39 protein-coding genes, 2 rRNA genes and 2 pseudogenes (1 of these 43 running past the window's edge) are annotated in these 41,774 nt (G+C 62.5%); 18 read left to right on the plus strand and 25 right to left on the minus strand.

The window, feature by feature from the left end; genetic code table 11:
* The first annotated feature begins 14 nt into the window (after nt 1-14).
* The 3 genes from I6L48_RS03135 to I6L48_RS03145 all read left to right on the plus strand — a co-directional run bounded on the left by I6L48_RS03135 (nt 15) and on the right by I6L48_RS03145 (nt 3,528).
* The gene (locus I6L48_RS03135) at nt 15-1,532 is read left to right on the plus strand and encodes a YifB family Mg chelatase-like AAA ATPase (RefSeq protein WP_042016430.1); all 1,518 of its coding nucleotides are present in this window, start codon (nt 15-17) and stop codon (nt 1,530-1,532) included.
* A 132-nt stretch (nt 1,533-1,664) separates the two neighbouring features.
* Nucleotides 1,665-2,564 carry an acyltransferase gene (locus I6L48_RS03140; RefSeq protein ID WP_053287996.1) on the plus strand — a complete coding sequence of 300 codons (900 nt, stop codon included), beginning with the start codon at nt 1,665-1,667 and terminating at the stop codon, nt 2,562-2,564.
* A 7-nt stretch (nt 2,565-2,571) separates the two neighbouring features.
* Entirely contained in the window at nt 2,572-3,528 is a 957-nt protein-coding gene (locus I6L48_RS03145; RefSeq protein WP_053287995.1) for an acyltransferase, read from the plus strand.
* Here the strand turns inward: I6L48_RS03145 and I6L48_RS03150 are convergent.
* A complete protein-coding gene (locus I6L48_RS03150) occupies nt 3,474-3,959 on the minus strand; it encodes a DUF523 domain-containing protein (protein WP_029314879.1) in 486 nt (161 codons plus the stop codon). The genes I6L48_RS03145 and I6L48_RS03150 overlap by 55 nt on opposite strands.
* Nucleotides 3,960-4,035: 76 nt before the next feature.
* A complete protein-coding gene (locus I6L48_RS03155; protein ID WP_216987767.1) occupies nt 4,036-4,686 on the minus strand; it encodes a DNA mismatch repair protein MutT in 651 nt (216 codons plus the stop codon).
* 74 nt (nt 4,687-4,760) lie between these two features.
* Between I6L48_RS03155 and I6L48_RS03160 the strand changes: the two genes are divergently transcribed.
* On the plus strand, nt 4,761-5,396 hold the full coding sequence (locus tag I6L48_RS03160; protein ID WP_216987768.1) for a nicotinamidase: 636 nt from the start codon (nt 4,761-4,763) through the stop codon (nt 5,394-5,396).
* A 101-nt stretch (nt 5,397-5,497) separates the two neighbouring features.
* A complete protein-coding gene (pncB, locus tag I6L48_RS03165; protein ID WP_216987769.1) occupies nt 5,498-6,676 on the plus strand; it encodes a nicotinate phosphoribosyltransferase in 1,179 nt (392 codons plus the stop codon).
* Nucleotides 6,677-6,750: 74 nt separating this feature from the next.
* Here the strand turns inward: pncB and I6L48_RS03170 are convergent, their stop codons facing one another.
* From I6L48_RS03170 to rph, 9 genes are all read right to left on the minus strand, one after another.
* Nucleotides 6,751-7,359, minus strand: a complete 609-nt coding sequence (locus tag I6L48_RS03170) for a thiol:disulfide interchange protein DsbA/DsbL (protein WP_010676095.1) — start codon at nt 7,357-7,359, stop codon at nt 6,751-6,753.
* A 209-nt stretch (nt 7,360-7,568) separates the two neighbouring features.
* Nucleotides 7,569-8,558 carry a serine/threonine protein kinase gene (locus I6L48_RS03175; RefSeq protein WP_042016426.1) on the minus strand — a complete coding sequence of 330 codons (990 nt, stop codon included), beginning with the start codon at nt 8,556-8,558 and terminating at the stop codon, nt 7,569-7,571.
* 74 nt (nt 8,559-8,632) lie between these two features.
* Nucleotides 8,633-10,081: a cytochrome c oxidase accessory protein CcoG gene (gene ccoG, locus I6L48_RS03180; protein ID WP_010676097.1), complete on the minus strand. Its 1,449-nt coding sequence runs from the start codon at nt 10,079-10,081 to the stop codon at nt 8,633-8,635.
* Between the two features lie 197 nt (nt 10,082-10,278).
* Nucleotides 10,279-10,542, minus strand: coding sequence for a YihD family protein (locus I6L48_RS03185; protein WP_010676098.1), 264 nt, complete (start codon nt 10,540-10,542; stop codon nt 10,279-10,281).
* A gap of 30 nt (nt 10,543-10,572) precedes the next feature.
* The gene (locus I6L48_RS03190; RefSeq protein ID WP_039039690.1) at nt 10,573-11,727 is read right to left on the minus strand and encodes a diguanylate cyclase; all 1,155 of its coding nucleotides are present in this window, start codon (nt 11,725-11,727) and stop codon (nt 10,573-10,575) included.
* A 153-nt stretch (nt 11,728-11,880) separates the two neighbouring features.
* Entirely contained in the window at nt 11,881-12,270 is a 390-nt protein-coding gene (cueR, locus tag I6L48_RS03195; RefSeq protein ID WP_010676100.1) for a Cu(I)-responsive transcriptional regulator, read from the minus strand.
* On the minus strand, nt 12,267-14,696 hold the full coding sequence (locus tag I6L48_RS03200) for a heavy metal translocating P-type ATPase (protein WP_113069238.1): 2,430 nt from the start codon (nt 14,694-14,696) through the stop codon (nt 12,267-12,269). Before I6L48_RS03200 ends, cueR begins: the two co-directional genes overlap by 4 nt.
* 210 nt (nt 14,697-14,906) lie before the next feature.
* Complete coding sequence (gene pyrE / locus I6L48_RS03205) at nt 14,907-15,560, minus strand: orotate phosphoribosyltransferase (protein WP_010676102.1); 654 nt, start codon at nt 15,558-15,560, stop codon at nt 14,907-14,909.
* 75 nt (nt 15,561-15,635) lie between these two features.
* Nucleotides 15,636-16,352, minus strand: coding sequence for a ribonuclease PH (rph, locus tag I6L48_RS03210; protein WP_216987770.1), 717 nt, complete (start codon nt 16,350-16,352; stop codon nt 15,636-15,638).
* Nucleotides 16,353-16,498: 146 nt separating this feature from the next.
* Here rph and I6L48_RS03215 point away from each other — a divergent pair, with 146 nt between their 5' ends.
* A complete protein-coding gene (locus I6L48_RS03215; RefSeq protein WP_216987771.1) occupies nt 16,499-17,362 on the plus strand; it encodes a YicC/YloC family endoribonuclease in 864 nt (287 codons plus the stop codon).
* A 183-nt stretch (nt 17,363-17,545) separates the two neighbouring features.
* Here the strand turns inward: I6L48_RS03215 and I6L48_RS03220 are convergent, their stop codons facing one another.
* From I6L48_RS03220 to waaF, 3 genes are all read right to left on the minus strand, one after another.
* Entirely contained in the window at nt 17,546-18,424 is an 879-nt protein-coding gene (locus I6L48_RS03220) for a DMT family transporter (RefSeq protein ID WP_049636086.1), read from the minus strand.
* 111 nt (nt 18,425-18,535) lie between these two features.
* Nucleotides 18,536-19,804 (minus strand): lipid IV(A) 3-deoxy-D-manno-octulosonic acid transferase, encoded by a 1,269-nt coding sequence (gene waaA / locus I6L48_RS03225; RefSeq protein ID WP_216987772.1) that lies wholly within the window; start codon nt 19,802-19,804, stop codon nt 18,536-18,538.
* A gap of 1 nt (nt 19,805) precedes the next feature.
* The gene (gene waaF, locus I6L48_RS03230) at nt 19,806-20,903 is read right to left on the minus strand and encodes a lipopolysaccharide heptosyltransferase II (RefSeq protein ID WP_113069244.1); all 1,098 of its coding nucleotides are present in this window, start codon (nt 20,901-20,903) and stop codon (nt 19,806-19,808) included.
* Between the two features lie 339 nt (nt 20,904-21,242).
* Between waaF and I6L48_RS03235 the strand changes: the two genes are divergently transcribed.
* Nucleotides 21,243-22,019, plus strand: coding sequence for a glycosyltransferase family 2 protein (locus I6L48_RS03235; RefSeq protein ID WP_010676108.1), 777 nt, complete (start codon nt 21,243-21,245; stop codon nt 22,017-22,019).
* 341 nt (nt 22,020-22,360) lie between these two features.
* Here the strand turns inward: I6L48_RS03235 and I6L48_RS03240 are convergent, their stop codons facing one another.
* Nucleotides 22,361-23,404 (minus strand): glycosyltransferase family 9 protein, encoded by a 1,044-nt coding sequence (locus I6L48_RS03240; protein WP_104452097.1) that lies wholly within the window; start codon nt 23,402-23,404, stop codon nt 22,361-22,363.
* A gap of 221 nt (nt 23,405-23,625) precedes the next feature.
* On the opposite strand from I6L48_RS03240, the gene coaD reads away from it, so the two are divergent.
* Nucleotides 23,626-24,108, plus strand: a complete 483-nt coding sequence (gene coaD / locus I6L48_RS03245) for a pantetheine-phosphate adenylyltransferase (protein WP_043153322.1) — start codon at nt 23,626-23,628, stop codon at nt 24,106-24,108.
* A 74-nt stretch (nt 24,109-24,182) separates the two neighbouring features.
* On the opposite strand, the gene I6L48_RS03250 is transcribed toward coaD, so the two are convergent.
* The 6 genes from I6L48_RS03250 to radC form a co-directional block, all read right to left on the minus strand.
* Nucleotides 24,183-25,055, minus strand: coding sequence for a VirK/YbjX family protein (locus tag I6L48_RS03250; RefSeq protein WP_043153319.1), 873 nt, complete (start codon nt 25,053-25,055; stop codon nt 24,183-24,185).
* A 176-nt stretch (nt 25,056-25,231) separates the two neighbouring features.
* Nucleotides 25,232-26,044 (minus strand): bifunctional DNA-formamidopyrimidine glycosylase/DNA-(apurinic or apyrimidinic site) lyase, encoded by an 813-nt coding sequence (gene mutM / locus I6L48_RS03255; RefSeq protein WP_010676112.1) that lies wholly within the window; start codon nt 26,042-26,044, stop codon nt 25,232-25,234.
* Nucleotides 26,045-26,058: 14 nt separating this feature from the next.
* Complete coding sequence (locus tag I6L48_RS03260) at nt 26,059-26,514, minus strand: hypothetical protein (RefSeq protein WP_113069246.1); 456 nt, start codon at nt 26,512-26,514, stop codon at nt 26,059-26,061.
* A 90-nt stretch (nt 26,515-26,604) separates the two neighbouring features.
* Complete coding sequence (rpmG, locus tag I6L48_RS03265) at nt 26,605-26,772, minus strand: 50S ribosomal protein L33 (RefSeq protein WP_005323752.1); 168 nt, start codon at nt 26,770-26,772, stop codon at nt 26,605-26,607.
* 11 nt (nt 26,773-26,783) lie between these two features.
* Entirely contained in the window at nt 26,784-27,020 is a 237-nt protein-coding gene (rpmB, locus tag I6L48_RS03270; protein WP_005307492.1) for a 50S ribosomal protein L28, read from the minus strand.
* Nucleotides 27,021-27,156: 136 nt separating this feature from the next.
* Complete coding sequence (gene radC / locus I6L48_RS03275; RefSeq protein ID WP_039040991.1) at nt 27,157-27,831, minus strand: DNA repair protein RadC; 675 nt, start codon at nt 27,829-27,831, stop codon at nt 27,157-27,159.
* Between the two features lie 147 nt (nt 27,832-27,978).
* Between radC and coaBC the strand changes: the two genes are divergently transcribed.
* The 6 genes and pseudogenes from coaBC (at nt 27,979) to I6L48_RS03305 (ending at nt 31,948) form a co-directional block, all read left to right on the plus strand.
* Nucleotides 27,979-29,181 (plus strand): bifunctional phosphopantothenoylcysteine decarboxylase/phosphopantothenate--cysteine ligase CoaBC, encoded by a 1,203-nt coding sequence (gene coaBC, locus I6L48_RS03280; protein ID WP_216987773.1) that lies wholly within the window; start codon nt 27,979-27,981, stop codon nt 29,179-29,181.
* Between the two features lie 76 nt (nt 29,182-29,257).
* Nucleotides 29,258-29,716 carry a dUTP diphosphatase gene (dut, locus tag I6L48_RS03285; protein ID WP_010676116.1) on the plus strand — a complete coding sequence of 153 codons (459 nt, stop codon included), beginning with the start codon at nt 29,258-29,260 and terminating at the stop codon, nt 29,714-29,716.
* Between the two features lie 70 nt (nt 29,717-29,786).
* On the plus strand, nt 29,787-30,383 hold the full coding sequence (gene slmA / locus I6L48_RS03290; protein ID WP_010676117.1) for a nucleoid occlusion factor SlmA: 597 nt from the start codon (nt 29,787-29,789) through the stop codon (nt 30,381-30,383).
* A gap of 138 nt (nt 30,384-30,521) precedes the next feature.
* A pseudogene (locus I6L48_RS03295) lies at nt 30,522-30,605 on the plus strand (nucleoid occlusion factor SlmA); the annotation flags it as partial.
* 138 nt (nt 30,606-30,743) lie between these two features.
* Nucleotides 30,744-30,827, plus strand: a pseudogene (locus I6L48_RS03300) (nucleoid occlusion factor SlmA); the annotation flags it as partial.
* A 284-nt stretch (nt 30,828-31,111) separates the two neighbouring features.
* Nucleotides 31,112-31,948, plus strand: coding sequence for a mechanosensitive ion channel domain-containing protein (locus I6L48_RS03305; protein WP_042864726.1), 837 nt, complete (start codon nt 31,112-31,114; stop codon nt 31,946-31,948).
* A gap of 115 nt (nt 31,949-32,063) precedes the next feature.
* Here the strand turns inward: I6L48_RS03305 and I6L48_RS03310 are convergent, their stop codons facing one another.
* Nucleotides 32,064-32,252, minus strand: coding sequence for a hypothetical protein (locus tag I6L48_RS03310; RefSeq protein WP_029314882.1), 189 nt, complete (start codon nt 32,250-32,252; stop codon nt 32,064-32,066).
* Nucleotides 32,253-32,673: 421 nt separating this feature from the next.
* Here I6L48_RS03310 and pgi point away from each other — a divergent pair, with 421 nt between their 5' ends.
* Complete coding sequence (gene pgi, locus I6L48_RS03315; protein WP_103243929.1) at nt 32,674-34,323, plus strand: glucose-6-phosphate isomerase; 1,650 nt, start codon at nt 32,674-32,676, stop codon at nt 34,321-34,323.
* A 163-nt stretch (nt 34,324-34,486) separates the two neighbouring features.
* On the opposite strand, the gene ilvC is transcribed toward pgi, so the two are convergent.
* Nucleotides 34,487-35,968, minus strand: coding sequence for a ketol-acid reductoisomerase (ilvC, locus tag I6L48_RS03320; RefSeq protein WP_039041087.1), 1,482 nt, complete (start codon nt 35,966-35,968; stop codon nt 34,487-34,489).
* Nucleotides 35,969-36,161: 193 nt separating this feature from the next.
* On the opposite strand from ilvC, the gene ilvY reads away from it, so the two are divergent.
* The 3 genes from ilvY to I6L48_RS03335 all read left to right on the plus strand — a co-directional run bounded on the left by ilvY (nt 36,162) and on the right by I6L48_RS03335 (nt 40,018).
* Nucleotides 36,162-37,055, plus strand: a complete 894-nt coding sequence (gene ilvY, locus I6L48_RS03325) for an HTH-type transcriptional activator IlvY (RefSeq protein ID WP_048209637.1) — start codon at nt 36,162-36,164, stop codon at nt 37,053-37,055.
* Nucleotides 37,056-37,162: 107 nt separating this feature from the next.
* Nucleotides 37,163-37,354: a hypothetical protein gene (locus I6L48_RS03330; RefSeq protein WP_010676124.1), complete on the plus strand. Its 192-nt coding sequence runs from the start codon at nt 37,163-37,165 to the stop codon at nt 37,352-37,354.
* A gap of 90 nt (nt 37,355-37,444) precedes the next feature.
* Complete coding sequence (locus tag I6L48_RS03335; RefSeq protein ID WP_113069250.1) at nt 37,445-40,018, plus strand: bifunctional acetate--CoA ligase family protein/GNAT family N-acetyltransferase; 2,574 nt, start codon at nt 37,445-37,447, stop codon at nt 40,016-40,018.
* Nucleotides 40,019-40,119: 101 nt separating this feature from the next.
* Here the strand turns inward: I6L48_RS03335 and rrf are convergent.
* Together rrf and I6L48_RS03345 are read right to left on the minus strand one after the other, a co-directional pair.
* A 5S ribosomal RNA gene (gene rrf / locus I6L48_RS03340) occupies nt 40,120-40,234 on the minus strand.
* A gap of 83 nt (nt 40,235-40,317) precedes the next feature.
* Nucleotides 40,318-41,774: ribosomal RNA gene (locus I6L48_RS03345) — 23S ribosomal RNA — on the minus strand; it runs 1,432 nt beyond the window's last position.

Genomic DNA, 41,774 nt, shown 5'->3' on the forward strand with positions numbered 1-41,774 from the left:
CAAGGACGGTATTTATGTCATTAGCTGTTGTTTATAGCCGTGCCAGCCTGGGGATAGCGGCGCCGCAAGTCACGGTGGAGGTGCACCTCTCCAACGGCCTGCCCGCCTTCAACATGGTGGGGTTGCCGGAAACCTCGGTGAAAGAGTCGCGGGATCGGGTGCGCAGCGCCCTGCTCAACGGCAATTTCGAATTTCCGGCCAAGCACATCACGGTCAACCTGGCCCCTGCGGATCTGCCCAAAGAGGGGGGCCGCTTCGACCTGGCCATCGCTATCGGCATTCTCGCCGCATCCAAGCAGATACCCGCAAAATACCTGCTCGATCACGAATTTTTAGGGGAATTGGCCCTGACGGGCGAGATCCGCCCCGTACTTGGGGTGCTCCCCTCGGTGCTCGCCTGCCGCGACGCGGGGCGCACCCTGCTGGTCCCACGGGAGAACGGTCCGGAGGCTTCCCTCATACAGGATGCCGAGGTGCGCACCGCCCACCAGCTGCTGGCGGTCACCGCCTGGCTGGCGGGCCAGTACGAACTGCCGCTGCCGGAACCCCAGAGCGCGGAGATCCTGCCCGACGTGCCGGATCTGCAGGATGTGATCGGTCAGTCCCAGGCGAAGCGGGCGCTGGAGATCGCCGCAGCTGGCAGCCACAACCTGCTGTTCATCGGCCCCCCCGGCACCGGCAAGAGCATGCTGGCCAGCCGTCTGCCCGGCATTCTGCCACCGCTGAGCGAACAGGAGGCGCAGCAGACCGCCGCCATTCACTCCATCGGCGGCCTCACCCCCCGCGCCGGCCACTGGCACCACAGGCCGTATCGCACGCCCCATCACAGCGCCTCGGCGGTGGCGCTGGTGGGCGGGGGTACCCATCCCAGGCCTGGCGAAATTTCCCTCGCCCACAACGGGGTACTGTTTCTGGATGAACTGCCGGAGTTCGAGCGCAAGGTGCTCGACTCCCTGCGCGAGCCGCTGGAAACCGGGCACATCACCATCAGTCGTGCCGCCCGCCAGGTGGATTTTCCCGCCCGCTTCCAGCTGGTGGGTGCCATGAATCCCAGCCCCTGCGGCCATTATGGCGACGGCCAGACCCGCTCCAGCCCGGATCAGATCCTGCGCTATCTGGGCAAGCTCTCCGGCCCCTTTCTCGACCGGTTCGATCTGACGGTAGAGGTCCCGCTCTTGCCCAGGGGGAGCCTGACCGGCAAGGCGGAGCGGGGGGAATCGAGCCAGCAGATACGCGAACGGGTGCTGGGGGCGCGAGAGCGCATGCTGAGTCGCAGCGGAAAACTCAACAACCTGCTGGATAGTCGTGAAATCGAAGATGTTTGCAGATTATCGCCACAGGATGCCGAGTTTCTGGAAGGTGCCATCCAGAAGCTGGGGCTCAGCATCCGGGCCTGGCACCGCATCCTGCGGGTATCGCGCACCATCGCCGATCTGGCGGGACACGCCACCATCGAGAGAGCGCATCTGATCGAAGCCCTGGGCTATCGTGCCATGGACAGGCTGTTGTCACGGCTGCGCGGGGGCCAGTGAGCGGGGGAACGGCAGCAGCCACCTCCCGACCCGGAAAGGGCGCCACCATGGTCTAGTCGTGGGCCGGCTGATATTATGGCAACAGATCTGACCACTTGGTTGCCATCCACCGATACGAAGACGGATTTCACCATGCTCAACAAGCTGATAGAGCGACTGCGCGGCAGCCTCTCGACCCTGCTCTATTTCATCAACACCCTGTTCTGGTTTGTCCCCGTCCTGCTGCTTGGCCTCATCAAGCTGCTGCTGCCCTTCAAGGGGGCGCGACGTCTCTGCAACACCCTCCTGGACGGCTGCGCCACCCACTGGATAGGTTTTAACAATCTGATCCAGAAAACCATCATCAACACCCCTTTCGATGTGGTCGGAGTGGACAAAGGGCGCCGGAATGAGTGGTATATGGTGATTGCCAACCACCAATCCTGGGTCGACATACTGGTATTGCAGCGGATTTTTAATCAAAAAATCCCCTTCCTGAAGTTTTTCCTCAAGAAAGAACTGATTTGGGTACCTTTTCTCGGCCTGGCCTGGTGGGCGCTGGATTTCCCCTTCATGCGGCGATATTCGCGCAAGTTGCTGGAAAAGAAGCCGCATCTGAAGGGAAAAGACATAGAGACCACGCGCCAGGCGTGTGCCCGTTTCCGCCATATGCCGGTGAGTGTGATGAACTTCGTGGAAGGGACCCGCTTCACCATCGGCAAGCACGACAGGCAAGGGGCACCCTATCGTCATCTGCTGCACCCGAGAGCAGGGGGCATCGCCTTCACCCTGGCGGCCATGGGGGATCAACTGCACAAGCTGGTGGATGTGACCATCGCCTATCCCGGCGGCGTCCCCAGCTACTGGGACTTCATGTGCGGTCGGGTCAAGGAGATCAAGGTTCGGGTCCGCTTTCTGCCGATCGAATGCAATCTGGTGGGGGATTACTTCAATGACCCCGAGTTCCAACAAGAGTTTCAACAGTGGTTGAACGGGATCTGGCACGAGAAGGACCAGACCCTGGATAAGCTGCTGGCGGACAAGACGCAGTAAGACACTCATGCCAAACCTGCTCCCGGGCCCCCTGGTGCTGTTCATCAGCGCCGGCCTGACCATACTGTTTACCGCCCTGTGTGCCAGCCTGATCCTGCTGGTTTCTCTGGCCAAACTGCTGCTGCCCGTGCCGGCCTTTGGTCGCGCCTGCAGCCGGCTCAACAATCGCTTCATGGGCCTGTGGCTCGGTTGCAACGCCCTGGTGATCCGCCTCACTACCCGCATCGACTGGCAGATTGAGGACAATACCCGGCTGCGCAAGGATGGCTGGTATCTCATTATCAGCAACCACATGAGCTGGACCGATATCGTGGTGCTCGGCCACCTGTTTCGCAATCGTCTGCCGGTGCCCAAGTTCTTCATGAAGCACGAGCTCATTTACATCCCGCTGCTGGGGCTCGCGTGCTGGGGGCTGGACATGCCCTTTATGCGCCGCTATTCGAGAGAGTTTCTGTTAAGAAATCCGCATCTGCGGGGCAAGGATATCGAGACCACCCGCAACGCCTGCGAGAAGTTTCGCCACATTCCCACCACCGTCATCAACTTTGTGGAGGGGACCCGCTTCACCGATCAGAAGCGCGAGGCCGCCCGCTCCCGCTATCGCCATCTCATGCCCCCCAAGGCGGCAGGACTCGCCTTCACCCTGGCAGCCATGGGCGATCAGTTCGACAGCCTGATCAACGTCACCATCAGCTACCCGGACAACCCCGACACCCCCTTCAAGGATTTCCTGATGGGGAAGATGAAGCGCATCCGGGTGCGGATCGAGGAGCTGCCGGTGGACGAGCAACTGGTGGGGGATTACTTCAACGACAAGCAGTTCAAACGCGGTTTCCAGGAGTGGCTGAACGCACGCTGGAAGGAAAAAGACGACATGCTGGCGCAGTGGCAGGCGGCCGATGCGGCGGCTCAGACCGATCCGCAGGCAGCCAAGGCGAGCGCCGAGGCCAGCTCGGGCAGCTGATCCTCGCTGAACACCGCGATGCCATGGCGGCGCAGCAAAGCCGTGGTCTTGCCCTCTCCCGCCAGTGAAACCCCTTCGAAGCGGCCATTGTAGATGCGACCGCTGCCGCAGGAGGGGCTCCCCTCCTTCAGAAGGGCGAAGCGAATGTCCTGCTGCTGACAGAGGGCCAGCGCAAGGGCGGCGCCCCGATCGAACTCGGCCGTCACATCCAGCCCGCTTTCGGTAACCACCCGCTCCCCCTGGCGCTCGGCAGGGGGGCGTGGCGTCGGCAGGCCACCCGCCACCTCGGGGCAGAAGGCCAGTGCCCGCCCCTCGGCTCCCAGCGCCTGCAGCCAGTCGCTGACAATCCCCTTGCTCTGGCCGTCGTAACGCACTGGCTGCCCCAGCAGACAGGCGCTCACCAGCACCTTGTGCATTCCCGTCTCTCCCATGCTTTCACTTCCTGTGTGAGGTGCCAGTGCGCCAGACCCGCTATGGGGTGACAATCCGGCTTTCGCAGACATCGGCTTATGCTTCCGCACCGTGCATCACCTGATCGAACATGACGCAGCAGGGGGTCTCCAGCCGATAGAGGATGGCGGGACGTTGCTTGCCGGTGCGCTTGCGCCCTGTGTCCACCAGGATGTCGGCACGGTGGAGCCGCTTGCGAAATGCGGCCGTGTTCATGGGGGTCTGCAGGACGATCTCGAACGCCCGTTGCACCTCGGAGAGGGTGAATTCTGCCCCCAGCAGATGCAGCGGCAGGGTGCTGTAACGGCTCTTGATGCGCAGCCGCTCCAGCCCCATGGCGACCAGCTTGCCGTGATCGAAGGCGAGTTGCAGGCCGGGCAGATCGTCCAGAGGATGCCAGCCACCGCGCACCGCCCCCCCATCGGGATCCGCCAGACAGAGATAGACGAGGGTGGTGGACCAGCCGCGGGGATCCCGCTCCAGGTTGCCGAGGGTACAGACCTGCTCGCTGTAGCAGTGCTCCAGCCCCCACTCTGCCAGCAGGCGATGGCGAGCCGCGTCCAGATCCCGATCCCGGGTCTCGTCGATGCGCAGGGCCGGCAACTGCCAGCAGTGGGCAAAGGGGGGGCGATCCCGGGTCTCGAGAAGCAGCTCGAGCCGCTCCTCGCGCAACCGCAGCACCACCATATCCAGACTCATTCTCGGCATCCTGGTCGACCTGCTCGCCTTCTAATAATGTTTGGTAGATAATATCACAAGAATATTATGTGAAGGAGCCATCCATGGGAATCATCGCCAGCCTGGATATTGATGCGCAGAAGGGATTCACCCCCCTCTGCCCGAACGAGCTGCCCGTCGCTGGCGGGGATACCATAGTGGCGGCGCTCAATGCCCAGGCTGCCCTCGCCACCCTGCGAACCGGCAGCAAGGATGCCCACCCCGCGAACGCCCCCTGGGTGGTGACCGAACCCGGCGCCATGTTGCAACCCCTTGCTCTGGCGAATGCCGATCTCACCTGGCCGGCCCACTGCGTGCCCGGCACCCCTGGGTTCGAGCTGCTCGACGGCCTGCCCGCCCCCATCGACTACGACTTCTTCGTCTGGAAGGGGGTCGAGCCGGACCTGCATCCCTATGGCGTCTGCTATCACGACCTGGCGGAACTGCGCAGCACCGGGCTCATCGAGTTTCTGCACGCCCGCAGCGTCACTACCGTGCTGGTCGGCGGCCTCGCCACCGACTACTGCGTCAAAACCAGCGTGCTGCAACTGCGTCGCGCCGGTTTCCGGGTCATCGTCCACCTCGACGCCTGCCGCGGCATCGCCCCCGAGACAATCGACCAGGCCCGCACCCGGATGCTCGAGGCCGGCGCCGAGCTGGCCCAGACCCTGGCCGACATTCAACGCCTGCTGGATGCCTGATATGCCTTCCATTTTCCACTGCCCACCCGACACCGGCGCCCACCCGTCACAGATGCAGCCAGAGTGCGTTGCCCGCGCAGCACTCATCACAGGAGCCTGATATGCCTCCCATCCTCCACAGCCTGCTCGACACCGATGCCTACAAGCTGCACATGCAGCAGGCGGTGTTCCATCGCTATCCGGATGCCGACGTCGTCGCCGAGTTCCACAGCCGCAACGAAGAAGACCTGCTGCCCATGATGGGCCAGATCGAGGAACAACTGCGCCTCGCCGGCTCCCTGCGCCTGACCCGGTCCGAACTCGACTTTCTGGCCGAACGCCCCTTCTTCACGCCTGACTACCTGGACCACCTGCGCCGCAAGCCGCTGGACGCCTCCCTGCTCAAGGTGTTCGAGCAGGATGGCCGCATCAATGTGCGGGTCGAAGGCCCCTGGCAGGACGTGATCCTGTGGGAGATCCCGGTGCTCGCCATTATCAGCGAGATGCGTAACCGCTTCCGCTATCCCCAGTTCGGCGTCAGCCAGGCACTGGAGCGGCTCGATCAGAAGATCGACAAGCTGGAACGGGAGCTGAGCCGGGAGGAGATGAGCGAGTTCAACCTCATCGACTTCGGCACCCGTCGCCGCTTCTCCCTCGCGGTACAAGACGCCGTGGTGGGTCGCCTCAAGGAGCGGCTGCCGGCGTTTCGCGGCACCAGCAACTACCTGCTGGCCCAGAAGTACCAGTTGCCCGCGGTGGGCACCCAGGCCCACGAGTGGTTCCAGGCCCACCAGCAGCTCGGCTTCCCGCTGGAGCTCAGCCAGCGCGCCGCCCTCACCAGCTGGCTGGACGAATTCACCAACCACCTCGGTATCGCGCTCACCGACTGCATCACCATGGATGCCTTCCTGCGTGACTTCGGCTTCGAGCTGGCGAGCCGCTACCAGGGGCTGCGCCACGACTCCGGTGATCCCGTGGTGTGGGGCGAGAAGGCCATCAGCCACTATCAGCGGCTCGGCATCGATCCTGCCGAGAAGACGCTAGTCTTCTCCGACGGGCTCAACCTCGACAAGGCCGTCGAGCTGCTGCGCCACTTCCGCGGCCGCATCAACACCAGCTTCGGCATCGGCACCAAGCTCACCTGCGATCTGCCCGGCGTCAGCCCGATGAACATCGTGTTCAAGCTGATGGAGTGCAACGGCGGCCCGGTCGCCAAGATCTCCGACAGCCCGGGCAAGACCCTCTGCCGGGATGCGGACTTCATTCGCAACCTCAAGCAGGCCTTCCACGTCGGGGTCTGAGTCAGGCCCGCGAGATGCCAAACAAAAAGCCCGCCGGTTTGCACCGGCGGGCTTTTGTATCGACTCAGGAATGATCAGTCCTTCTTGGCCAGCAGGAATTTCACCAGCTGGTTGAACTGCTCCTGGGAAGTGATGGATTCAATCTTCACCATGTATTTGCCGTTGACCAGGAAGGCCGGCACACCGCGCACATTGTAGCTCTCGGTGTTGCGATCGAACTGGGAGACCATGCCGGAGACGGCGAAGCTGTCGACGGCACCGTCGAACTCCTCGGCCGGCACGCCATTGTCCACGAAAACCTGCTTCACGTCGGCGCGGCTCTGGGGGATCTGGCGCTGGGTGTGGATCTTGTCGAAGATGGCCGGGGTCAGCTTGCCTTCCACGTTCAGCAGATTGGCGACGGCGTAGGCACGCTGCATCTCGGGGCCCATTTCACGGCCCAGGAAGGCCACCGGGTTCTTCTTCATCGGCACGCCTTCCGGCAGGCTCTTCTTCAGATCCTCGGCAATCGGCTCGAACTTGGCGCAGTGCGGGCAGAAATAGGAGAAGAACTCCATCACTTCCGGCTGGGCGCTGCCGGTCTGGCTGACCACGTCATAGTTGACACCTTCCTTGAATTGCGGGGCGGCGTGAACCATGGGGATCATCAGCATGGCAGCGAGGAAAAATAGTACTTTTTTCATGACGTTTCCTGTTAAGGGATCACTGTGAGGCACGCCCGGCGAACCGAAGCAGTCCAAGCCTATTGCCTCCCCCTCGTGCCGTCAATGGCAAAGGCAGACAGGCGGGACCGCCATCCCGCCTCCCACGGGCACCTTGCCGCTGTGGCAATGGTGCGGGCGACACCACCAACGGACGCCCCGTGGCGTGGCGATCTGCCGGGTTCGCGCCCCTACCACTGCGGCATCAGGCTGAGCGGCGGGGCCTTCAATGCCTCGAGCTGATCATGCAGGGTCGCAATCTGCTGGCGCCAGTAGTGTTCGGTGTTGAACCAGGAGAAGTGGCGGGGGAAGGCGGGATCTTCCCAGCGTCTTGCCAGCCAGGCCATGTAGTGGACGATGCGCATGGCGCGCAGCGGCTCGATGAGCGCCAGCTCCCGCGGGTCGAACTCCATGAACTCCTCATACCCAGCCAGCAGGGTATCGAGCTGGATCTGCTGCTCATGACGCTCCCCGTTCAGCATCATCCAGAGATCCTGGATGGCAGGGCCGGTGCGGCAATCGTCGAGGTCGACAAACAGGGGGCCGTCACGCCACAGGATGTTGCCCGGGTGGCAGTCCCCATGCAGGGAGATGCGCGCCACATCCAGGGTCATGGCGTCGCATACGTGCCGGATCAGCTCGTCCAGCACCCCGAAGAAGGACTTGGCCAGCCCGCTCGGCAACCACTCGCCTGCCGCCAGCAACTGACGCGGCTCGTGCAGCATGCTCTCCACATCCAGCGGAACCCGGTGATGAAAGGCATGGCTGGCACCGACGCTGTGGATGCGACCGAGGTAACGCCCCACCCACTCCAGCTGGTCCAGGTTGTCCACCTCGAACTGACGCCCCCCGACGCTCTGCCAGATGGCAAACGGGTAGCCCTGATGCTCCAGCAGGGTCTCGCCGGCAAAGGCAATGGGAGCGGCGACCGGGATCTCAGTTTCACAGAGGCGAGCAGCAAACGCGTGCTCTTCCAGGATCTGGGCCCGGCTCCAGCGACCGGGGCGGTAGAACTTCACCACGTAGCGACGGCGATCCTCATCCTGGAACTGATAGACGCGGTTCTCGTAACTGTTGAGCTCGATAAGGCCGGAGTCGATGCGCAAGCCGCTGAGATCGATGGCATCCATGATGAGATCGGGATTGAGGTCGGAATAGTTGAAACGCATGTCATCCACCATAGAAAAGGGGCGCTGTTGCGCCCCATTCTATCACCACTGTCTGCCGTTTCCGTGCATGGCGGTGCGCCTTGCCGTCACAACCTGCTGATAAACTTGCTCGGTTGGCGCAAGGTCCCCTTGCTGTCGTCCGGCGCCGCGCCTTCCCGCTTGAGCACGAACTGGACGTCCAGAGTGGGGCGCTTCAGGTTGAAGGGATCCACCGCCAGACTCACCGGCAGGGTATAGATCTCGCCCGCCTTCAGGGTCACCTCGCGGGGTCCGAACCACTGGTACTCCGGCAGCCCTTCCACGTCCAGCCGGTAGGTCTGGGAGTTCAGGGTCTTGTTGAGGATCTTCAGGGTATAGGTGTTCTCGATGAGCCCTTCACTGTTTTCCCGGAACAGCTGGTTGCGATCCCGCAGGATGTCGAGCCCCATGGGCATGATGGACATGGCGTTATAGACGAAGACCCCCAGCATGACGACCATCACCAGGCCATAGCCAATCAGCTTGGGCCGCGCCACCTGGGTTTCACTGTGGGCCAGCTTGTGCTCGGTGGTGTAACTGATGAGCCCTTTCGGATACCCCATCCGCTCCATGGTCTGGTCGCAGGCGTCGACACAGGCGCCGCAGTTGATGCACTCGTACTGCAGACCGTCACGGATGTCGATACCGGTCGGGCAGACCTGCACGCAGAGGTCGCAGTCGATGCAGTCCCCCAGCCCCAGAGCCTTGGGATCGGCCTTGCGACCACGGGCGCCGCGGGTCTCGCCACGCTGGCTGTCATAGCCGACGATGTAGGTGTCCTTGTCGAACATGGCGGACTGGAAGCGGGCATAGGGGCACATGTGGATACACATGATGGCGCGCATCCAGCCGGCGTTGCCATAGGTGCAGGCGGCAAAGAACAGCACCCAGAAGATGACCCAGCCTCCCGCCTGCAGGGTGAAGAAATCGGGCACCAGGTGGAAGACATCCTGGAAGTAGGCGACGAAGGTCAGCCCCGTGCCCAGCGACAGCAGGATCCAGGCCAGGTGCTTGGCGCCCTTCCGGGCCAGCTTCTCGCCGCTCCAGGGCGCCGCATCCAGCTTGCGACGCTTGTTGGCGGCCCCTTCCAGCTTCTCCTCGAACCAGATGAACAGGAAGGTCCACACCGTCTGGGGACAGAGGTAGCCGCACCAGACCCGACCCAGGAAGGTGGTCACAAAGAAGAGGGCGAAGGCCGCGATCATGAAGACCCAGGCCAGCAGGGTGAGATCCTGCGGCCAGATGGTGGCACCGAAGATATGGAACTGCTGGTGCTCCAGATCGAACAGCACCGCCTGACGGCCGTCATAACGCAGCCAGGGCAGGAGGACAAAGAGCGCGACGAAGAACCAGCCCATGGCCTTGCGCACCCGCTGCCAGTAGCCGGTCTGGGAGCGGACATAGATGCGGTTGCCGGGGTTGAACCTGTCATCTCCCGCCTTGAAGGTGTTGGGATTGAAGGTCCCGGTGACGTCACCGGTCACATCCTTGATGTCGATCTTGTCCTTGTCGGCCATTGCAACACATCGCTCCACTCATATTGTTATGAAAGCGATTATATCTTAAACAACATGCTAATTGTGTGGGTTAAATGTATCTATAGTTCGAGTCCCGTCGCAATTTCAGGCAACAAAAAAGGCCCATAGCCAGTTGACTATGCGCCTTTTCACAGATTCTCTTGAAACCTTTCTCTGATGGCGATATGACGCCCGGATTACTTGATGCCGCGTGCCTTGAGCAGGGCTTCCTTGAAGTCGGGCACGTGATCCTTGGCCAGCCCCGGGATCATCGCCTGCTTGTCGGATTCCCGCATCTTGAGGTGGTAGATCAGCATGTCGTCGGTCAGTGCGGACAGCGGACCGTCAAATCCCGCCTCCTCGGCCAGTTTGGCAACAAACTGCACCAGGCTGAGATCCTGCTCCTTGATCCAGGCAGGCTGCAGCAGTTCCAGCAGCTCTTCGATACGATGACATTGCATAGACGACCTCTTTAATCTGTCTTGTGAAACTCAGGCAACCTTACCCATCAAGGCTACTTCGATACGATCCCGGCCATTATGCTTGGCCTGATAGAGCGCCGCATCCGCTTTCTGGATGAGCTCGGCAATGGAGTGATGCTGATCCGGCACCAGGGTCGCCACCCCGAAGCTGCAACTGACCCGCCCCGAGACCCGGGATTTGTGGTGGGGAATGCCGAGGGCTCGCAACGAGGTACGCACCTGCTCGGCGATCTGCATGGCCCCCTGCAAGGTGGTGCAGGGCAGCAGCAGGGCGAACTCCTCTCCGCCGTAACGGGCAGCGAGATCGTCTTCCCGCCGCAGCACTTCGGCCAGCAGGCTCGCCACCTGTTGCAGGCACTGGTCCCCCACCTGGTGACCATAGTGATCATTGAACTGCTTGAAGTAGTCCACATCCACCAGCACCAGAGAGAGAGGCGCCCTGGCACGGTGGCAGCGACGCCAGGCGCGCGCCAGGGAGTCGTCGAGATGGGCCCGGTTGGCGATGCCGGTCAGACCGTCGAGGCGGGACGTGAGCTTGAGGTGCTCGGAGACCGCCTTCAGCTCGGCCACCAGATCCGCATTGGAAAAACTGTGGTAGAGAGAGGCCACCTGATCCCGCCGCAGGCGCCGCAGCAGGGTCGGCAGAAAGACGAACAGATACCCCGCCAGCATGCAGGAGACGATACGCTCCTGGGTGTTGCCGCCACTGAGCTCGAACAACATGGCAAACCCGAGGGGCAGCACGGCCCCATAGAGGGTACGACGGCTGCCGAACAGCATGATGGCGCTGCCGGTCAGGATCAGGCTGGAGAGCATCATCATGGCGGCACGATAGGTGTCGGGCAGCTTGTCCATATAGAGCAGCACGCCCAGTGCCCAGACGATGGAGGTGATGGTCACCCCGACAAAGAGTTCGCGCTCGAGCACCGGCAGCGGAAGCTCCGCCAGCCTGGGCTGGCGCCAGCGCAAATGCCACCAGCGCCCCAGCAACAGCAACAGGACCAGACCGAGCCAGCCCAGCGACTCGCTGGCCGGCAGGTAATCGTGGAACAGCAGGCTCCAGCTGATCGCCAGCAGCCCCAGGCAAGGCAGGCTGAAGGAGGCGTGGGTATAGAGCTGGACCATGATGGCCCGCCGCACCTGATATTTCACACTCTGTGTCAACTGGGTACTCCCTGTACAAGAGCCGCACAGTTTAACACTCCCCTTTCCTGCTCAACAATCAATCGACCGCTATTAAGCTGCCACTCAGCGCGTCCCCTCCCGCACAGGCCCCGACAGACCCTTTTCTGCAGGGTCGAATGGCGCAACCCTCCCTCACCCTTTCTCCAGCTCGTCGAGGATGGGGCACTGGGGATTCGCATCTCCGTGACAGCAGCTCACCACCTCCTCGAGGGCGCTGAGCATGGCTTGCAAACCGGCGATGCGGGAGCGCAGATCGACGATTTTCTCCTGGGCCAGCTTCTTCACCTGGGCACTGGTTCTGTGCTCGTCCCGATAGAGCGCCAGCAGCTCCTGACACTCCTCCAGATTGAAGCCGGTCTCCCGCGCCCGCTTGACGAAGCGCAGCTCCCGCAGGGAGGCATCCGTATAACTGCGATACCCGTTGTCGCTGCGCACAGGCGACGAGATGAGGCCGATGCTCTCGTAGTAGCGGATGGTCTTGGCGGTCAGGCCGGTGGCCTTGGCGACCTTGCTGATGTTCATGAATGACTCCTTTGGGATTCAGATGCACGCAGGCTGCCCGCCCGGGGCTGCCAGCGCTTCAATAACAGGGAATTGCTCAAGACGGTGATGCTGCTCAGGGCCATGGCCGCCCCCGCCAGTTCCGGGCTGAGGTAACCCAGTGCCGCCAGCGGAATGCCGATGATGTTGAACACGAAGGCCCAGAACAGGTTCTGCTGGATGGTGCGCCAGGTGGCCGCCGAGATGTCGATGGCATCGGCCACCAGCCGCGGGTCAGATCGCATCAGGGTGATGGAGGCGGTCTCCATCGCCACGTCGGAGCCGGAGCCCATGGCGATACCGACATCCGCCGCCGCCAGCGCAGGAGCGTCGTTCACCCCGTCCCCCACCATGGCGACCAGCCCGCTGGTTTGCGCCCGCAGCGCCTCGACTTTTTCCACCTTGCCGGCTGGCAGCACGGAGTCAAAGGCCCCGTCCAGCCCCAGCTTGGCGGCGATATGGGCCACCGGCGCCGGCGCATCACCGCTCACCAGCCAGCTGGCGATGCCGCGCTGGCGCAGGGTGGCGATGGCATCCGGACTCTCCGGGCGCAGGGTATCGGCCAGCGCCGCAATGCCAGCCACCACGCCGTCGATGGCCACCCAGACCCGGGTCGCGCCGTCGGCAGGCTGTTTATCCTGCGCGGGCACCTCAATGCCGAGCTGGGCCAGCAAAGAGCCATTGCCGATGGCGACCGTATGACCGGCGACCTGACCGACAATACCGGCACCGACCCGCACCTCCACCGCCTCCGGCTGGGGCAGCGTAGTCTCCTTGTCGACCGCCTCGCGCATGGCCAGCGCCAGCGGGTGTTCGCTCGCCTGCTGCAAAGCGGCAGCGAGGCGCAACTGCTCGTCGTTGCCGCTCCAGCTCGCCAGCATGGGCCTGCCCTGAGTGAGCGTACCTGTCTTGTCGAAGATGAGCGCCTTGATGGCGTGGGCCTTCTGCAGGGTATCGACATCTTTGATCAGAATGCCGTGGCGCGCCGCCACCCCGGTACCGGTGACAATGGCCGCTGGTGTGGCCAGCCCCAACGAACAGGGACAGGCGATCACCAGCACGGCCACCGCCGCCAGCAGCGCCTGACCGAAGTCGTTGCTGATGGCGTACCACACCAGCAGGGTGAATAGGGCGATGGCCATCACCACCGGCACGAACACGGCGGAGACCTTGTCTACCAGCTGTTGCAGCGGCGCCTTGCCCATCTGGGCGTTCTCCACCAGTGCGATGATCTTGCTGAGGCTGGAGTCCTCCCCCACCGTAGTGGCTTCAATTTCCAGCACACCGGAGCGGTTGATGGCACCGCCCAGCACCTTGTCGCCCTCACCGCGCGGCACCGGCAGGCTCTCCCCGGTGAGGATCGACTCGTCCAGCTCGCTGGCGCCGCTCGCGATTCTGCCGTCCACCGGCACCCGCTCACCCACCAGCACCCGCAGCCGATCGCCGCGCAGCACCTCGTCGATGGCCACGCTCTGCCAGCTCTCGCCGCGCCAGACGGTGGCGGTTTCCGGCCGCAGCGCCATCAGTTCGCGAATGGCGGACTGGGTGCTGCGCCTGGCCCGTGCCTCCAGCAACTTGCCGAGGGAGATCAGGGTGATGATGATGGCGCTCGCCTCGAAATAGAGCTGGCCGCTGGCGGCCATCCCCAGGGTCAGCAGCAGATAGAGGCTGTAGAAGTAGGCCGCGCTGGTACCGGTCGCCACCAGCACATCCATGTTGGCGGAGCGGTTCTTGATGGCGAGCCAGGCACCGCGATAGAAGCGGGCCCCGATCCAGAACTGCACCGGGGTGGCGAGCACCAGCTCCAGCCAGGCAGGCAGATGCCAGGGCAGCAGACCGGCCATGGCCAGCATGCCCGCCAGCAGCGGCAGGGTCAGCAGCGCCGAGACGATGACCCGGGTTTGCGCCTGACGGGCAGTGGCGGCCTCCTGCGCTTCCCGCTCCAGCAACTGCTGGCGGCGGCCGCTGGCCGAGCCTTGTGCCAGCTGGGCGCCGAAGCCGAGGGCCTCGATCTGCTCGCGCAGGCCAGCGGGCGTCTGCATCCCGGGAACCAGCACGATACGAGCCTGCTCGATGGAGAAGTTGACGTCGGCGGAGATGACGCCGGGCAGCGCCGCCAGCATCTTGTTCAGGCGGGCCGAGCAACCGGCACAGGTCATACCGGTGATTTGAAACAGGATGGTCTCACTGCCGTAGTCATAACCCTGCGCCTGGATGCTCTCCAGTACCGCCGGCAGACGGTCGGGGCTGGTCAGCTCGATGGCCGCCTGCTCCAGCGCGAAGTTGACGGTGGCCGATACCCCGTCGAGCTTGTTGAGGGCGGTCGTGATGCGGCCGGCGCAGTTGGCGCAGCTCATGCCGCTGAGCGGCAACTGCAGATGAATGGGTGATTGAAGATGAGTGGTCATGTTGTTCCTCCCCGGAACCCGTCGGCCGAAACCCGCGCCGACGACCAAACCTTAACCTTTACTGCAAGGGCAAGCTCAAGTGAGCACACCGACTTTTTGTGAAAATAAAAACGGCGCCGTTGGGCGCCGTTGACGGGATCGGCTGCATGCCGATCTGCTCCCTTCTCCACTCGCGGGAGAAGGGCCGGGGATGAGGGGGAAACCGGGTCGTCAAATACCGTACTGGGCGCGATACGCCTTCATGGCGGCCAGTTGCGCGGCCAGCTCCGGCTGTTCGGCCTGCTTCTCTTCCAGATACTGGATCAAGTCGCTCATCTGGATGATGGCGATGATGTGGGCACCGTAGTCACGCTCCACTTCCTGAATGGCGGAGAGCTCGCCCTTGCCCTTCTCCTGACGGTCCAGCGCGATCAGCACGCCAGCCAGGGAGGCGCCGTTGGCCTGGATCAGATCCATGGATTCGCGGATGGCGGTGCCGGCAGTGATGACATCGTCCACCAGCATGATGCGCCCCTTGAGCGGGCTGCCCACCAGATTGCCACCCTCGCCGTGATCCTTGGCCTCCTTGCGGTTGAAGCACCAGGGCACGTCCACGTCGTGCTGCTCCACCAGCTGCACCGCGGTGGCTGAGGCGATGGGGATCCCCTTGTAGGCCGGGCCAAACAGCACGTCGAATTCGATGCCGGCATCCATCAGGGCGGCAGCATAGAAGCGGCCGAGACGGGCCAGATCGCGGCCGCTGTTGAACAGGCCGGCGTTGAAGAAGTAGGGGCTTTTACGACCGGATTTCAGGGTAAATTCACCGAATTTGAGGACCTGTTTCTCCAGGGCGAACTCGATAAATTGACGCTGGTAGGCTTTCATTCTGGCTCCTTGCTTGGCTTGTCGTTTACTTGTGTGGGGGTATAAAAAAACGCGGTCAATGCCGCGTTTTTAAAATCATGCAAGTGACTGCTTCTGCAGCGCAATGATGTCGGCAATACCGCCCTTGGCGAGGGCCAGCATGGCCAGCAGCTCCTCGTGGGTGAAGGGTTCGGCCTCCGCGGTGCCCTGCACCTCGATGATGCGACCATCTTCGGTCATCACCACGTTCATGTCAGTCTCGGCGGCGGAGTCTTCGATGTACTCCAGATCGCAGATGGCTTCCCCTTCATACATACCGACGGAGACGGCCGCGATCATCTGCTTGAACGGGCTCTGTTTGATCAGCCCCTTCTCCACCATCCAGTTCAGCGCATCCACCAGCGCCACACAGGCACCGGTGATGGCGGCGGTACGGGTACCTCCGTCGGCTTGCAACACGTCGCAGTCAACGGTAATGGTGTGCTCGCCCAGAGCGCTCAAGTCTACCGCCGCGCGCAGGGAGCGGGCGATCAGACGGGAGATCTCCAGGGTGCGGCCGCTCTGCTTGCCGGAGGCCGCTTCGCGGTTCATCCGGGAGTGGGTGGAGCGCGGCAGCATGCCGTACTCGGCAGTGACCCACCCCTGCCCCTTGCCTTTGAGGAAGCGCGGCACGCTGGTGTCGACGCTGGCGGTGCAGAGCACACGGGTGTGGCCGAATTCCACCAGCACGGACCCTTCAGCATGCTTGGTGAAGTGGCGGGTGATGGTTACCGGACGCACCTGGGCGGCGCTGCGATCGCTGGGACGGGACATGGGACTGACCTCTGGGCTGGCTGAATTGGCGCAGGAGTATAAGCGATCGCTACTCAAATATCAGCCGCTAAAACCACCTCGTCGGCTGACGGAGCAGGCCTGGCTGAGTATACTGGCCGCACACTTCATCAAGCCCGGAACAATCAATGATTCACAGCATGACCGCCTACGCCCGCAAGGAACTCAAGGGCGACTGGGGCACAGCCGTTTGGGAAATTCGTTCGGTCAACCAGCGCTATCTGGAGACCTACATTCGCCTGCCGGAACAACTGCGCAGCCTGGAGCCGGTTCTGCGTGAGCGCTTCCGGGCCAAGCTGCAGCGCGGCAAGGTGGAGTGCAACCTGCGCTTCGAGGCCGCCCAGGCCGCCGCCAGCCAGCTGCACATCAATGAAGAACTGGCCAAACTCATCATCGAGAGCGCCAACTGGGTGATGAAAGAGGCGGGCCAGGGTCAGCTCAATCCGGTGGACGTGCTGCGCTGGCCGGGGGTCATGGCTGCCGCCGAGCAGGACATGGACGTGGTCGCCACCGAGCTGCTGGGCGGGTTTGACCTGACCATGGAAGATTTCCTCGCTTCCCGTGCCAGCGAAGGGGCCAACCTCAAGGCCCTGATCGAGCAGCGTCTGGCCGGCATTCAGGTAGAAGTGAAGAAGGTGCGCGTGCACCTGCCGCAGATCATCGAGTGGCAGCGCCAGAAACTCACCGACCGGCTGGCCGAAGCCAAGGTGGAGCTGGATCCGGCCCGCATCGAGCAGGAGATCGTGCTGCTGGCCCAGAAGATCGACGTGGCCGAAGAGCTGGATCGTCTGGAGATGCACATCAGCGAGACCAACAAGATCATGAAGAAGGGTGGCGCCTGCGGCCGTCGCCTCGACTTCATGATGCAGGAGTTCAACCGCGAGTCGAACACGCTTGGCTCCAAGTCCATCAACGCCGAGGTGACCCAGTCCGCCGTCGAGCTGAAGGTCCTCATCGAGCAGATGCGCGAGCAGATCCAGAACATCGAGTGATCTCCCTCATCGATGCACCAGCCCCCGCCACCCGGGGGCTTTTTTATGCTCGTTTCCCGCAGCGCTCAGCCGCCTGACTGATGGCAGCCCCGAGCAAAGGGAGCCCGACATGTACCATCACGCAAAGAGGGTCTGCCATGCAGACCCTCTCCTTCTTTTCTATGCATCCCCCACCCGCGCAGGCTAGACCGGTGACTTCAGCCTTCGGCTGCGCAGCAGCAGGGGGAGCTGGTAGAGCACCAGAGCACCCAGCACCAGGCCGGCACCAGCCAGCTTGGCGGGGCCCAGGGGTTCGTCATAGAAGAGGGTGCTCAGGATAAGAGTCCAGACCGGTTCGAGCAGCATCAGCAGGGCGGCATGGGCCGTGGTCATCCGGCTCAGGGCGTGGGTGAGCAGCCAGTAACGCAGAGTGGTGGCGATCAGGACGCTGGCCGCAAACCAGCCCCAGATGCCAGTGCCGATGCTGGCGGGCCACTGCTCGGTCAGCAGGGAGAGCAGGGTGCCGAGCAGTCCGGTCACCGCCAACTGGATGCAGGTGAGCCAGGTAGGGGGAATGGACTGGGCGAAGTGGCGGTGCACCGCGAGCTGGACCCCCAGAGTGGCGGCCGCCGCCAGAAACCAGAACAGGGAGAGCGACACGCCCCAGTGGGTGCTGCTGGAGAGCAGCAGCAGACCCGCGACGGCCACGGGCAGAGTCAGCCAGTAGTGGCGCCCGGGTCTGGCCTTGAAGGCGGCCCAGGCGGCGAGCGGCGCCATCAGGGTGGCCACGCTCATGATGAAGGCGCCACTGCCGAGCGCATCGCTCTGGCTGATGGCGGTAACCCAGAACAGCAGGCTGGCCCCGAGCAAGGTGCCGCACCCGGCGGCACGCAGCAGTTGTGAGCCACTGGGGGGCGGCTCGCGCAACCAGGCGAGCGGCAACAGCAGCAGGGCGGCCAGCAGGAAGCGGCTGCCGATAAAGGCGGCGGTGGGCAGTTCGCGAATCGCCTCTTTCGAGAAGAGCCAGCCAGCGGCGGCCAGCAGGGTGACCAGTATCATCAACAGCAGGGGAGCGCGGTTCATCGGAGCATCACAGGGTCAGGGGCAAAGGGCAGAGCATAAAGGAAAGAGGCGCGGATTGTCTCCCGGGGTTTGGCAGACATGCTGGCGGGGCGGCCACCACGCCGCCCCGCCTCAGTCGTCACTTTCCAGGCTGGCGAGGCAATGGGAGAGGGTGCGCGCCAGCGCCCCCTGATTGCGCAGCACCACGGCGCGGGCCTGCTCCCCCATCTCGCGGCGGGCAGGGGCATCGCCGAGCAGGGTACTCACCCGGTGGCCGAGCGCCTCGGCGTCCGCCACCACGGCCGCGCCACCCTGGGCCACCAGCTGGCGGGTGATGTCGCTGAAGTTGAAATAGATGGGGCCGGTCAAGCAGGGTTTGCCCAGCGCCGCCGGTTCCAGCAGGTTGTGACCGCCCACGGGCACCAGGCTGCCACCGACAAAGGCGAGATCCGCCGCCGCCAGCATCAGCGGCAGCTCGCCCATGGTGTCACCCAGGTAGATCTTGTCGCTCTCGCCGACCGCACTGCCCGCCGTGCGCCGCACGCAACCGTAGGGGGCGCACAGCTCGGCCACCCGATCGAAACGCTCGGGATGGCGCGGCACCAGGATCAGCAGGGCGGAGGGATGGGCCTTGAGCACCCGATCGAAGGCGGCCAGCACCTGCTCGTCTTCCCCCTGGTGGGTACTGGCGGCGATCCAGACAGGTCGTGCCTCCCCCAGTTGCTGGCGCAGGGCACGGCCCCTGGCCTGCACCTCGTCGCCAAACTGGATGTCGAACTTGATGGAGCCGGTCACCGCCAGCCGGTTGCGCCCTATCCCCAGTCGATGGAAGCGATCCGCATCGTCCTGATGCTGGCACAGCAGGTGGGTCAGCGGGCGGCTCAGGGCATCGAAGGCACCCTGGAAGCGACCATAGCGCTGACAGGATCGCTCCGAGAGGCGGGCATTGAGGATGGTCACCGGCAGGTGGCGTGCCTCGCAGGCCGCCAGCCAGTTCGGCCACAGCTCGGTCTCCATCACCCAGAGGGCGCGGGGCTTGACGGTGCTCAGAAACGCCGAGACGGCCCAGGGGTAGTCGAGAGGCGCATAGCGATGCACCACGAGATCCCCGAGCTTGGCTGCCTGTTCGGCGCCGGTGCGGGTGGTGGTGGTGAGCAGGATGGGCAGCTCGGGGCGCTCGGCCTTGAGGGCGCGGATGAAGGGGGTGATGGCCAGGGTCTCCCCCACGCTCACCGCATGGATCCAGAGGGGAGCCTCCTGTCCGGTCGGCGGCAATCGTCCCAGATGCTCGGCCCAGCGCGCCCCGAAGCCGGGCTTGCCTTTTTTGGGCTTGTAGAGCGCCAGCAGCGCCAGGGGCAACCCCAGGTGGATCAGCAGGTTGTAGAGCAACCGGTAGATCATGCTAGCTATTACCTGGTTCAGCAGCAGAGGATTCCACCGGCTGCCGCACTATGGTCAGATCTGCCGTTTCACCACGCTCCAGCCGATTTCCCGCCTCGATGACCTGTTCCGGCATCAGCTCGATCAGGCACTTGAGGTGGCCGAACTTGCAGGTGCGCTTGAAGCAGGGGCGGCACTCGATGTCGGTGTGGACGATCTCGACCCTGTCCGCCAGCGGTGGGGTATAGAGGGGCGAGGTGGAGCCGTAGACGCCGATCAGCGGCCGGTTGAGGGCGGCCGCCACGTGCATCAGGCCCGAGTCGTTGGCGATGACCCGACCGGCCAGGGCCATCAGGTCGATCGCCTCGTGCAGGCTGGTCTTGCCCGCCAGCACGTGGCAGTTGGGGCGCGACAGGGGGTTGATCCGATCGCGGATGGTGTTGGCCACGTCCACGTCCTTGCCCGAACCGAAGATCCACACCTGCCACCCCTCGTCGAGGTGCTTTTGCGCCACCACGGCGTAGTGCCCTTCCGGCCAGCGTTTGGCCGGGCCGAACTCGGCCCCCGGACAGAGTACCAGCACGGGGCGGGCACGATTCAGGCCGAGCCGCTCCAGCGCCTTGCCCTGGTTGATGAGATCCACGTGCAGGGAGGGATGGGGAATAGCGGGAATGTCGTCCCGACTCTTCATCTGCCCCTTGGGATAGGCCAGAGCCACATAGCCTTCCACCATCAGCGGGAAGGCTTGCTTGTTGCTGCGCATGTCGTTGAGCAGGCCGAAGCGGTGCTCTCCCTTCCAGCCGGTGCGCACCGGGATCCTGGCAAACCAGGGGATGAGGGCCGACTTCATGGAGTTGGGCTGGATGATGGCCTGATCGTACTGCTCCGTGGCCAGCTGCTTGCCGAGGCGGCGGCGCGCCCCCAGCTTGAAGTCACCGTGGCCAAGCGGCATGGGGATGGCCTTGTCCACCTCGGGCATACGCTCCAGCAGCGCCACGCACCAGGCCGGCGCCATCACATGGAGCTCGCTGCCCGGGTGGTTGCTCTTGAGCGCCTTGTAGAGGCTCTGGGACATCACCATGTCGCCGACCCAGGAGGGGCCGATCACCAATATCTTCATCGCGCGTCTTCTCTCGGGACTGGCCCGGCTGTTGATCATTACTGGGCGAGATTATGCCCCAAGAAAGGCCGAAGAAATAACAGAAGATACCCGTCTGCTCCCGCAAAACGCCTCCCTGGCAGGATCTGCTCCCCCGCGCATCCCTCCTGAGGCCCTCTTCGACCCGGACACGGCGTGCCCTGGGCCACCGACTGCCGGGTAGCAGAGATCCTCCTTCCCCCGCATTCAAAAGCGGGCCCACCGGGCCCTCGGGTCATGCCCCGCGCGGGGTTTTAGGCTAGAATGGGCGCCAATCCGAGCATGACCCGCCCGCCGGGTGCCAACAAGAGTCCCTTGCCTGTGAAAAAACCGACCCTGGCGGCCGTCCTGATCGTCAAGAACGAAGCCGACAACCTGCGCGCCTGCCTCGCCTCCCTCGAAGGCCTGGCGGATGAAATCGTCATTCTCGACTCCGGCAGTCAGGATGACACCCCGGCCATCGCCGCCGAATTTGGCGCCCGCTTCTTCGTCAACACCACCTGGCCCGGTTTCGGCCGTCAGCGCCGCCTCGCCCAGTCCCATGTCCAGTCGGAATGGGTGCTGTGGCTGGACGCGGACGAGCGGCTCACCCCGGAACTCAGGGAAGCCATCCAGGGGGTCATGGCCAACCCGGCCAGCGACACCATCTACTCCATCCCGCGCCTCTCCTGGGTGTTCGGCCGCTTCATCCGCCACAGCGGCTGGTACCCGGATCGGGTGCTGCGCCTCTACCCCAAGGCGCTGACCGGCTACAACGAGGCGCTGGTACACGAGAAGGTGGAGGTGCGCGCCAACATGAAGATCGTCAACCTGCAGGGCGACCTCCTCCACTACACCTACCGGGATCTGGAACACTACCTGGTCAAATCCGCCGGCTATGCCCGCGCATGGGCCGATCAGCGCACCGCCCGCGGCAAGAAGGGATCCCTCGGCCAGGGGCTGGTCCACGCCGTCGGCTGCTTCCTCAAGATGTACCTGCTCAAGGCCGGTTTCCTCGACGGCAAGCAGGGCCTGCTGCTGGCCATCCTCTCCGCCCACTCCACCTTCGTCAAATACGCCGATCTCTGGGTTCGCCAGCAGCCCCAGCAGCCGAAATAGGGCATCGCGCCTCAAACATCGCATTAATCACTCACCCCTTGTTCCAGCGGGACAAGGGGCAAACCCTATTGCCATGGAGCGGGCGCAGCCCTCGCGGGGCCGCTCACGGCGCAAACCCGGGCGCCACGGACGAAAACTGGCCGCTATAAGCCAAATGCATGAATATTGGCAACATGACCCGACTCCGGCTTATACCGACAGGTTTCCCCTGCCCGGGGCCTGGGCAGGCCCGTCAAGGGGGCTGATGGGAGCCACGCCCGGTAGGCCGGTCTACCAGCAGGGCGCATCCCCATACAAGACAGGGCCCCGTGGGGCCCTGTCTGTATGTTCTGTGTGCGCTCTCAGCGCTCGGCGCGCCAGAAGGGCGGCGCCCAGCGGGCGATCTCTGCCGCCATGGCCTTGGGATCGAGCTGGCTCATGTCCTCCGGGTGGTCGCTGTCTTCCGGCGGGCTGAAGGGCAGATGGCGCCCCTCGCCGTTGAGCGGCCGCCAGCGCAGCGGCGTCGCCGAACGGTGTGCCGGGAAGAAACCGACGGTCGGCACGTCCATGGCCGCGGCGATGTGCAGGGGCCCAGTGCTGCCCGCCACGAACAGGGCGGCGTTGGCCATCACCTGGCAGAACTTCGGCAGCCCCTCGTCGGAGCGATAGATCCAGCCGTTGCCCCCATGGGCCAGCAGTTCCGCCGCCAACTGCTCCGCCTTCCCCTCCTCCCCCGGCCCTGCCGTCAACACGCACTGCAACTCGGGACAGGCCTGGTTGAGCTTGATGATGAGGCGCGAGTACTGCTCGATGGAGAGGTTGTTGGCCGAGCCGCCGCTGCCCGCATGCACCATCAGCCAGGGGCGGCTGGCGTCGAGCCTGAGACGGGCGGCAACCTGCTCGCGCACCTGCAGCAGGCTTTCGGGGTCGAAGCCGAGGTAGGGTCCTTGTGGCTCTACCACGGCCTGATGCTGATCGGCGAGGAAGCGGCGCACCAGATCCAGGTTGTATTCGTACTCCGGCTTCTGGGAGCGGGAGCGGCGCTGCACCAGGCGCTGGTTGTAGAGCACCTGGGCCAGCTTGGTGGCCGGGGCCAGCCGGTAGGGAATATGCGCCTTCCACACCAGCTTGGCATTGCGGGTGTTGGAGAAGAGGCAGATGGAGGCATCGAAGGCGGCCGCCTTGATGCGCGCCAGCAGGGCGCGTTGCTGCTCCTTGTCGGCCCGGGCACCCGGATCCAGGATGATCTCGTCGATCCAGGGGCAGAGGCGGGCCAAGGGCGCCGTGTAGGCGGGAACCAGGGCAGTCACATGACACTCCATGGAGCGCTTGAGCATGGCAAAGCTCGGCCACGCCAGCATGAAGTCACCAATCTTGTCATTGCGGACTACCAGAATACGTTTCATAAAAAATCCCTATGCTCCCTGTCACCAGCGAAGGAGGCTTGATGCGCGATGCGGGTATTCTTGCCTGATGCAGGGCGATTCTCAAGCGAAGACGCCACGGGGCTCCGATTTGTGCGACCCCGGCCGCCGATCAGCGCCAGAAATCCGCGCCATCCCGGTCGCGACAAACCGGCAACAGCCCCTATAATGCGACCAGTTTTCCGGTTTCAGGAATCAGCAGCATGACCAACAAGGTAATCTATCCCGGCACCTTCGATCCCATCACCAACGGCCATACCGATCTCATTGGCCGCGCCGCCAGACTGTTCGACGAGGTGGTGGTCGGGGTGGCCAACAGCCCGAGCAAACGGCCGCTGTTCGATCTCGAGGAGCGCGTTCAACTGGCCCGGCAGGTGACGGCTCACCTGCCCAACGTCAAAGTGGTGGGCTTCTCCGGTCTGCTGGTGGATTTTGCCAGGGAGCAGCAGGCCAACGTGCTGATCCGCGGCCTGCGCGCCGTCTCCGACTTCGAATACGAGTTCCAGCTCGCCAACATGAACCGTCGCCTGATGCCCACCCTGGAGAGCGTCTTCCTCACCCCGGCGGAGGAGAACTCCTTCATCTCCTCCACCCTGGTGAAGGAGGTGGCGCTGCACGGTGGCGACATCCACCAGTTCGTCGACCCCCTGGTGGCTCAGGCCATTGCCGCCAAGCAGCAGCGCTAATCCCCTCCCCTGATGGGCCGAAACGAACAAGGGCTACCCGCGGGTAGCCCTTGTTGCATCAACGCACTGCACGCCTAGCCGTGGGCAAACTGCTGGCGGATCGCCCGCTCCAGCCCGTCCAGCCACTCGTAGCGACGCCGGTACATGGCCCGCTTCTTGGCGGCCACCTCCTCCAGCGGCTTGCGCACCACGGGTTGCAGCCGCACGAAGTTGGCGTCCTGATCGAGGGCGCCAAACTCCTGCCACAGCTCGTCGTAGTCCGCCTGCAGGCAGGCTTTCTTCTTCTTGCTGTACCGTCTTGCCTGGAAGATGTGGGCCTTCATGCGCACCGCACAGACCCGGTGGGCCCCCATGGCCCCGGCCAGCGCCATCACCAGCATCACCACCAGCGACTTGGGTCTCAGACCCTGACCCGCCCGGGTCAATGCCCGCACCTGCTCCTGGGGCTGCTCGACACAGGGCTCTGGCCCCTGCACCGACCCGATCACCAGGGCCAGCTCCTGTTCGTTGCCCGCCAGGGAGAAGGCACAGCTGTAGAGTCGCTCCCCCCGCGCGTTGACGATGGAGAGCGCCAGCTCCGCCTCCCGGCGGAAGGTGCCGTCGTGACGCAGCACGATGCGCCAGCCGCCATCGGGATAATGGCCCAGCACTATCCCCTCCCCCAGATAGAGCGGGTCGATGAGCTCGGGGTACAGGCCCAGCAGCAGGCGGTAGTGATCCTCCACCATCTTGACCCGCTGGTTCACCGTCGAGCAGGCGAAGCGATAGGGGCGCATCGGCTTGTCGAGCAGCTCGGGGTGGCGGGCGGGAAGCGCCCGCAGGGGGGCGCTCTGGAACAGCTCGAACACCCGGTTCAACTGCGCACGGTAGAGCAGACTGCGCAGCAAAAACTTGCCGCGATTGAAGGTCTTGCGGGCGCTGTCTTCGGGATAGAGGAAGCGGGCCATATCGTGGGCACAATAGTGCCCCTGCCGGGATAAATGTTCCCAGTCTATTGATTTAGCTGTCATTTTATTACCTCGCAGCCTGAACTGGCGAGATAGTAGTCATGGGCTGACGCCGCTTCAACAGACTGGAAATACTCTCTTACAACTTGGCCGGTTCCGGCTCAAAAATCCCACTTTCAGCGTTGGCAGTGGGAGCAGAACACCGTGGTTCGCTGGCCCATCTTCACCTCGGTGAGCAGGGTGTGGCAGTGGAAACAGGGCTGGCCGCCACGGCCGTAAACCTGCAGCTGCTGGACGAAATAGCCCGGCTTGCCGTCGGCGCTGGTGAAATCCTTGAGGGTGGTGCCCCCCTGGCGAATGGCTTCGGCCAGCACCCGCTTGATCTCGCTCACCAGGGTGCCCAGCCGCTCGGCGCTGATGTTGCCCGCCGCCCGCCTGGGATGAATGCCGGCGGCATAGAGCGCCTCGTTGGCGTAGATGTTGCCCACCCCGACCACCACGTGGTTGTCCATCAGGAACTGCTTGATGGCGGTGCTGCGCCCCTTCGCCCGCTCCCGCAGGTAATCGGCATGGAAGGCATCGGTGAGGGGTTCCGGCCCCAGCTTGGCGAGCAGGGCATGGGCCTCGGCCGGTTCGCGGGTCCACAGCAGGGCGCCAAAACGGCGCGGATCGTTGAGCCGCAGCAGCTTGCCGTTGGCCAGCTCGATATCCACGTGATCGTGCTTCTCGGCCGGGGTGCCGATGTCCAGCACCCGCAGGCTGCCGGACATCCCGAGATGCAGGATGGCGGTGCCGAAGTCGGTCTCCAGCAACAGGTATTTGGCGCGGCGGCTGACGCGGTGGATGACGAGATCCACCAGCTCCTGGATCTCGCCGGGCACGGGCCAGCGCAGGCGGCCGTCCCGCACCACCACGCGGGTCACCTTGATGCCGGTAAGCCAGGGGGAGATGCCCTGGCGGCTGACTTCGACTTCCGGTAATTCAGGCATGGGCGATCTCTCGTTCAGGGAATGGGGCGCATCAGGTCACGGTATTGCGCCTGACTCAAGCTGAGCCAGGTCGAGGAGGGCAGCAGGGCGGCAAACTTGCCGTCGTCCTGATAGAGCCCGACTTCCACCGGATCGCTCTGTCCGGCGATCCAGATCTTGAGGGTCACCGGGGTGCCGCGCACGGGCTCGCCGGGGGGCAGCAGCCAGCCTTGCCACGCCTCGATGCGGGCCGCCAGCTGGGTGCTGCCAAGCCCCAGATCCGGCGCGCTGCGCCAGCCCTGGCCGATACGCTCTATCTGCCAGCTCGGCCCCTGCCAGGTCAGCACCACGGCACTCTCCGGCAACAGCGGACGCGCGCGTTTGGCACTGTTCTCCCGCTGGGCCTGCTCCAGTCGGTGCAACAGGGTAATGACGATCAACACGACCACGATGATCACGTTGTTCCAGCCTTTGCGGCTCAGTTTGAACATGGCTAGCCTCCCTTCGAATCGGCAGTGTACTGAATTCCAGCCATAAAAAAACCCGGCACGAGGCCGGGTTTTTGCAGCGAAACCAAGTAATTACTTGATTTTGCCTTCTTTGTAGATCACATGCTGACGAATCACGGGATCAAATTTCTTGATCTCCATTTTTTCGGGCATGGTGCGCTTGTTCTTGGTAGTGGTATAGAAGTGACCAGTACCGGCGCTGGAGTTCAGGCGAATCTTATCGCGAATACCTTTAGCCATGATCTAATTCCTTATACCTTAACGCCGCTGGCACGCAGTTCAGCCAGAACCACTTCAACGCCGCGCTTGTCGATGATACGCATGCCTTTTGCGGATACGCGCAGGCTCACGAAGCGTTTTTCACTCTCAACCCAGAAACGGTGAGTGTGCAGGTTCGGCAGGAAACGACGCTTGGTAGCGTTGTTAGCGTGCGAACGGTTGTTACCAACTGCCGGGCGCTTGCCGGTTACTTGGCATACTCTAGACATGTCAGTCTCTCCAAATCTTACTTCATTGCTCGAGCAAATATCTGCCCCGCTGGCCTTCGATTGCGGGGCAAACAGAAGGCGGCATTTTATACAGCATCCGTGATCAAAGATCAACTAATACAGTGCCAGAGCCCAGTCACAACCAACCACGCTCTGCGAAAGAAACCGTGATGCCATCACCGATCACCAGGTGATCAAGCACTCTGATATCGACCAGGGCCAGGGCGGCCAGGATCCGATCCGTGATCTGGCGGTCCGCCCGACTGGGCTCGGCCACGCCGGACGGGTGATTATGCGCCAGAATCACGGCGGCTGCATTATGTTTGAGCGCGATCTGCACGATTTCTCTGGGCCAGACGCTCGCCGAGTCGAGGGTACCGTAAAAAAGTTCGACAAACCGGATGACCCTGTGCTGGTTGTCGAGCAGCAGCAGGGCGAACACCTCCCGCCCCCGATCCCGCAACTGGGCTTGCAGAAAGTCCCGGGTAAGCCCGGGCGAGGTGAGCGCCTCTCCCCGTTGCAACTGTTCGGCCAGATGGCGCCGCCCCATCTCCAGCACCGCCTGCAACTGGGCATACTTGGCAGGTCCCAGCCCGTGAGCGCCACAAAAATCCTGCTGCTCGGCCCCCAGCAGTGCCCGCAGGGAACCAAACTGCTGTAACAACTGGCGGGAGAGATCCACCGCACTCAACCCGCTGACCCCGGTGCGCAGGAAGATGGCCAGCAGTTCGGCATCGGAGAGCGTCGCCGCCCCTCGGCGCAGCAGCTTTTCCCTCGGGCGCTCCTCTTCCGGCCACTCCTTGATGCTCATTTGTCTCTCCCTCATGGCTATTGAGAGAAAACATAGCAAAGAATCCCGCGAGCCCGACCACAACTCCCCCATGTCAGCCTCTGTCGCCACCCATTGCCTGTGCTATCTTAGCCGACCAGTCAGAGTGAGCCGGAAGAGAAGCAGCAGATGAGATTGGCCGATAAACGCATCCTGTTGGGTGTCAGTGGCGGGATCGCCGCCTACAAGAGTGCCGAACTGGTACGTCGCCTGAAAGATCAGGGGGCCGAGGTGCGAGTGGTGATGACCCGCTCCGCCAAGGAGTTCATCACCCCGCTGACCCTGCAAGCCGTCTCAGGCCACCCGGTGGCCGACAGTCTGCTGGACCCGGCTGCCGAGGCGGGCATGGGCCACATCGAACTGGCCAAGTGGGCCGATCTGGTGCTGATCGCCCCCGCCAGCGCCAACCTGATGGCCCGCATGGCCGCCGGCATGGCGGACGAGCTGCTCACCACCCTCTGCCTTGCCACCCCGGCGACTGTCGCCCTGGCGCCAGCCATGAACCAGCAGATGTACCGCAACGCCGCCACCCAGGCCAACCTCCAGACCCTCACCGAACGCGGCATTCAGCTGTGGGGGCCGGATTCCGGCAGCCAGGCCTGCGGCGATGTGGGCCCGGGCCGGATGCTGGATCCCCTGGAACTGGTGGAACGCTGCTGCCAGCAGCTCGCCGCCGAGCCACTCTTGGCAGGCGTCAGGCTGCTGCTCACAGCCGGGCCGACCCGCGAGGCGCTGGATCCGGTGCGCTATATCAGCAACCACAGCTCCGGCAAGATGGGCTACGCCATTGCCCGCGCCGCGCGCGAAGCGGGCGCGGAGGTGACCCTGGTGAGCGGCCCGGTGGCACTGGCCACCCCGGCCGGCGTTACCCGCATCGATGTGGAGAGTGCCCTGCAGATGCACGAAGCGGTGATGAGCCGGGTCGGTGAGTGCGACCTCTTTATCGGCTGCGCTGCCGTCGCCGACTACCGTCCCGCCCAGGTGGCCGAGCAAAAGATCAAGAAGACCGGCGACAACGACCAAATGCAGCTGACCCTGGTCAAAAACCCCGACATCATCGCCGATGTGGGGGCGTTGTCAGACAAACCCTTCACCGTCGGATTTGCCGCCGAAACCGTGGATGTGGAACAATACGCCCTCGACAAACTTCGACGTAAGCGGCTGGACATGATCGCAGCCAACGATGTGTCCCGTGCAGGCCAGGGTTTCAATGCCGATGACAACGCCCTGACCGTCTTCTGGCAAGGGGGTCAAGCCGCCCTGCCCCTGGCCGATAAGCTGACGCTCGCCCGTCATCTTGTCGCCCTGATTGCACGCCATTATCGACCCTGAGCCCATTGAACATGCCGGGAGCCCCAGGCTCCTGCAGTACCACCCGATCGCCAGGCGATCCAATTGAAAAAGATTCATGACGACACAAATTGAACTGAAAATCCTGGATGCCCGCATCGGCACCGACTTCCCGCTGCCCGCTTACGCCACACCGGGCTCCGCTGGCATGGACTTGCGCGCCCTGCTGGATGCCCCGCTGACCCTGGCCCCAGGCGACACCACGCTGGTGCCGACCGGGCTGGCCATTCACATCCAGGATCCGGGTCTGTGCGCCACCATCCTGCCCCGCTCCGGCCTCGGCCATAAGCACGGCATCGTGCTGGGCAACCTGGTCGGCCTCATCGACTCCGACTACCAGGGTCAGTTGATGGTCTCGGTCTGGAACCGTGGCAACGACAGCTTCACCATGCAGCCTGGCGAGCGCATCGCCCAGCTGGTGATCCTGCCGGTGGTACAGGCCAGCTTCCAGCTGGTCGACGAATTCAATCAGAGTGAACGGGGTGAAGGCGGGTTTGGTTCTTCTGGTCGCCAATAACAAGACCACACGACCCCCCGGGGCACGTGCCAAATAATAGAATCAAGCCATTGTTTTTTTAGGGGAATCCATGGCAAGCAGTAACCAGAAACAGAGTCGGCGCGATCAGATCCTGCAGGCACTCGCCCACATGCTGGAAACCAGCCCGGGCCAGCGCATCACCACGGCACGCCTCGCGGCCGAGGTGGGCGTGTCCGAGGCGGCCCTCTACCGGCATTTTCCCAGCAAGGCGAGGATGTTCGAAGGGCTGATCGACTTTATCGAGGATTCCCTGCTGTCACGGGTCAACCTGATCATGGCCGAAGAGAAGGACACCATGGCCCGCTGCCATCACATACTGCAGCTGCTGCTGGTGTTCGCCGAGCGCAACCCCGGCATCACCCGCATTCTCAATGGCGATGCCCTGCTGGGCGAACACGATCGGCTGCGGGATCGCATCAGCATCCTGTTCGACAAGCTGGAGACCCAGATCAAGCAGGTACTGCGCGAGAAACGGCTGCGGGAAGGCCAGGGCTTCCAGCTCGACGAGACCATGCTGGCCAACCTGCTGCTGGCCTATACCGAGGGCCGCATCAGCCAGTTCGTCCGCTCCGAGTTCAAAATCAAACCCACCGCCGGGTTTGAAGATCAGTGGCAGTTTATCCGCAGCCAGCTGCTGCAAAGCTGAGCCAGCAGACCGCATCAACCAATGCACGTCCGCTCCGAGTTCAAAATCAAACCCACTGCCGGGTTTGAAGATCAGTGGCAGTTCATCCGCAGCCAACTGCTACAAAGCTGAGCCAGCAGACCGCATCAACCAATGCACGTCCGCTCGGAGTTCACAATCAAGCCCACCGCCGGGTTTGAAGATCAGTGGCAGTTTATCCGCAGCCAGCTGCTGCAAAGCTGAGCCAGCAGACCGCATCAACCAATGCACGTCCGCTCCGAGCTCACAGTCAAGCCCACTGCCGGGTTTGAAGATCAGTGGCAGTTTATCCGCAGCCAGCTGCTGCAAAGCTGAGCCAGCAGACCGCATCAACCAATGCACGTCCGCTCCGAGTTCAAAATCAAACCCACTGCCGGCTTTGAAGATCAGTGGCAGTTTATCCGCAGCCAGCAGCTGCAAAGCTGAGCCAGCAGACCGCATCAACCAATGCACGTCTGCTCCGAGCTCACAATCAACCCCACCGCCGGGTTTGAAGATCAGTGGCAGTTCATCCGCAGCCAGCAGCTGCAAAGCTGAGTGCGCACATGCCCAGCGTCCCTGCGCCAGCAGGGTTGTGACAAAACGGAAGGCCTTGGCCTCCCTTGCTTTTTGTGGCACAAAAGAAGAGACAAGCACCAGATGCGACCCAGCTTGTCGCGCTCAAGTGTTAGATTCATCTGCCATAAATCTTCACACCAACAGGACATCCTATGGAACCCGAGATCATTACCGAAGCACAGACCTGGCTGACCAACAACCAGGGGCTGATCATCGAGTATGCGGTCAACATCGCCGCCGCCCTGATCACCCTGCTGGTCGGTTACATTGCAGCCAACCTTCTCAGCGGTGGCGTGGTCAAGGTGATGCAGACCCGCAAGCTGGACACCACCGTCACCCACTTCGTCGGCAGCATCCTCAAATACACCATCCTGGTGTTCGTGGTGATCGCCGCCCTGGGCCGGGTCGGGGTGCAGACCGCCTCCTTCGTGGCCATCATAGGTGCCGCCGGTCTGGCCATCGGTCTGGCGTTGCAGGGCTCTCTCTCCAACTTTGCCGCCGGTTTCCTGCTCATCATCTTCCGCCCCATCAAGGCAGGGGAATTTATCGAGGTGGCAGGCACCAATGGCGTTGTGCAATCGGTGCAGCTCTTCACCACCACCCTCACCTCGGGTGACAACAAGATGGTGGTAGTGCCGAACTCCGCCATCCTAAACGGCACCATCGTCAACTACTCGCGTATGGATACCCGCCGCGTCGACATGACATTCGGCATCGGCTACGGCTCCGACCTGCGCAAGGCCAAACAGATCCTGGAGCGGCTGGTGAGCGAAGAGCCCCGCATCCTGAAGGAGCAGGCCGCCACCATTGCCGTCGCCGCGCTGGCCGACTCCTCGGTCAATATCGTGGTGCGCCCCTGGGTCAAGACCGGCGATTACTGGGGCGTCTGGTTCGACTTCCACGAGAAGGTGAAGCTCACCTTCGACGCCGAGGGCATCGAGATCCCCTTCCCCCAGCGTGTGGTCCACATGCAAAAGACGGCGGATTGATCCTCGGTGTGCGTTCTCCAGTGCCAGCCTTCGGGCTGGCACTGTCGTTTCTGCCTTCTGTGACATGAAAAAACCGGCCACAGGCCGGTCTTGCGCACTAGGTCGCACCGCGTTCTCACCCCAGCCGGCGTGCAACCCGGTTGAGCAGGGGCTGCATCAGCACATAACCCCCCAGCACGGCTCCGATCACCGCCAGTACGCGGATCTCCAGCGTCGGCGCCGCATTGGCCAGCGTCAGGGTCAGCAAACCGATGAGGCCGGTGGCGATCAGGCTCAGGGCAAACAGGGATAACAGGGCTTTCATCTCGATCTCCTCATTCCACACCATTGATTCCATACCTTGGCCATCCCTGGGAGATCTCGTCCATTCGGCTCATATGATAGCCAGCGTCTGTTGCCCACCATTTGCGCCTGCTCAATAAACCGTCCGATGAGCGTCTGTTGAATACCCTTTGATCTGTCACGCCAGCTTTCCAGAGCCACGGCCGCGCTCCCCTTGAAATGAAAGCCTTTTCAACCCGAACAAGCATGCGCGAACGCAAGATCCCGGGGTACTGGGTGACTCATAATCGCACTGTTTTGGTTGTACACTCCCTCGTTGCAGACAATTGGTAATGCTCTGTTACACGGGGCGCACGGAGTGCCCGGTATAATGCTCGCATAATAAGGTTTGGCGGGAGCCTTGCCTGCAAGGTTCAAACACAACTTGGAAGACTGATAATCCTATGAAAAATATCAATCCAACCCGGACCCAGGCCTGGCAGGCACTGGAAGCCCATTTTGCAGCCAACAAGGAGATGCGTCTCAAGGATCTGTTCGCACAGGATCCCAAGCGTTTTGACAAGTTCTCCCTCACCTTCGGTGGCGACATCCTGGTCGACTACTCCAAGAACCTGATCACCGAAGAGACCCTCAAGCTGCTGGTGAACCTGGCTGGCGAGACCGATCTGCGCAGCGCCATCGACGCCATGTTCAACGGCGACAAGATCAACATGACCGAAGGGCGCGCCGTACTGCACACCGCCCTGCGCAACCGCTCCGACCGTCCCATCGAGGTTGACGGCAAGGACGTGATGCCGGAAGTGAACGCCGTACTGGCCAAGATGAAGGGCTTCTGCGAGAAGGTCATCGGTGGCGAGTGGAAGGGCTATACCGGCAAGGCCATCCAGCACGTGGTCAACATCGGCATTGGTGGCTCCGATCTGGGCCCCGTCATGATCACCGAGGCCCTGCGCCCCTACAAGAATCACCTGGAGATGCACTTCGTCTCCAACGTCGACGGCACCCACATCGCCGAGACGCTCAAGAAGATCGATCCGGAAACCACCCTGTTCCTGGTGGCCTCAAAGACCTTCACCACCCAGGAGACCATGACCAACGCCCTGACCGCCCGCGACTGGTTCCTCGGTCATGCCGGTGACAAGGCCCACGTTGCCAAGCACTTCGCCGCCCTGTCGACCAACGGCAAGGCCGTTGCCGAGTTCGGCATCGACACCGACAACATGTTCGAGTTCTGGGACTGGGTCGGCGGCCGCTACTCCTCCTGGTCCGCCATCGGCATGCCCATCGCCCTCTCCCTCGGCTTCGAGCACTTCGAGGCCCTGCTGCAAGGCGCCTTCGAGATGGACATGCACTTCGCCACTGCCGCCTATGAGCAGAACGTGCCCGTACTGCTGGCCCTGATTGGCCTGTGGTACAACAACTTCCATGGTGCCGAGTCCGAAGCCATCCTGCCGTACGATCAGTACATGCACCGCTTCCCTGCCTACTTCCAGCAAGGCAACATGGAGTCCAACGGCAAGTACGTGGACCGCGACGGCCATCCGGTTGACTACCAGACCGGTCCCATCATCTGGGGTGAACCGGGTACCAACGGCCAGCACGCCTTCTACCAGCTGATCCATCAGGGCACCAAGCTGATCCCCTGCGACTTCCTGGCGCCGGCCATCAGCCATAACCCCATCGGTGACCACCATCCGAAGCTCCTGGCCAACTTCTTCGCCCAGACCGAAGCCCTGGCCTTCGGCAAGAGCAAGGAAGCGGTGGAGGCCGAGTTCCTGGCCGCCGGCAAGACCCTGGAGCAAGTCAAGGATCTGGTGCCGTTCAAGGTGTTCGAAGGCAACCGCCCGACCAACTCCATCCTGTTCAAGCAGCTGACCCCGAAAACCCTCGGCTCCCTGATCGCCATGTACGAGCACAAGATCTTCGTACAGGGCGCAATCTGGAACATCTTCTCCTTCGACCAGTGGGGTGTGGAGCTGGGCAAACAGCTGGCCAACAAGATCCTGCCGGAGCTGGGCACCGATGAGGCCGTCACCAGCCACGACGGCTCCACCAACGGCCTGATCAACACCTGGAAAGCCTGGAAGGCCTGATTGCTCCCGCCCTCCAGAATGCAAAAGCCCCGCTCGATGAGCGGGGCTTTTTTATAGGCTTCAATCTGTCTGTTTGCATCATCCGGACGACAGGCCAGGTGTCTAAGCCAGCCAGTAACGGGGATCGTCATCCCCGCCCCTTCCGATGCCGCTCAGCGAAGGCTTAACCGCCGACGGCAATACGCTTCATGTCCTTCATGTAACCACGCAGGGTCTGGCCGATCTTCTCGATCGGGTGGTTGCGGGTCGCTTCGTTGGCAGCCAGCAAGGCCAGGTTGTCCACCGCCTTGCTCTCGGCACGGGCACTGCCCAGGTCCCCTGCTTGCAGAGTCGGCATGAAGTGCTCGCGCAGCAGCGGCACGGCGGCGTTGGCGAACAGGTAGTTGCCGTACTCCGCGGTGTCGGAGATGACCACGTTCATCTCATACAGACGCTTGCGGGCGACGGTGTTGGCGATCAGCGGCAGCTCGTGCAGAGACTCGTAGTAGGCGGACTCTTCATAGATGCCGGAGGCCACCATGGTTTCGAACGCCAGCTCGACACCCGCCTTGACCATGGCCACCATGACCACGCCATTGTCGAAGTACTCCTGCTCGGCGATCTTGCCGGCATAGGCAGGGGCATTCTCGAAGGCGGACTTGCCGGTCTCTTCGCGCCAGCCAAACAGCTTGGCATCGTCTTCGGCCCAGTCAGCCATCATGCCGCGGGAGAACTCGCCGGCGATGATGTCATCCATGTGCTTCTCGAACAGCGGACGCATCAGGGTGCGCAGTTGCTCGGAGAGCTCGAAGGCACGCAGCTTGGCCGGGTTGGAGAGACGGTCCATCATCAAGCTGATGCCGCCCTGCTTCAGGGCCTCGGTGATGGTCTCCCAGCCGAACTGGATCAGCTTGCCAGCATAGGCCGGGTCGGTGCCCTCGGCAACCAGCTTGTCGTAGCAGAGCAGGGAACCGGCCTGCAGCATGCCGCACAGAATGGTCTGCTCGCCCATCAGGTCGGATTTCACTTCCGCGACGAAGGAAGATTCCAGCACGCCGGCACGGTCGCCACCGGTAGCAGAGGCCCACGCCTTGGCGATGGCCATGCCCTCACCCTGGGGATCGTTCTCCGGGTGCACGGCGATCAGGGTCGGTACGCCGAAGCCGCGCTTGTACTCTTCACGCACTTCGGTACCCGGGCACTTGGGCGCCACCATCACGACGGTGATGTCGGAACGGATCTGCTGACCCTCTTCCACCACGTTGAAGCCGTGGGAGTAGCCCAGAGCGGCGCCCTGCTTCATCAGCGGCATCACGGTTTTGACGACGTCGGAGTGCTGCTTGTCCGGAGTCAGGTTCAGCACCAGATCGGCGGTCGGGATCAGCTCTTCATAGGTACCGACCACGAAGCCGTTGTCGGTAGCCTTCTGCCAGGAGGCGCGCTTCTCGGTGATGGCGGCCTTGCGCAGGGCGTAGGAGATGTCCAGCCCGGAGTCGCGCATGTTCAGACCCTGGTTCAGACCCTGGGCGCCACAGCCCACAATCACCACCTTCTTACCCTTCAGCACGTTGCAGCCGTCCGCGAACTCTTCGCGCTGCATGAAACGACACTTGCCCAGCTGGGCCAACTGCTGACGCAGGTTCAAGGTGTTGAAATAGTTAGCCATGGTGATTGCTCCGTTCGATTGATTCCATGCCGGATAGCGGCGTTGTCGAAACCACTATAGCGCGGGACACTTATTGCCTGAACTGATATATTCGAAACAGTACGTTGCAGGAATTGAAATGTGATTTCCCGCAATCTCCCGCCGCCGAGCCATCGTGCTACAGGGCGCCTGACAACGCCGCAGGAATAAAAAGATGGACCTTCGCAATCTCGAACTGTTTCTCCACCTCGCCGACTCCCTCCACTTCGGCAAAAGCGCCGATGCCATGGCGGTCAGCCCCTCCACCCTGAGCCGCGCCATCCAGCGACTGGAACAGGAGACCGGCTGCGTGCTGTTCGAGCGGGACAACCGCTCGGTGCGGCTCACCCCTGCTGGTGACAAGCTGCGGGAGTTTGGCGGTGCCTTGCTGCAGGAGTGGCGCCAACTCAAACAGGAGCTCAAGCGCAGCGACGAGCCGCTGCAAGGGCGGTTGCGGGTGTTCTGTTCGGTCACCGCCAGCTACTTTCTGCTACCCGAGGTACTGGAACGCTTTCGTCGCCGTTATCCCCAGCTGGAGATCAAGCTGGAGACCGGCGACCCGGCACTGGCAGTGGACAAGATCCTGGCTGACGAAGCCGATCTCGCCATCGCAGCGAGGCCGGATGCGCTCTCGTCCAAGCTGGAATTCGCCAGCCTGCAGCAGGTGCCGCTGGTGTTTATCGCCCCCCGCAATGCCCCCCAGCAGGGTCAGTGGTTCCCCCTGGGTGAACCTGACTGGGAGCGCCTGCCGCTGATCCTCTCCGAACAGGGGCTGGCCCGAAAGCGCTGTGATCAATGGTTCCGCAACAAGGGGATAGCTCCCAACATCTATGCAGAAGTGGCGGGCAACGAGGGCATCGTCGCCATGGTGGCCCTCGGCTTCGGTGTAGGTGTCGTGCCTGCCGCCGTCATCGATCACAGCCCCATGGGGGACAAGGTGCGTGTGGTCGAGCCCAAACCGGCGCTCAAGGCGTTCGACGTCGGTATCGCCGTGCTCAAGAAGCGGCTGGAAGAGCCGCTGATCCGCGCCTTCTGGGACACCGCACGCGGCCAGGGAGGCCTTCGCTGATCCGGCAGGCATCAGAGCCACAGTGAGTGTCAAATGTATCAGTATGAAAGTGGGGGAGAAGAGGGGACACTGGCCGGCACCATCCAGCCACCATCAAGGAATAGAGCGTGAGCCAGCATCTTGTCGAAATCCGCAGTGCCATCCTGTTCGCAGAATATCTGCAAAGCCTCGGGGTCCAGCGCCATGAACTCGATCGGGAGCAGGAGATCTATCTCCAGGACAGGCACCTCGCCACGGTGCAATGCATTCAGGGGGAGCTGCGCTTTTATCTGCGCGCCAGCGCACTGGCCAGATCGTGATCCGCAATCGGTCACAGAACCCGCACGCAAAGCGTATTAGACTGGCACCATCCGTCCCCCTCGCCCCGGGGGCCACCACGAGGAGTGCCCATGAAACAAAGCGGCCTGGATCGGCTCTTCAAACCTCACTCGATCGCCGTCATCGGCGCCTCCAGTGATCCGCAGAAGGCAGGCCATGTGGTCATCCGGCACCTGCTGGCGGGTCAGTTCCAGGGCCCTATACTACCCGTGGCCCCCCGCAGCCAGGCCATCGCTGGCGTGCTCGCCTATCCGGACATAGAGAGCCTTCCCCTCTCCCCCGATCTCGCCATCGTCTGCACCCGACGCGAACGGGTACTGCCGCTCATCGAGGAGCTCGGCAAGAAAGGAACCGGAGCCGCCATCATACTGGCCGCCCAGTTCTCCACTGACGAGCGCCTGCGGCTCAAGCATCTGTGCCAGCAATACGGCATTCGGCTGCTCGGCCCCAACAGCATGGGCATGCTGCTCCCCGGGCAGGGTATCAACGCCAGCTTTTCCCCCATTGCAGCGACTCCGGGACAGGTGGCGTTTCTCTCCCAGTCGGCAGCGGTCAGCACCACCATCCTGGATTGGGCCAAGCAGCGCGAAATCGGCTTCTCGGCCTTCATCTCCCTGGGCGATCATTGCGACATCGACTTTGGCCAACTGCTGGATCAGCTCTCCCGGGACGGGACGACCCGCGCCATCCTGATCTACATGGACAAGCTGCACGATGCCAGGCACTTTCTCTCCGCCGCCCGTGCCGCCTCGCGCAACAAACCCATCCTGATCCTCAAGAGCGGTCGGCACGACCCGGCCAACGGTCTCGACAATGTCTATGATGCCGCTATCCGCCGGGCTGGCATGCTGCGCGTCCGGGATACCCACGAACTGTTTGCCACTGTCGAGACCCTGAGCCACTCCCTGACCCTCAAGGGGGAGCGGCTCGCCATCCTCTCCAACGGGCGCGGCCTCGCCAACATGGCCGCAGACGTACTGCTGTCTCGGGGAGGCAAGCTGGCGATGCCACCCCTCGACATCGGCAGCGATGCAGATATCGAGGCCTACAAGAGTGCACTCGAGACGCTGCTCCAAGGGGACGGTGCCGATGCCATCCTGCTGATCCATGCACCGTCCCTCACCGCCCGAGGTGTCACCCTCGCCAGCAGCCTGATCGACTTCATCAAGCAGCATCCCAGGGCCAGACGATTCAACATCCTGACCAACTGGGCAGGCGAATACTCCGCCCAGGAGGGGAGACGCCTGTTCAACGAGGCAGGCATCCCGACCTATCGCACCCCGGAAAGCGCCGTCACGGCCTTCATGCACATGGTGGAATATCGCCGCAACCAGAAGCAGTTGATGGAAACACCGGCCTCCCTGCAGGGCGACAGGCTCGATGTCGAGCGCTGCCAGCAGCTCCTTGGGCAAGCGCTGGAGCGCCAGCAGCGGGTGCTGGACACCCACCTGGCCCATCCCATCTTGCAGGCAGCCGGGCTATCAACCCTCGCGACCTGGATCGTTTCCGATGCCATCGAGGCCGCACTGACTGCAGAACAGATCGGCTACCCCGTAGCGGTGAAGCTGCGATCTCCCGACATCGCCCACAAATCCGATGTACACGGTGTCATGCTGAACCTGCGCACCTCGGCGGAAGTCGCCCAGGCGGCGGATGCCATTCTGGACAGGGTACGTCAGCACGATCCTGGCGCCCGCATAGAAGGGCTTCTGGTACAACGCATGGCACGCCGCAGCGGGGGTCTGGAGCTACGGATCCGCTTGCAGCAGGATCCGGTCTTCGGCCCCGTCATCCTGCTCGGGGAATCCGGCGCCGAGCCCCGCGAGATGGTCGCGGCCCTTCCTCCCCTCAACCAGGCACTGGCTCGCTACCAGATCATTGGTGCCCTCAAGGATGCCAAGATCCGCGAGCAGGCCAGTCCGGTACGGCTCGATATCGACGCCCTCGGCCAGGTGCTGTGCCAGATCTCCGAGCTGCTACTGGCCTTCCCCGAGATACAAGAACTGGATCTGCACCCGCTGCAGGCCTGTGGCGAAGAGATGGTGATCCTGGATGCCCGGCTCGTCTTGGCAGAGCGAGGACAACAAGTGCTGCCACTGGCCATTCGCCCCTATCCCACCGAGCTGGAAGAGGGTGCCTGGCTGAAAGATCAGAGTCATGTGCTGCTGCGCCCCATCCGCCCCGAAGACGAGCCGGCCCACAAGCAGTTCGTGCGGCAGGTGTCTGATGAAGACAGGTACAAACGCTTCTTCGCCGACGTGGGGGAGCTGGGGCATGAGGAGCTGGCCCGCATGACCCAGATCGATTATGACCGGGAAATGGCCTTCGTCGCCGTGGGTCAGGACGGCCCTTTCAGCCAGCAGATCCTGGGAGTGGTGCGAGCCATTGCCAGCCCGGATCAATCGGATGCGGAGTTTGCCATCCTGGTCCGCTCAGACTTGAAAGGGCTCGGACTCGGCAAGTTGATGATGGAAAAGATCGTGCGCTATGCCAGAGAGCGTGGCATAGGCCAGCTCTCTGGCATGACCATGCCCAGCAATCGCGGCATGATCAATCTGGCCAAACGGCTCGGTTTCAAGATCGATATTCAGCTGGAAGATGGGATAGTCAACATGGAGCTGCCCTGTGCTGATCAGGTTGTATAACGATACAATCGTGGTGGTAAATCAACCAGATATGGATGGATAACGTGAATTTCAGGCAATAAAAAACCCCGCTCGAGTGAGCGGGGTTTCTTGTATTGGGTGCCTGGCAGTGTCCTACTCTCGCATGGCGAATGCCACACTACCATCGGCGCTACAGCGTTTCACTTCTGAGTTCGGCATGGGGTCAGGTGGTTCCACTGCGCTATTGCCGCCAGGCAAAATCTTCAATCTGAGAAAGCTGATTTAGTTATTCGTTCTCGGTATCTGCTACAAGTCTCTGAACACTTCTTGGGTGTTGTATGGTTAAGCCTCACGGGTAATTAGTATGGGTTAGCTCAACGTATCGCTACGCTTACACACCCCACCTATCAACGTTGTGGTCTCCAACGGCCCTTTAGGACCCTCAAGGGGTCAGGGATGACTCATCTCAGGGCTCGCTTCCCGCTTAGATGCTTTCAGCGGTTATCGATTCCGAACTTAGCTACCGGGCAGTGCCACTGGCGTGACAACCCGAACACCAGAGGTTCGTTCACTCCGGTCCTCTCGTACTAGGAGCAACTCCCTTCAATCATCCAACGCCCACGGCAGATAGGGACCGAACTGTCTCACGACGTTCTGAACCCAGCTCGCGTACCACTTTAAATGGCGAACAGCCATACCCTTGGGACCGACTTCAGCCCCAGGATGTGATGAGCCGACATCGAGGTGCCAAACACCGCCGTCGATATGAACTCTTGGGCGGTATCAGCCTGTTATCCCCGGAGTACCTTTTATCCGTTGAGCGATGGCCCTTCCATTCAGAACCACCGGATCACTATGACCTACTTTCGTACCTGCTCGACCTGTCCGTCTCGCAGTTAAGCTGGCTTATGCCATTGCACTAACCTCCTGATGTCCGACCAGGATTAGCCAACCTTCGTGCTCCTCCGTTACTCTTTGGGAGGAGACCGCCCCAGTCAAACTACCCACCAGGCACTGTCCGCGAGCCCGATTCAGGGCCCTGCGTTAGAACATCAAACATACAAGGGTGGTATTTCAAGGACGGCTCCAGCGCAACTGGCGTCACGCCTTCAAAGCCTCCCACCTATCCTACACATGTAGGTTCAATGTTCAGTGCCAAGCTGTAGTAAAGGTTCACGGGGTCTTTCCGTCTAGCCGCGGGTACACCGCATCTTCACGGCGAATTCGATTTCACTGAGTCTCGGGTGGAGACAGCATGGCCATGGTTACACCATTCGTGCAGGTCGGAACTTACCCGACAAGGAATTTCGCTACCTTAGGACCGTTATAGTTACGGCCGCCGTTTACCGGGGCTTCGATCAAGAGCTTCGCTTGCGCTAACCCCATCAATTAACCTTCCGGCACCGGGCAGGTGTCACACCCTATACGTCCACTTTCGTGTTTGCAGAGTGCTGTGTTTTTGATAAACAGTCCCAGCCATCTGGTCACTGCGACTCCCGACAGCTCCATCCGCAAGGGACTTCACCATCAAGAGCGAACCTTCTCCCGAAGTTACGGTTCTATTTTGCCTAGTTCCTTCACCCGAGTTCTCTCAAGCGCCTTGGTATTCTCTACCCGACCACCTGTGTCGGTTTGGGGTACGATGACTTGTAATCTGAAGCTTAGAGGCTTTTCCTGGAAGCAGGGCATCAATGGCTTCCGCACCGTAGTGCGTTCGTCTCGTGTCTCAGTGTTGTGTCTCCGGATTTGCCTAGAAACACCACCTACGCACTTTCACCAGGACAACCGTCGCCTG

Source organism: Aeromonas sp. FDAARGOS 1418, from assembly GCF_019048585.1.
GTDB classification, from domain to species: Bacteria; Pseudomonadota; Gammaproteobacteria; order Enterobacterales; family Aeromonadaceae; genus Aeromonas; species Aeromonas caviae.

Bases quoted from the DNA above. Each gene is read 5' to 3' on its own strand.
- I6L48_RS03135 (WP_042016430.1), top strand. From the start codon at position 15: ATGTCATTAGCTGTTGTTTATAGCCGTGCCAGCCTGGGGATAGCGGCG.
- I6L48_RS03140 (WP_053287996.1), top strand. From the start codon at position 1,665: ATGCTCAACAAGCTGATAGAGCGACTGCGCGGCAGCCTCTCGACCCTG.
- I6L48_RS03145 (WP_053287995.1), top strand. From the start codon at position 2,572: ATGCCAAACCTGCTCCCGGGCCCCCTGGTGCTGTTCATCAGCGCCGGC.
- I6L48_RS03150 (WP_029314879.1), bottom strand. From the start codon at position 3,959: ATGGGAGAGACGGGAATGCACAAGGTGCTGGTGAGCGCCTGTCTGCTG.
- I6L48_RS03155 (WP_216987767.1), bottom strand. From the start codon at position 4,686: ATGCCGAGAATGAGTCTGGATATGGTGGTGCTGCGGTTGCGCGAGGAG.
- I6L48_RS03160 (WP_216987768.1), top strand. From the start codon at position 4,761: ATGGGAATCATCGCCAGCCTGGATATTGATGCGCAGAAGGGATTCACC.
- pncB (WP_216987769.1), top strand. From the start codon at position 5,498: ATGCCTCCCATCCTCCACAGCCTGCTCGACACCGATGCCTACAAGCTG.
- I6L48_RS03170 (WP_010676095.1), bottom strand. From the start codon at position 7,359: ATGAAAAAAGTACTATTTTTCCTCGCTGCCATGCTGATGATCCCCATG.
- I6L48_RS03175 (WP_042016426.1), bottom strand. From the start codon at position 8,558: ATGGTGGATGACATGCGTTTCAACTATTCCGACCTCAATCCCGATCTC.
- ccoG (WP_010676097.1), bottom strand. From the start codon at position 10,081: ATGGCCGACAAGGACAAGATCGACATCAAGGATGTGACCGGTGACGTC.
- I6L48_RS03185 (WP_010676098.1), bottom strand. From the start codon at position 10,542: ATGCAATGTCATCGTATCGAAGAGCTGCTGGAACTGCTGCAGCCTGCC.
- cueR (WP_010676100.1), bottom strand. From the start codon at position 12,270: ATGAACATCAGCAAGGTCGCCAAGGCCACCGGCCTGACCGCCAAGACC.
- I6L48_RS03200 (WP_113069238.1), bottom strand. From the start codon at position 14,696: ATGACCACTCATCTTCAATCACCCATTCATCTGCAGTTGCCGCTCAGC.
- pyrE (WP_010676102.1), bottom strand. From the start codon at position 15,560: ATGAAAGCCTACCAGCGTCAATTTATCGAGTTCGCCCTGGAGAAACAG.
- rph (WP_216987770.1), bottom strand. From the start codon at position 16,352: ATGTCCCGTCCCAGCGATCGCAGCGCCGCCCAGGTGCGTCCGGTAACC.
- I6L48_RS03215 (WP_216987771.1), top strand. From the start codon at position 16,499: ATGATTCACAGCATGACCGCCTACGCCCGCAAGGAACTCAAGGGCGAC.
- I6L48_RS03220 (WP_049636086.1), bottom strand. From the start codon at position 18,424: ATGAACCGCGCTCCCCTGCTGTTGATGATACTGGTCACCCTGCTGGCC.
- waaA (WP_216987772.1), bottom strand. From the start codon at position 19,804: ATGATCTACCGGTTGCTCTACAACCTGCTGATCCACCTGGGGTTGCCC.
- waaF (WP_113069244.1), bottom strand. From the start codon at position 20,903: ATGAAGATATTGGTGATCGGCCCCTCCTGGGTCGGCGACATGGTGATG.
- I6L48_RS03240 (WP_104452097.1), bottom strand. From the start codon at position 23,404: ATGAAACGTATTCTGGTAGTCCGCAATGACAAGATTGGTGACTTCATG.
- coaD (WP_043153322.1), top strand. From the start codon at position 23,626: ATGACCAACAAGGTAATCTATCCCGGCACCTTCGATCCCATCACCAAC.
- I6L48_RS03250 (WP_043153319.1), bottom strand. From the start codon at position 25,055: ATGGCCCGCTTCCTCTATCCCGAAGACAGCGCCCGCAAGACCTTCAAT.
- mutM (WP_010676112.1), bottom strand. From the start codon at position 26,044: ATGCCTGAATTACCGGAAGTCGAAGTCAGCCGCCAGGGCATCTCCCCC.
- I6L48_RS03260 (WP_113069246.1), bottom strand. From the start codon at position 26,514: ATGTTCAAACTGAGCCGCAAAGGCTGGAACAACGTGATCATCGTGGTC.
- rpmG (WP_005323752.1), bottom strand. From the start codon at position 26,772: ATGGCTAAAGGTATTCGCGATAAGATTCGCCTGAACTCCAGCGCCGGT.
- rpmB (WP_005307492.1), bottom strand. From the start codon at position 27,020: ATGTCTAGAGTATGCCAAGTAACCGGCAAGCGCCCGGCAGTTGGTAAC.
- radC (WP_039040991.1), bottom strand. From the start codon at position 27,831: ATGAGCATCAAGGAGTGGCCGGAAGAGGAGCGCCCGAGGGAAAAGCTG.
- coaBC (WP_216987773.1), top strand. From the start codon at position 27,979: ATGAGATTGGCCGATAAACGCATCCTGTTGGGTGTCAGTGGCGGGATC.
- dut (WP_010676116.1), top strand. From the start codon at position 29,258: ATGACGACACAAATTGAACTGAAAATCCTGGATGCCCGCATCGGCACC.
- slmA (WP_010676117.1), top strand. From the start codon at position 29,787: ATGGCAAGCAGTAACCAGAAACAGAGTCGGCGCGATCAGATCCTGCAG.
- I6L48_RS03305 (WP_042864726.1), top strand. From the start codon at position 31,112: ATGGAACCCGAGATCATTACCGAAGCACAGACCTGGCTGACCAACAAC.
- I6L48_RS03310 (WP_029314882.1), bottom strand. From the start codon at position 32,252: ATGAAAGCCCTGTTATCCCTGTTTGCCCTGAGCCTGATCGCCACCGGC.
- pgi (WP_103243929.1), top strand. From the start codon at position 32,674: ATGAAAAATATCAATCCAACCCGGACCCAGGCCTGGCAGGCACTGGAA.
- ilvC (WP_039041087.1), bottom strand. From the start codon at position 35,968: ATGGCTAACTATTTCAACACCTTGAACCTGCGTCAGCAGTTGGCCCAG.
- ilvY (WP_048209637.1), top strand. From the start codon at position 36,162: ATGGACCTTCGCAATCTCGAACTGTTTCTCCACCTCGCCGACTCCCTC.
- I6L48_RS03335 (WP_113069250.1), top strand. From the start codon at position 37,445: ATGAAACAAAGCGGCCTGGATCGGCTCTTCAAACCTCACTCGATCGCC.